Origin of the sequence: Sphingobium sp. 22B (genome assembly GCF_001580035.1) — a bacterium.
Lineage (GTDB): Bacteria > Pseudomonadota > Alphaproteobacteria > Sphingomonadales > Sphingomonadaceae > Sphingobium > Sphingobium fuliginis.
In genome coordinates this window covers 1-57,229 of record NZ_LTAB01000012.1, presented here as the reverse complement: position 1 = coordinate 57,229, position 57,229 = coordinate 1, and the positions used below count along the sequence as shown (strand labels likewise).

The window sequence follows — 57,229 nt, the reverse complement described above, 5'->3', positions numbered from 1 at the left end:
GGCACGGTGTGGCGGAGCACCGAGAAGGCCGCGCCGCCGCTGTTGAAGACCACGTCCTGTATCGAAAAGCCGCTGTCCTTCTTATGCGCGTCCCACAGCTCGCCATAGAGCATGAGGCCCATGGAAAGCAGCGCCGCGGGCGCCGCCGCCCGCGCCCGGTCATGAGTCCTGCGGGCGATCCGCGCGCCCAGAAATTCAGCGAAGAGATAGGCGTTGAAGGCGTGGGTCAGCTTGTCGATGCCCAGATTATGGGTGTTCTTGCCGAACCAGCCCTCATCCTTGAAATGGAAATGGGTCGTGCCGTCGGTCCAATAGGCCTGCGTCGCGGTGATATAGGCGAACAGGCCGATAGTCTCCCATCTGGCGGCGCCGATGCGGCTGCCCAGCGAATGGTAACGCCCTTCCATGACGGGATCGGGAGGAGGCGGGATGCGCGGATCGGCCGGCCCCTGGACCCTGTTGCCGGTCTCGGGCGGTTCCGGCGTCATGGCGCGGAGGTCGAAGGGTGTTTCCAGCAGGGCCGTTTGGACCGCTTCATCCGGGCGGACGTCTTGCGCATCCGCCGGCGTCAGGGCGATGCAGAGAGCCCAGGGGAGCGGCAGGAATGTCCATGCAGGGCGCATCCTCTCCTCCCCGACAGACTGCGCCCATTGCAGGCTTTGCATGGGCGCTTGATCTCATCGCGAGAATTTAATCTGGACCGGCCATCGGGGACAATTTGCGAAAATGGGTAATGCTTGCCCATTATTGCTTATTGCGTTGGCAACTGCGTCCAATAGCCGACGATCTATATCCTGTATCGCGCCCTGCCCCGACGCGCCGGTGGAAATCCCCAGCGGCGGCGATGCGCCATGACATTTGCATGCCCGGGCCGCCCTATATGTCGGAAGTCATATGGCATCGGATCGGATATTTTACCATTCTGTATCAAAGCGATACATGTTGGCGGGGAAAGGCAAAATAGGTTGGAGGATCAATTATGAATGCGTAAATATACGCAATGGGGACAGGTCTCCGGTGGAGGATGGAGGCAGTCGGTGAGGGGCCCGTAGAGGTCGCTCCCGTGCCGGCGCCAGCTTTCCCAAGGTCGTGGACGGCGGGAGTCTGGCACCATTTCCGCCGCAGGTTCCCGCAACGGCTCCGGGCGATGGGGCCACTGTCCCGCGCGGGGCAAGGACGATGGGGAGAGGACATGATTGTTAGCCTGGGCGTTTCCCTTCCCGGTCCGAGGTTGAGGGAATGATCGGCGCCCTGTTCCTGGCATCCGCCCTGACGGTGGTCGATGGCGGCATGCTGCGCGTGAATGGCGAGCCGATCCGGCTGATCGGCATCGAAGCCCCCGACATTGTCGGCCGTTGCCGCAAGGGCAAGGCCTGCCCGGAGGACAGTTCGCGCCGGAGCAAGGAAAGCCTGAAGCACGCTTTGCGCGATCCCATCACCATCGTCCCCGTGGCGCGCGACGCCTATGGGCGCACCGTGGCCATCGTCTATGCCGGTGGGCTCAACATGTCGTGCGAACAGCTTCGCAAGGGCATGGCTGTCTATAGGCCGGCATGGGACATGGGGCGCCGGCTGGCCAGGGAATGCCGTTTCCTGACAAGGCGGTGATCGGGCGCGGCATTTTTGGAGCCCAAAGCGCCCCAGGCCTTGCCGTGCGTCCCGTGATTTTTAGGAAAGTGTGGATGCCCGACAAGGATTCGAACCTTGATTGACGGAGTCAGAGTCCGCTCTCTTACCATTAGAGGATCGGGCATCAGGATGAGCCAGCGGCTCACCGGAGAGGCGCAAATAGGCGGCGATTCCGGATTGGTCAAGAGTTTTGCGACAGGCCTGCCGGACAATTTCATGCCCTGCCCGGCGCAACCATAAAAGAAAACCCGCCGGACAGGCTGTCGCTTCCGGCGGGCTCTTCATCGATCCCCGATGGGGTACGAAGGGCTGGGAGCCGCTCCCCGAGATAGGAAGCGGACCCCATTATTTCAAAGCGCTTATTCCATGTCCTCGGTGGTGAAATCCTCACCCTGGACGACGGCCAGCGGATCGTCGCCAATGGCGGCTTCCGGACCCTGACGCAGTTCGGCGGCATGCTCTTCGGCAGCCGTCTTGGGCGCGATCAGGTCGACCTGGCTGGAGGCCCGCAGCGCCGCCCGCATCGCCGCGTCACGCGACGAGGCGGCGACGCGCATGCGGTTCATGCCGGCGCCGGTGCCCGCCGGGATCAGGCGGCCGACGATGACATTCTCCTTGAGCCCGACCAGCGTGTCCTTCTTGCCCTGGACCGCCGCTTCCGTGAGGACGCGGGTGGTTTCCTGGAAGGAGGCCGCCGAGATGAAGCTGCGCGTCTGGAGCGACGCCTTGGTGATGCCGAGCAGCACCGGCTTGCCCTCTGCCGGCTGGAAGCCGGGCTGGAGCTTGGCGTTGATCTCCTCCATCTCCTCGCGGTCGACCTGCTCGCCCACCAGCAGCGTGGTGTCGCCGGACACGGTGATCTCGACCTTCTGCAGCATCTGACGAACGATCGTTTCGATGTGCTTGTCGTTGATCTTCACGCCCTGCAGTCGATAGACTTCCTGGATTTCGGCAACCAGATATTCGGCCAGCGGCTCGATGCCCAGCACTTCCAATATGTCGTGCGGGTCGGGCGAACCACCGATCAGGTTGTCGCCGCGCTTCACATAGTCGCCTTCCTGAACGTCGATCACCTTGCTCTTGGGGATCAGATATTCGACCGGCTCGCCGCCATCCTCCGGATTGATGGCGATCTTGCGCTTCGCCTTGTAATCCTTGAGGAACTGGACGCGGCCCGACACCTTGGCAATGATGGCATTGTCCTTGGGCTTGCGGGCTTCGAACAGTTCGGCGACGCGCGGCAGACCGCCGGTGATGTCGCGGGTCTTGGCCGCTTCGCGGCTGACACGCGCCAGCACGTCACCGGCCTGCACCTGCGCACCATCGTCCACCGACAGGGTCGCACCCACCGCCAGCATGTAGCGTGCGGCTTCGCCCGACTGGTCGTCGAGCAGGGTGAGGCGCGGACGAAGGTCTTCCTTGGTGCGGGCGGACCCACGATGCTCGGTCACGACGCGCTGCGCGATGCCGGTCGCTTCGTCGGTCTGTTCGGTCAGCGTCTTGCCGTCGATCAGGTCCTGATACTTCACGATGCCCGGCTTTTCGGTAATCACCGGCATGGTGAAGGGATCCCACTCAGCGAAGCGATCGCCCTTCTTCACGGTGTCGCCATCCGCGAACAGGATGGTGGCGCCGTAAGGCAGGCGGTGCGTTTCGCGCTCGCGGCCCTCGCTGTCGATGATCGCGATCTCGCCATTGCGGGCGAGCGAAAGGCGGCGGCCATTCTTGTCGGTGATGGTCGGCATGTCGCGCAGCTCGATCGTGCCGTCCGACATGGCTTCCAGGTTCGACGTTTCGTTGAAGTTCGCCGCGCCGCCGATGTGGAAGGTCCGCATGGTGAGCTGCGTGCCCGGTTCACCGATGGACTGCGCCGCGATGACGCCGACCGCTTCACCGATATTGACCGGCGTACCACGGGCAAGGTCACGGCCGTAGCACTTGCCGCAGACGCCCATCTTGCTTTCGCAGATCAGCGGGCTGCGGATCTTCACGGCCTGCGTGCCGATGGCCTCGATCTGCGCGACCAGCGCTTCGTCGAGCAGCGTGCCGATCGGCACGATGACCGAACCGTCCTTGCTGTCGACGATGTCCTGCGCCGTGGTGCGGCCCAGAATTCGTTCGCCGAGCGAAGCGATGACCGAGCCGCCCTGCACGATGGCCTTCATCTCCAGCGCCTTGTCGGTGCCGCAATCCTCCTCGACGACGGTGCAGTCCTGGCTGACGTCGACCAGACGGCGGGTCAGGTAACCCGAGTTCGCCGTCTTGAGCGCGGTGTCGGCCAGACCCTTGCGGGCGCCGTGGGTGGAGTTGAAATATTCAAGGACGGTGAGGCCTTCCTTGAAGTTCGAGATGATCGGCGTTTCGATGATCTCACCCGACGGCTTGGCCATCAGGCCGCGCATGCCGGCGAGCTGCTTCATCTGCGCCTGCGAACCACGGGCACCGGAATGCGCCATCATGTAGATGGAGTTGATCGGCGCCATGCGGCCCGTATTCGGGTCCTTGGGCTGGGCGCGGATTTCGTCCATCATGGCGTTCGCGACCTGGTCGCCGCAACGGCTCCAGGCGTCGATCACCTTGTTGTACTTTTCCTGCTGGGTGATCAGGCCGTCCTGATATTGCTGCTCATAGTCGGCCACCAGCGCCTTGGTTTCGTCGACCATTGCGGTCTTCGAATCCGGGATCACCATGTCGTCCTTGCCGAAGCTGATGCCCGCCTGGAACGCGTGGCGGAAGCCCAGCGCCATGATGGCGTCGGCGAACAGCACCGTGTCCTTCTGGCCGGTGTGGCGATAGACCTGGTCGATGACGTCCCCGATTTCCTTCTTGGTGAGAAGGCGGTTGACGACGTCGAAGGGCACCTTGTGCGACTTGGGCAGGCATTCGCCCAGCAGCATGCGGCCCGGCGTGGTCTCGAACCGCTTCATATACTGATTGCCGGCTTCGTCGGTCTGCGGCACGCGGCTGATGATCTTCGAGTGCAGGGTGACGGCCTTGGCATAGAGGGCCTGATGGACCTCCTGCATGTCGGCCAGCAGCATGCCTTCGCCCGGCTCGCCTTCGCGTTCCATCGACAGATAATAGATGCCCAGCACCATGTCCTGCGAGGGGACGATGATCGGCTTGCCGTTCGCGGGGCTGAGGATGTTGTTGGTCGACATCATCAGCACGCGGGCTTCAAGCTGGGCTTCCAGCGACAGCGGCACGTGAACGGCCATCTGGTCGCCGTCGAAGTCGGCGTTGAAGGCCGAGCAGACCAGCGGGTGAAGCTGGATCGCCTTGCCCTCGATCAGCACGGGTTCGAACGCCTGAATGCCGAGGCGGTGGAGCGTCGGCGCGCGGTTCAGCATGACCGGGTGCTCGCGAATGACTTCGTCGAGGATGTCCCAGACTTCCTTGCGCTCCTTCTCGACCCACTTCTTGGCCTGCTTCAGGGTCATGGAGAGACCCTTGGCGTCGAGGCGTGCGTAGATGAAGGGCTTGAACAGTTCGAGCGCCATCTTCTTGGGCAGGCCGCACTGGTGCAGCTTGAGTTCCGGGCCGGTCACGATGACCGAGCGGCCCGAATAGTCGACGCGCTTGCCGAGCAGGTTCTGACGGAAGCGGCCCTGCTTGCCCTTCAGCATGTCGGACAGCGACTTCAGCGGACGCTTGTTCGCGCCGGTGATGACGCGGCCGCGGCGGCCATTGTCGAACAGGGCGTCGACGGCCTCCTGCAGCATGCGCTTTTCGTTGCGGACGATGATGTCCGGCGCGCGCAGTTCCATCAGCCGCTTCAGGCGGTTGTTGCGGTTGATGACGCGGCGATAGAGGTCGTTCAGGTCCGAGGTCGCGAAGCGGCCGCCGTCCAGGGGAACAAGCGGGCGCAGTTCCGGCGGGATGACCGGCACGACGTCCAGGATCATCCACTCCGGCCGGTTGCCCGATTCCAGGAAGGACTCGACGACCTTCAGCCGCTTGATGATCTTCTTGGGCTTCAGTTCCGACTTGGTGACGGCCAGTTCGTCCAGCAGCGCCTGCTTCTCGCCCTCAAGGTCGAGGTCCATCAGCATCTGCTTGACCGCTTCCGCGCCGATGCCGGCGGAGAAGGCGTCTTCGCCATATTCGTCCTGCGCGTCGAGCAGTTCGTCCTCGGTCAGAAGCTGATACTTCTCCAGCGGGGTCAGGCCCGGCTCGGTGACGATGTAGCTTTCGAAATACAGGACGCGCTCAAGCTGCTTGAGCTGCATGTCGAGCAGCAGGCCGATGCGCGAGGGCAGCGACTTCAGGAACCAGATGTGCGCGACGGGCGCGGCCAGTTCGATATGGCCCATCCGTTCGCGGCGGACCTTCGACACCGTGACTTCGACACCGCATTTTTCGCAGACGATGCCCTTGTACTTCATGCGCTTGTACTTGCCGCACAGGCATTCATAGTCCTTGATCGGACCGAAGATGCGGGCGCAGAACAGGCCGTCACGTTCCGGCTTGAACGTGCGGTAGTTGATGGTTTCCGGCTTCTTGATCTCGCCGAAGGACCAGCTGCGGATGCGCTCCGGAGAGGCAAGGCCGATCTGGATCTGGTCGAAGGTTTCCGGCTTCTGGATCGGATTGGCGAAGTTCGTCAGTTCGTTCATTTTTCAGTCCCTCTAGAGGGTAAATTGTTCGGGGCGGGGCCGGGAGGGAGCGCCGTCTTCGGGAGACAGCGCTCCGGAGTTCCCTTTATTCCGCCGCCTGCGCGAAGCCGTCATCGTCCTCGATCTCGTCCATCGACGCGAGTTCGACATTGAGGCCCAGCGAGCGCATTTCCTTGACCAGCACGTTGAAGCTTTCGGGAATGCCGGCCTCGAACGTGTCGTCGCCCTTGACGATCGCCTCATAGACCTTGGTGCGGCCGACCACGTCGTCCGACTTCACTGTCAGCATTTCCTGCAGCGTGTAGGCGGCGCCATAGGCCTGGAGCGCCCACACCTCCATCTCACCGAAGCGCTGGCCGCCGAACTGCGCCTTACCGCCCAGCGGCTGCTGGGTGACGAGGCTGTAGGGGCCGATGGAGCGTGCGTGGATCTTGTCGTCGACCAGGTGGTGCAGCTTCAGCATGTAGATGATGCCGACAGTCACCTTGCGGTCGAACTTGTCGCCCGTGCGGCCGTCGAACAGGTCCGACTGGCCCGACGAGTGCAGGCCCGCCAGTTCCAGCATCGCCGACACGTCCGCTTCGCGGGCGCCGTCGAACACCGGGGTCGCCATCGGCACGCCGCGTGCGAGATGTTCGGCCAGGTCCACGATCTGATCGGCCGTGCGGCCTTCGATCTGGTCGGCATATTGCGGCCCATAGGTTTCGAGCAGGCGGGTCTTCACCGCATCCGGCATCTCACCGCCCTGCGCGTTCGGATTGGCTTCGCGCCATTCCTCCAGCGCATGCTTGAGCTGCTGGCCCAGGCCGCGCGCGGCCCAGCCGAGGTGCGTTTCGAAGATCTGCCCGACGTTCATGCGCGACGGCACGCCCAGCGGGTTCAGCACGATGTCGACATGGGTGCCGTCCTCCAGGAACGGCATGTCCTCGATCGGCAGGATGCGCGAGATGACGCCCTTGTTGCCGTGACGGCCGGCCATCTTGTCGCCCGGCTGCAGCTTGCGCTTCACCGCGACGAAGACCTTCACCATCTTGAGCACGCCCGGGGGCAGTTCGTCGCCGCGCTGCAGCTTGTCGACGCGGTCCTCGAACTTCTCGACGATCAGCTTCACCGCTTCGTCATATTGCGCCTTGACGGCTTCGATGCCGGCCTGGCGGGCGTCGTCCGCAACCGCGAACTTCCACCATTCATGACGCTCGACCTCAGCCAGCAGGGCTTCGTCGATCTCCACGCCCTTGCGCACGCCCTTGGGAGCGGCCGTGGCGGTCTGGCCCAGCAGCATTTCCTGGAGGCGGTTGAAGGTCGCGCGGTTCAGGATGGCGCGTTCGTCCTCCCGGTCCTTGGCGAGGCGGTCGATTTCCTCCCGCTCGATCGCCATGGCGCGCTCGTCCTTGTCGATGCCGTGGCGGTTGAAGACGCGGACTTCCACGACCGTGCCGGCCACGCCCGGCGGCAGACGCAGCGAGGTGTCGCGCACGTCGCTCGCCTTTTCACCGAAGATGGCGCGAAGCAGCTTTTCTTCCGGGGTCATCGGCGATTCGCCCTTGGGGGTGATCTTGCCGACCAATATGTCGCCCGGCTCCACTTCGGCGCCGATATAGACGATGCCCGCCTCGTCGAGGTTGCGCAGCGCTTCCTCGCCGACGTTCGGAATGTCGCGGGTGATGTCTTCCGGACCCAGCTTGGTGTCGCGGGCCATGACCTCGAACTCCTCGATATGGATCGAGGTGAAGACGTCATCCTTCACGATCCGCTCGGAGATCAGGATGGAGTCCTCGTAGTTGTAGCCGTTCCAGGGCATGAACGCGACCAGCGTGTTGCGGCCCAGCGCCAGCTCGCCGAACTCGGTCGACGGGCCGTCCGCGATGACGTCGCCGGCTTCGATCAGGTCGCCCACCTTCACCAGCGGGCGCTGGTTGATGCAGGTGTCCTGGTTGGAGCGCTGGAACTTCTGCAGCGTGTAGATGTCGACGCCCGACTGGCCGGGTTCGATGTCGCCGGTGGCGCGGATCACGATGCGGGTCGCGTCCACCTGGTCGATGATGCCCGCGCGCCGCGCCGCGATGGCGGCGCCCGAGTCACGCGCAACCGTGCCTTCCATGCCGGTGCCGACGAACGGCGCCTCGGCACGGACCAGCGGCACGGCCTGACGCTGCATGTTCGATCCCATGAGCGCGCGGTTGGCGTCGTCATTTTCCAGGAACGGGATGAGCGAGGCCGCGACCGACACCAGCTGCTTGGGGCTGACGTCCATCAGGGTGATGTGGTCCTTGGGCGCCATCAGGAATTCGCCCGCCTCCCGCGCCGAGATCAGGTCTTCGGCCAGCGTGCCCTCTTCGGTCAGCTCGGCGTTGGCCTGCGCGATCGTGTGCTTGGCTTCTTCCATCGCCGACAGGTAGACGACCTCGTTCGTCACCTTGCCGTCGATCACCTTGCGGTAGGGCGTTTCGATGAAGCCGTACTTGTTCACGCGGCTGAAGGTCGCGAGGCTGTTGATCAGGCCGATGTTCGGGCCTTCCGGCGTTTCGATCGGGCAGATGCGGCCATAATGGGTCGGGTGAACGTCGCGGACTTCGAAGCCGGCGCGCTCGCGGGTCAGGCCGCCCGGCCCAAGCGCAGAGACGCGGCGCTTGTGGGTGACTTCCGACAGCGGGTTGGTCTGGTCCATGAACTGCGAAAGCTGCGAGGAGCCGAAGAACTCACGCACGGCGGCCACGGCGGGCTTGGCGTTGATGAGGTCGTTCGGCATCACGGTCGACACGTCGACGCTCGACATGCGTTCCTTGACGGCGCGCTCCATGCGCAGCAGGCCGACGCGATACTGGTTTTCCAGCAGTTCGCCCACCGAGCGGACGCGGCGGTTGCCGAGATTGTCGATGTCGTCGATCTCGCCCTTGCCGTCCTTCAGGTTCACCAGTTCCTTGACGACCGCAAGGATGTCCTCGGTCCGCAGGGTGGTGACGGTATCCTCGGCGTCGAGGTCGAGGCGCATGTTGAGCTTGACGCGGCCCACGGCCGACAGGTCGTAGCGTTCCGGATCGAAGAAGAGGCCGGCGAAGAGGGCTTCGGCGGTTTCCTTCGTCGGCGGTTCGCCGGGGCGCATCACGCGATAGATGTCGGCCAGCGCCTGGTCCCGCTCCTCGGCCTTGTCGGCCTTCAGCGTGTTGCGGATCCACGGGCCGGTGGTGACATGGTCGATGTCGAGCAGTTCGAGGCGGTCGATGCCCGCCTTGTCCAGCTTCTCCAGATTTTCCGGCGACACTTCGTCCCCGGCCTCGATGTAGATTTCGCCGGTGCTCTCGTTGATGAGGTCATAGGCGCTGTAGCGGCCATAGACTTCTTCGGTCGGGATCAGCAGGGTTTCAAGGCCGTCCTTCTCCGCCTTGTTGGCGGCGCGGGGCGAAATCTTGTGACCGGCGGCGAACACCACCTCGCCCGACTTGGCGTCGACGATGTCGAAGGCGGGCTTCTGGCCGCGCCAGGCTTCGGCGGTGTAGGGAATCTGCCAGCCGCCTTCGCCGCGCAGGAAGGTCACCTTGTTGTAGAAATAGCCCAGAATGTCCTCGGCATTGAGGCCGAGCGCATAGAGCAACGCCGTGACCGGCAGCTTGCGCTTGCGGTCGATGCGGACGTTGACGATGTCCTTGGCGTCGAATTCGAAGTCGAGCCACGAACCGCGATAGGGGATCACGCGGGCGGCGAACAGATATTTGCCCGAAGAGTGGGTCTTGCCCCGGTCATGGTCGAACAGGACGCCCGGCGAGCGGTGCATCTGCGACACGATGACGCGCTCCGTGCCGTTGACGATGAAGGTGCCGTTCTGGGTCATGAGCGGCATGTCGCCCATGTACACGTCCTGCTCCTTGATATCCAGGACGGAGCGGGTTTCGGTGTCGGCATCCACCTCGAACACGATCAGGCGCAGCGTGACGCGCATCGGCGCCGCATAGGTGATGCCGCGCTGACGGCATTCCTCGACGTCATATTTCGGGTCTTCCAGCTCGTAATGGACGAAGTCCATTTCGGCGGTGCCGGCGAAATCGCGGATCGGGAAGACCGAGCGCAGGGTCTTTTCCAGGCCGGAGACATAGCCGATCGACGGATCGGAACGGAGGAACTGCTCATAGCTCTCCCGCTGGACTTCGATCAGGTTCGGCATCTGCACCACTTCGTGGATGTCGCCGAATACCTTTCTGATGCGCTTCTTCGCGCCGGTATTGCTGATCGTGGGGAGAGCTTTGGTCGCCATTGCGTATCCTGCCTGGTTGTTCGTCGCATTTTTTCGCATCGCAGCGAAAATTCAGCCTGGCCTGTCGGTTTCAGGGGTGATTCGCCCCTCCACCGCCACGCAAAAAAGTGCGGGCCGGGACTGTCCGATCCGCACTGTCAGCGTCTTGTGACCCGCCGTTTTCGCCCAATCCCGCCGGTCCCGTGCGCTAAACGAAGCCGGTCCCCGGGCGATCCGGGGGACGGTTCCCGCACGCCCGAGGGCAGTGCAAGAGCCGGATTTGAAAGACCCATATAGGCTCCATGCCCGCGCTTGTGAAGGGGGCAGGTCTGTTGATTCTGGCGGTTGATGCGTCTTGTCTCATCCATTCGAACGCAGGCATGCGGGTTGCCGCCGCAACGCATTGCCGCCCTGTGACGAACGAACCGATGCGATAAGCGGCGCGGCGGCCAGTGCGAGTGCCGCATAGACCGAGACGGGCAAGCCGTAACCGCCGCCCGCCGCGCGCATCTGGTCTGTCCAGAGCGGCGCCAGCGCGCCAACCAGGCTGATGATCGCGGTGTTGAGGCCGAGCAGCCGGGGGAACGCCTCCGCCTCCGCCGCGTCGGCGAGCAGCATCGATCCCGACTGGCCCGGCAGCGCGCTCGCAACGCCCCAGAGAAGGACAAACAGCCAGACCCCGGCCATGTCCATCATGCGGACCCCCAGCAGCGCCATGGTCCCCGCGGCCAGCAGCAGCGCCGTCGCGGTCAGGCTGCGCCGCGCGCCGAGCCGGTCGGCCAGCATGCCGCCCATCAACAGGGCGGGCAGGCCGAGCAGATTGGCGCTGCTATAGGCGAGGACCGCCGTGGATTGGCTCAGGCCCTCCGCCATCAGGCTGTCCACCGCCGCGAACAGCACGCCGTTGATCGCGAGCTGCAACAGGGTCATGGCCAGCACGATCCGGAGGAAATTCCCGGTCCGGATGGCTGCCGGGGGCGCGGTCCGCTCCACCGGCATCGGCCCGGCATCCGTCCGGTCCCCGGGGACGAGCAGCACCAGCAGGGGGCAGGCCAGCACGATCGCCGCCGAGCAGAACAGCATGGCCATGCGCCAGGTCCAGAAGGTCATGGCCGCCGCGACAAATGGCGGGATGACGGCGCCCGCGACGACGGCGGCGCCCAGAAAGACCGCAAGCGCCAGGCCGCGCCGCGCCACATGATGCCGCGTGATGACGGCGATGCCGGGCACGATGGTCGATGCGCCCACGCCGAAGCCCGACAGCGCCATGCCCGCCATCAAGGCCGTTCGCTGCTGCGCGATGGCGGCGAGCGCGAAGCCGGCCGCACTGAGCAGAACGCCGATCAGCAGCACCGACCGGACGCCGGCTTTTCCCATGGACGAACCGACCGCCAGGCTGGCAAGGCTCATCGCCAGCAGGAACGCGGTGGCGCCGCCGCCCGCCTGCCCCCCGAAATCGGCCGCGATCCCGGGCAGGAGCACGCCCAGCGACATCAGCGTGCACCCCTGGACCAGCAGCGTCATGGCCGACAGGGCGAGGACCGGAAGCCAGGCGCCGTCTGCGGAAAAGCGCGGGAGGAGGAGCAAGGGACGCGGCACGACGGCAGCTTTATCCGTTTTTCCAGCAATTTGAATGGATCGGTGTCCGATTTGTGCAATGCGGTAGGGCGCAATTGCGTATATTCCGCATGGGGACGTGGAGAGATCGGGGCAAAGCTGTGATCCGGACGGAGGATATTTACGACGCGGCGACCGACGACGGCGCGTTCGACCGGCTGGCTTCGGCGCTGGCCGACGCGGTCGGCGCGCGCTCGGGCGTTCTGCATTGGGGCCGCACGCCCCAGCATGTCGCGGAAATCTCCTACTCCGGCTATTTCACCGATGCGCAAATGGCGCTTTACGACGAGGAGTTTCAGGACGACGACATTTGGGGCGTCGCGCTGGACCGGGCAGAGGCGGTCAATCGCGTCTGGAACGTCGAAGCGCTCGTACCGACCCATGCCTATGAAGGCAGCCGCATCTACAATGAGTGGATCAAGGGCATGGGCGACGACACTTTCCGTTGCCTGGGCGGCGTGATCCGGAAGGACGGGACGACCGGCCATATCGGCCTGCATCGGGGCCGCGCGCAAAAGCCGTTCAACGAGGGCGAAGTGCGGGCGATGCAGGACAGCATCGATCATATCGGCCGCATGTTCGCGATCCGCAGCAAGCTGGACCGCGCCAACCATTATGGCCGTTCGCTGCACGCCACGCTCGACATGGTGGGCCATGCCGTCTTCACCCTGCGCGCCAACGGCGCGCTGATCGACTGCAACCAGATGGCGGACGCGCTGCTGCGCCGGGGCGATGCGCTGAGCTTGCGTCAGCGGCAGTTGAAGGCGCGCGATCCCCGCGACGACGAAGCGTTGCAGGCCGCCTTCAGGGCTGCGACGGCCCGGCAGGGTGGACAGGCGAGCGCGATCTTCGTCCATCGCGAACGGGGCCTGCCCTATGTGCTGTCGATCGCCGCGGTGCGGGTCGGCATGGAGCGGCAGATCGTCGCGATCGCCACCGATCCCGCCGACCGGGACCAGAGCCTCGCCAGCCGCATCCGATCGCTTTACGGCCTCACCAGGGCGGAGGCGGAGGTGGCCGAAGCGCTTTGCCAGGGACGGGGCCTGGAAGACCTGTCGCAGGAACGCGGCGTGGCGCTCAACACCGTGCGGACGCAGATCAAGAATATCTATGTGAAGCTGGATTGCAGCCGCCAGTCCGAACTGGTCGCCCGCATCGGCGCGCTGCCGCGCCTGAGCGGGTTCGAGGACATGGAATAGTAGGTGAGACGGAGCGCCCTTCAGGGTTGGGCGGGCGCCGTCACGGCCGGCGACGGCGGCGCGATCTTCACCACTTCGAAGCGTTCCTTGCGGCGCACGCCCGCCAGTTCCGGCGCGGCGGCGGGCGGCGGCGGGGCTGCCGCCCTGGGGTTCCGCTGGAGCATGCATTCATCCTTGTTGCCGCGCGGCGTCTGGAAGCAGTTCCAGAGCGAGCGCTGCAATCCCGTGGCGCTGTTGTGGATATAGGCGAAGGCCATGCTTTCCATCTGGTCGCCCGACAGAGGCAGGCCGCCCGGCGCAGTTCCCGCTCGCCAGGCCATGATCCGGCATTCCGGGCGCCCGGCGCAGAAGGTCTGGGCCATGGTCGGCCAACTGTCGGGGGAGATGGCGCGCCCCAGTTCGACCAGAAAACTCCTGGCCCCCGGCGCGATGGCGATGAGCCGGACGCCGGCCATCGTCCGGCCCAGCGAATCCGCCCCTATCGCCTGCTGCGGCCGGGCGGCGAGGTCGGCTACCGTGCCGCCGGTCAGGGCAGGCGGGGACAGACCGGCGGGCGCATCCGGATCGCCCTGGTGCGCGGCGGACAGGCGCGCGATGCGCTGCACCAGCGGCTCGCCGCTTTCGCCCGCGCGGCGGAAGGCGGGGGGCGTGCCCCACCAGCCCCGCCAGCGGAAGAAGAGATGGGTGCCCACGGACGTGATCTTGTCCAGGCTGCCGCTCCAATAGGGCACGACCCAATCGGTATGATAATGGGTGGCGTAGCCGACCGGCTTGTACACCTTGCCCGCCAGGGCCGCCCGCGCGATGTCCCGCGCCCTTTCCCAGGCCGCCTGTGTCGGCGTGCGGGCGAGTGCGCCGTCGCAGGTGAAGGTGAACTGGCACCCCGTCGCCCGTTCCTGCCCCTGGAAGACGACGCCGCAGACCGTCTTGGGAAAGGCGGGATGCCGCACGCGGTTCAGCACCACCTGCGCGACGGCCCGCTCGCCCACGGCATCGTCGCCTGCCTCGTAAAGCTGCGCGGCGGCCAGGCAGTCCGTGGCGCGGGCAAGGTCGATGGGCGATCCTGAGAAGAGGAATGGCCGCGCCGCCGGATTGGGCAGGCGGGAGAAGGGAATGGCGGCGTTGAAGGCCCGCGCCTGATCGCGCTCCAGCGCATAGACCTCCACCGGCGCGACCGCCGGCGGCGGCGTGGCGGGGCGCGTGAGCCGGGCGGCGGCGACGGCTTCCGGGCGCGGCCTGCCGGGAGGCACCCGCGCCTCCCAGGCGGAAACCATAGCGGGCAGGCCGACGAACAGCACGAGCCAGAGCAGCCACATCGAACGATGCGGCTGGCTGGTGGGGTTTGCGTCGGTCATGCCCGTTCCGGCTCTAGCCTGTGTCTGGCCTTATTCGGGCAGGAAGTCGGGCACCGACAGATAGCGTTCGCCGGTGTCATAGTTGAAGCCCAGAACGCGGCTGCCCGCCGGGAGTTCCGGCAGCTTCTGATGGATGGCGGCCAGCGTCGCGCCGGAGGAGATGCCGACCAGCACGCCTTCCTCCCGCGCAGCGCGGCGGGCAAATTCCTTGGCGTCGGCCGGATCGACCTGGATCACGCCGTCCAGCAACTGGGTGTGGAGGTTGGCGGGGATGAAGCCCGCGCCGATCCCCTGGATCGGGTGAGGACCGGGCTGGCCGCCGCTGATGACATGGGACAGGGTCGGTTCGACCGCATAGACCTTCAGATGGGGCCAGAGCTGCTTGAGCACCTGCGCGACGCCGGTGATGTGGCCGCCGGTGCCGACGCCGGTAATCAGCGCGTCAAGCGGCGAGTCGGCAAAGTCCGTGGCGATTTCCTGCGCTGTGGTGCGGACATGCACGTCGATATTGGCGGGGTTCTCGAACTGTTGCGGCATCCAGGAACCGGGGGTCTGCTCGACCAGTTCCAGCGCACGCTCGATCGCGCCCTTCATGCCCTTTTCCCGCGGCGTCAGGTCGAAGCTGGCGCCATAGGCCAGCATCAGCCGGCGGCGTTCCAGGCTCATGCTCTCGGGCATGACCAGGATCAGCCTGTAGCCCTTGACCGCCGCGACCATGGCCAGGCCGACGCCGGTATTGCCGGATGTCGGTTCGATGATGGTGCCGCCGGGCTTGAGATCGCCCGACGCCTCCGCCGCCTCGATCATCGACAGGGCGATTCGGTCCTTGATCGACCCGCCGGGGTTGGACCGTTCGGACTTGATCCACACCTCTGCATCACCGAACAGCCGGTTGACGCGGATATGCGGCGTGTTGCCGATGGTTTCCAAGATACTGGATGCCTTCATTGCACTTTCTCCTGCGTGGGCTCGGCCGCCCTTGTTTCGGGTGGGTCGAAGGTACGGGCAAGGCGGAGTTCTGGAAAGAGCTTCGCCCAGATAAGGGTTATCACGATGGCGCCGATCCCGCCGCCGATCACCGCCGCGACCGGCCCGACCAGTGCGGCGAGGAAGCCGGACTCCGCCTCGCCCAGTTCGTTGGAGGCGGAAATGGTGAGCTGCGACAGGCTGGATACGCGGCCGCGCATCTCGTCGGGGGTGTGAAGCTGGATCAGCGACTGGCGGACATAGACGGACACCATGTCGGCCGATCCCAGCAGGATCAGCGCGCCGATGCCGACTTCCGGCGCGATGGCGCGGGGCAGGAAGGCGGTCGAGCCGAAGACGATCGTGGCGATGCCGAAGAGGATGACGGCGCCCAGCATCTTGAGTCCGACTTCCGTCTTCATCGGCCGGAAGGAGAAGAAAAGGGCCGTGACCCCCGCGCCGATGCCGGGGGAAGCGGCGAGATGGCCGAGGCCGGCCGAACCCACATGCAATATGTCGCGGGCATAGACCGGGAGCAGCGCCGTCGCGCCCGCCAGCAGCACCGCGAACAGGTCGAGCGTGATGGTCGCCAGAACCAGCCGGTTGGTGCGGACATAGGTGAGGCCGTCGATCATCTGGCGCACCGGGTGCCGGCTGGTGTCGCGCGGCGGCTGAGGCACCGGGCCGATCAGCATCATGCAGAGCAGGGCGACCGTAAACAGGCCCGACGCCAGCGCATAGGCCCCCCAGGGCTGCATCGCATAGGCATAGCCGCCCAGCGCCGGGCCCGCGATCATGCCCGCCTGCCACACGACGCTGGAAATGGCGATGGCGTTGGGCAGCAGTTCGCGCGGGACCAGATTGGGGGCGAGCGCGCTATAGGCCGGGCCATTGAATGCACGCGCGACGCCGACCAGGGCGGCGATGCCGAAGATCAGCGGCAGGCTGACCCAGCCCTCATAGGTGGCGAAGGCGAGGACGGCCGACGCCAGCACCAGCAGCAGCAGGGTGAAACGGGTGATCAGGCGCCGGTCGAAATGGTCGGCCACCCATCCCGTCACGGGCGTCAGGAAGAAGAGGGGCAGGAACTGCGCCAGCCCGATCAGGCCGAGCTGGGCCGAGGCGGCGCCGGTGCTCATCGTTTCGCGGGCGACATTATAGGCCTGCCAGCCCAATATGATCATCATGCTATATTGCGCCAGAACCGTCGCCAGCCGCCCCAGCAGATAGGCCCGGAAATTGCCGAAGCGCAGGGGATGGGCGGGAACCGGGGGGCTAAGCATGCGCCCTCCTTAGCGCCTGCACAATGATCCTCGCAACCGCGGCGGTAGAGAAAAGGCGCAGCAATATTTGGGGCGGTGATGGTCTGGCTTTAGAGGAGATCGGGCCTGTTCCCCATGCGATTGGGCATGGCGGCTTTCGGCTGGGCAGGCTTTCCGTGTCGGTGGGGTCGAACCCTATCGATCCGGCTGCAACAGGATGCCGCTTACCGATCCATTGCGCACGGAGCAGACGAAGGGCACCGACCGCCGGCCGTCGAACGGACCGACTTCGCCTTCCACTTCCCAACCGGTGGACATGGTGCTGGCGGCGATCCGTCCCAGGACCTTCGCGCCCGGTCCTGCCTCTTCCCGCGCCTTGGCCGCGCAGGCATTGCGGGCTGCCGTGGCGGTCTGGATCGGGCCGTAGCCGGGCGACACATAGGGTTGGCGTCTGGCATCGCGTTCGGCCTGACGATCGCGGGCGATGTCGCTGGCGATGGCGGCGTCCGTGGCGCGGCGCAGGTCGCGATAATCCTGCGCATGGGTGGGCAGGGCAGGCGCCAGACCCAGGGTGCAGATGGCCAGGGTGAAGGTGCCCCGTGTGAAGATGCCTAAGGTGAAGATGATCCTCTTTCGCATGGCATGTCTCCCCGCTTATTTGAACAGGCTGCCCAATATGCCGCGTACCAGTTGCCCCGCAATGCCGCCGGACCTGCGGCTGGACCCGCCGAAGACCGCCCGGCCGATTTCATTGGCGACCTGACGCCCGACGGACGAGGCGGCGGAGCGGGTCGCGGACTGGATCGCCTTGTCGAAGGAGGAGGGCCTGGCGGCTTCACGGGCGGCGGCGGCTTCCTGCCGCGCCTGTTCCTTTAGCTGGGCCTCGCGCTGCTTGGCCTCTATTTTGGCCTGGGCGGCGGCCGCCTTGTCTGCTTCGGCCTGCGCCTTGGCGGCCTGGGCGGCGGCGGCGGCGGCCTGACCCCGGGCGGCGAGGATTTCCTCGGCCGACTCCCGATCGACGGTCGCGTCATATTTGCCCGCGCAGGGCGATATGGACTGGATGATCGCCCGTTCCTTGGCATCAAGCGGGCCTAGGCGCGACCGGGGCGGGGCGATCAACGTGCGCTGGACGATGCCGGGCGAGCCGTCCTCCTGCAGCAGCGACACCAGCGCCTCGCCCACCTTGAGTTCGGTGATCGCGGTTTCGACGTTCAGGTCCGGATTGACGCGGAAGGTTTCCGCCGCCGCCTTGATCGCCTTCTGGTCGCGGGGGGTGAAGGCGCGCAGGGCGTGCTGGACCCGATTGCCAAGCTGGCCCGCCACATCTTCCGGAATGTCGATCGGGTTCTGCGTCACGAAATAGACGCCGACGCCCTTGGAACGGATCAGTCGCACCACCTGTTCGATCTTGTCGGTCAGCGCCTTGGGCGCATCGTCGAAGAGGAGGTGCGCCTCGTCGAAGAAGAAGACGAGGACCGGCTTGTCCGGGTCGCCCACCTCGGGCAGCGTCTCGAACAGTTCGGAGAGCAGCCAGAGCAGGAAGGTGGCGTAGAGCTTCGGGCTCTGCATCAGCCTGTCGGCGGCGAGGACGTTCACATAGCCGCGCCCCTTCTCATCGATCTTCAGCATGTCGTGAATGTCGAGCGCGGGTTCCCCGAAGAAATGGTCGCCGCCCTGGCTTTCGAGCTGGAGCAATTGCCGCTGGATCGCGCCGACGCTGGCCTTGGTCACATTGCCGTAGCGCGCGGACAGGCTGTCGGCATTTTCCGCGCAATAGGCCAGCATTGCCTGCAGGTCGCCCAGGTCGAGCAGCAGCAGCCCTTCCTCATCGGCATATTTGAAGGCGATGGAGAGCACGCCCTCCTGCGTTTCGTTGAGGTCCATCAGCCGGGAAAGCAGCAGCGGCCCCATCTCGCTGACGGTGGTGCGGACGGGATGGCCCTGCTCGCCGTACAAGTCCCAGAAGATGGCGGGATTGTCGGCATAGCTGTAATTGTCGAGGCCGATCTCCCTGGCCCGCGCCACCAGCTTGTCCGCATTTTTGGCGGTGGGGGAGCCGGCCATGGCAATGCCCGCCAGGTCGCCCTTCACGTCGGCGAGGAAGACGGGCACGCCCAGTGCGGAGAAGCTTTCGGCTATGCCCTGGAGCGTCACGGTCTTGCCCGTGCCGGTCGCGCCGGCGATCAGGCCATGGCGATTGGCCCGGCGCAGGTTCAGCGTCTGGGGGATGCCGCCGTCCTTGTCCGGCGCGCCAAGGCCGATGAAAATGCCGTCGCTCATCTCGCGTCATTCTCCCAAAAAGGTGACGGGCCGCGCCCACCGGAGTCTGCCGTCCCCTTTGTAGAGGCGAGGCAGGGCTTCCGGCAAGCGCGACCCGTAACGATCGGCTGGTTTTCAGCTCTTGGCCTGTCCTGCGGCGCGCGCGCTTATTTGTCGCGCAGCCGCACTGGCAGGAACACGGCGGGCTGGCCGCGCCGCAGCACCTGGAGCAGGATCGCGCTGCGGCCCTGCGCCGACACCGCCTTCACCTGCGCGTCGAGGTCCGCCTGGGTCGCGACGGGCCGGTTGTTCGCGGTGATGATGACGTCGCCGCGGCGCAGGCCCTTGGCGCCTGCATCGGTCGAGCCGTCGACGGCGGTGATCACGATACCCCGCGTATCGGCGGCGATGCCGAGCTGGCGGATGATGGTCGAGGTCAGCGGAATGGCCGAAATGCCCAGCGACTGCTGGCTGGCCTGGCCATTATTGGAGGGGTTCTCCTGCTGCTGGCTGAAATCTTCATCCTGGCTCTGAGCGAAGGCGTTGAGTTCGTCTTCGGACGGGCGTTCGCCCACGACAGCCGTCACCGTCTGCCGCTGCCCATTGCGCAGCAGCACGATCGGCACACGTCCGCCGATCGGCTGGTTGGCGACGATGGACGAGAGATTCTGGTCCGGCGTCACTTCCTGGCCGGCGACGCTGACGATCACGTCGCCCGCCTTGATCCCGGCCTTGTCGGCGCCCTTGCCGGGCTCCACGCCCTGCACGAATTCGCCGCGATTCTTGGCGAGGCCAAGGGAATCGGCCAGATCCTCGCCCAGCGGGCTGATCTGGATGCCCAGATAGCCGCGCTTGACGGCCTGGCCCTTGCGCAGCGTGTCGACGATGGGCGCCGCCTGTTCCGACGGGATGGCGAAGCCGATGCCGACATTGCCGCCCGAGGGCGAAAGGATCTGGCTGTTGATGCCGATCACATTGCCGCGCATGTCGAACATCGGGCCGCCGCTATTGCCCTGGTTGATCGAGGCGTCGGTCTGGATGAACTTGTCGTAGGTGCCGCCGGTGCCGCGATGCACGGCGGAAATGATGCCGGCCGTCACCGTGCCCGACAGGGCGAAGGGATTGCCGATGGCGATCACCCAGTCGCCCACGCGCGCCTTGGTGCTGTCCCCGAACTTCACGAAGGGCAGGGCTTTCCTCGGCTCGATCTTGAGCACGGCGATGTCGGTCGCGGGATCGCGGCCCACCAGCTTGGCGGGATATTCCTCGCTGTTGGTCAGCGTGACGGTGATGGAATCGACGCTGGCCCCTTCCGCGCCGGCGGACACCACATGGTTGTTGGTGACGATATAGCCGTCGGCGGAGATGATGAAGCCCGACCCCAGCGATTGCGCCTGACGGGTCTGCGGCCTTCCGCCCGGAGCGCCGAACAGGTCGCCAAAGGGCGTGCCGGCGAAGGGATTCTGCACCTGCACGCGCTGCTTGGTGGAAATGTTGACCACGGCCGGTTGCAGCTTCTCGACCATGTCGGCCAGGCTTGCCGGGGCGCCGGCGGGGGCGGCGGCCTGCATGCCTTCATTCTGCGCGACCTGCGCGCCGACATTGGAACTGGTCGTGACGGCGATGGCCGTGCCGCCGAGCAGCAGGGCGCCGGTAATGGCATAAGCGTAACGCACTCGTGACGGTCCTCTCATGAACTTGCGAAGGAAAGGCGGGACTCTGCGATGAGCGGGATGCGCCGTCTTGCCTTAACCCTCATTGAATGACGCTGGTTCCGTAATGAAATCAACGCCCCTGGAACTGCTTCAGGAAATCATTGTCGCGGGAGAGGACCATGGTGGTCGACCCCTGCCGGTCCGGAGCGAAAGTATAGCGATAGGCCTGCATGGCGCGATAGAAATCGTAGAACTGGGCGTCCTTGCCGAAGCTTTCCGAATAGATGCGGGCGGCGTTGGCGTCCGCCTCCGCGCGGATGATCTGCGCCTGCTTGGCGCCCTGAGCGCGGATGGTGAGCGCTTCCTGTTCCCGCGCCGTGCGCATGCGGGTGAAGGCGCTTTCCAGCGGCGCGCCGTCGGGCAGGTCGGCCCGCTTGATCCGCACATCGACGATCTGCGCGCCATATTGCCGGGCGACGCGGTTCAGGCCCGCCTCGATATTGTCCATCACTTGGCCCCGCTCGGGGGAGAGCAGCGCCGCGAAGGGCCGCTTGCCCAGTTCGTTGCGCAGCGCGGAGCCCAATATCGGGCGCAGGGCGTCCGACACCCGCTCCTCGCTGCCCGCGGCGATGTACATGCGCAGCGGATCGACGATGCGGTAACGGGCGAAGGCGTCGACCTGAAGCCGGAGCTGGTCGGTGGACAGCACCTGCTGCCGCTCCATCTCCACCGACAGGACGCGCTTGTCGATCCAGACGATCTGGTCGATGAACGGCCAGCGCAGGATGATCCCCGCGCCCGTCTTGCCGAAATCCTCGTTGGGGCGATAGCGGTTGATGATCTTCTTGGGATCGCCGAAGCGCACGATCACACCCTGCTTGGTTTCAGGCACGATGGCGATGGTGCTGCCGATCAGCAGCAGCGCGGCGATGGCCAGCAGCGCCAGCGCGACGGGATGGCGGACGAGGTTCTGCATCACTGGCCCTCCACGGTCGCGCTGCCCTGCGCGGTGCTGCCCTGCGCCCGGCGCTTGAGTTCGGGAAGGGGCAGATAGGGCGTGACATTGCCGCTTTCGACGATGGTCTTGTCGACGTTCGACAGGACACCCTCCATGGTTTCATAATACATGCGGCGGCGGGTGACGTCGGGCGCGAGCCTGTACTGCTCATAGACCTTGTCGAAGGCGGCGGCTTCGCCCTGCGCCTTGGCGGTCACCTGCTGCGCGGCGGCGCGGGCTTCGTTGAGATAGGTCTGGGCCGTCTGCTGCGCCGCGGACACCGCCTTGAACGCATCGTTGACGGCGGTCGGCGGATCGGCCTGCTTGATGGCGACGCCCTGCACGCGGATGCCCGAGCGGTAGCCGTCCAATATCTCCTGCATTCGTTGTTCGACCTGCTGCTCGATCTCCGTGCGGCCGGCGCCCAGCGCATCCTCCAGGCTGACGCTGGCGACGACGGAGCGCATCGCGCTTTCGGCGACTTCGCGCACCGACGAGTCAGGGTCGGAAAGCTGGAACAGATAGAGTTCCGGGCTGCGGATGTTCCAGCGCACGGAATAGGCGAGGTCGATGATGTTCTGGTCGCCGGTCAGGACCAGATTCTCGCTTTCCGCCCGCGTCGAGCCGATGTCGATGGTGCGGATTTCCTCGACGTCGACGGTCGTCACATTTTCCAGCGGGGCAGGCAGCGTCAGGCTGATGCCGGGGGACAGGGTGCGGCTGTATTTGCCCAGCAGGGTGACGACGCCGCGTTCCTGCGGGCCGACGCGGTGGAAGCAGGTCAGCACCAGCCACAGCACCACCAATATGCCGATGGCGGCCGGCCACAGCGCCTTGCCGGATGGGCGGGGCGGCAGATTGCCGAAGCCGCCACCCCCCTGGCCGAAGCTTTCCTTGCTGCGGCGGAGCAGTTCCTCGATCGCGGAAGGGCCCTTGGCGCCGGGGCGTCCCGGCTGGGTCCACGGGTTGCGCGGCCCGTCGCTGCCCTTGCCTTCGCCGCCCTTGCCCTGGCCGTCATTGCCATCCGGACCGTCGCTCTTGCCGCCCCACGGACCCTGGGCCATGGCGCTCGCTATGCCCGGCATCCACCCGAAAAATCTCTTCATGCCTTCTCTATAGGTAGGCTCTCCGGCGAAAAACAGTGCCCTTCGCAACGATTATTGTTTCGAATGATGTCGATGGCCAAGAAAAACGGCGGCCTGCCGGTTTCGCCGGACGGGGAAAGTCCCTAGATGGCCTGCCATGACCCAGCTTGAAGATTTCGCCGCTCGCCTCAAAACGCTGACCGACGGCCGCGCCAGCGCGCCGCGCCTCAAGGACGGGGTGATGTCGCTGGTGCTGGACGTGGCGGGCCTGTCGTCCGATCAGCGCGACGCCGTGGCCGCCGCGATCCGGGAGGGCGCGCTGACCGTGCCCGGAGTCGAGGATGTGCGCATCGCCATGACGGCCGAGCGCAGGCCGCTGAAGATCGTCGCCGTCGCATCGGGCAAGGGCGGGGTGGGCAAATCCACGCTGTCGGCCAATCTCGCCGTCGCGCTGCAAAGGCTGGGGGTGAAGGTAGGGCTGGTCGACGCCGATATTTACGGCCCGTCGCAGGCGCGGCTGATGGCCAGCGAGGACAGGAAGCCGCAGGCGAAGGACAAGCAGCTCATCCCGGTGCAGAGCCCCTTTGGCGTTCCGATGCTTTCCATGGGCCATCTGGTCGAGCCGGGCAAGGCGCTCGCCTGGCGCGGGCCGATGGCGGGCAATGCGCTGGCCCAGCTGATCGAGGCGGATTGGGGCGATGCGGAGCTGCTGATCGTCGACATGCCGCCGGGCACGGGCGACGTGCAGCTGTCGATGGTGCAGAAGCACAAGCCGGCCGGCGCCGTCATCGTCTCCACGCCGCAGGACCTGGCGCTGATCGACGCGGTACGCGCGGTGAGCCTGTTCGATCAGACGCAGGTGCCGATGATCGGCCTGGTCGAGAATATGGCGGGCTATGCCTGCCCCCATTGCGGGGAAGTGTCGGACCCCTTCGGTCAGGGCGGCGCGGAAGCGGCCGCCGGGGAAATGGGGATGCCCTTCCTTGGCCGGATACCGCTTGCCATCGACATTCGCCGCCGGTCCGATGCGGGCGATCCTCCGGCGGCGGGGGACGACGCGCATGGTGTGGCTTTCCGCACGATTGCGGAGAAGGTCGTTGCGTGGTTGCGGGGTGGGCGCTGACGTCTTCACCCTGTTCCTTCTTTCGTCGTCCCGGCGATAGCCGGACCTCGTGAGACTACTCCATGCCCTATCGCCTGAGATCCCGGCTTCCGTGGGGATGAAGGGGTTGGAGGGAACGGCTTGCGCCTCTCCAGCGTCCTTCCCATGTCTCGCGAATATGGAGGACACCTCATGCCGCTTACCGATGCGCAGGATATAGCCGATCTGTTGAACGAAACCCGCACCATAGCGCTGGTCGGCATTTCCGACCGGCCCGACCGGCCGAGCTATGGCGTGATGAAGACCCTTCAGGATCACGGCTATCGCGTGCTGCCCGTCAATCCGCAGATCGCGGGCGAGCATGTCCATGGCGAATTCGTCTGGGCCAGCCTGTCCGACATCGGCGTGCCGATCGACATGGTCGACATCTTCCGCCGCAGCGACGCCGCGGGGGAGGTAGTGGACGATGCCATAGCGGCAGGGGCCAAGGCGGTCTGGATGCAGTTGGCCGTGGTCGATGAGGCCGCGGCGGCCCGGGCCGAGGCGGCCGGGCTCAAGGTGGTGATGGATCGCTGCCCCGCCATCGAGATACGCCGGCTCCAGCTCAGGCCCGTCGCCTGAACCTTCGGGCGCAATAGGGCTTTGCAGAGCTTCCAAGCCCCTCTATCAGCGATGGCATGGGGCGCGCACCGCGGAAGCAGGGTCAGCAGACGAAAAAGGGTTTGGACCGGCGCACCCTGCTGGTCGGCGGGGGCGCCACGGTGGGGCTGCTGCTGGCATGGGCCATATGGCCGCGCTCCTATCGCGCCAGTCTCAACACCGCGCCGGGCGAGACCGCGTTCAACGCTTTCCTGAAGATCGACCGGTCTGGCCAGGTTGTCGTCATCGTGCCCCAGACCGAGATGGGGCAGGGGGTCACGACCCTTCTGCCGCAGATACTGGCCGACGAACTGGGCGCGGACTGGCGGACCGTCGGCGTGCAGAGCGCGCCGATCGGGCCGCTCTACGCCAATATCCTGCTGGCGCGCGAATGGCTGGCCAATGACTGGAGCCGGCTGGCGGGCGAGGCGGGCGAATGGACCATCGATCAATATGCGACCCGCCGCGCCCTGATGCTGACGGGCGCGGGCACGTCGGTGCCGATGTTCCACCAGCCCTATCGGGAGGCGGGCGCGGCGGCGCGGGTGCTGTTGTGCAAGGCGGCGGCGGCGCGCTGGGACGTCGCCTGGGAAAGCTGCGACATCCAGAACGGCATCATTTCCGACGGCGGGCAGCGCCGGTTGAAGCTGGGCGAGGTGGTGGAGGATGCCGCGACCTTCGACCTGCCCGAGATATTGCCCTTCCGCCAGGCGGAGGTGGACCGGCTGGCGGGGCAGGAGCTTCCCCGGCTGGACACCCCGTCCAAGATCGACGGCAGCCATAATTTCGCCGCCGACATCCGCCTGCCCGACATGGTCTTCGCCTCCATTCGGCAGGGGCCGATCGGGGATGCCGTGCTGAAAAGCGTCAACGAGGGCGCGGCGAAATCCGTCACCGGCTTCCTGAAGCTGGTGCGGCGGGACCGGTGGGTCGCGGCGGTCGCCAGCAACTGGTGGGCGGCGAACAAGGCGCTCGATCTGGCCGACCCGGTCTTCGCGCTTTCCGGCAGGCCGGTGGACAGCGCCGGGATGGAGGCGGCGCTGGAGCAGGCCTTTTCCGGCTCCGGCGAACGGCTTTATGCGCAGGGCGATCCGCAGGCGCTGTTCGGGGATGCGACCATCCTCGCCAGCGAATATCGGGTGCGGCCGGGCCTGCATCTGGCGCTGGAGCCGATGTGCGCCACCGCCCGGATCGGCGAGGACAGCGCGGAAATATGGATGGCGACGCAGGCGCCCGGCCTGGCCCGCGCCGCCATCGCCCGCGCGCTGGGGCTGTCGGCGGAAGCGGTGACGCTCTACCCGCTGCATGCCGGCGGAGGCTATGGCCGCCGCATGGATTTCGAGGCCGGCGTGCAGGCCGCGCTCCTCTCCCGCGAGATGGGGCGGCCGGTGCAACTGCTCTGGTCGCGGCTGGAGGATGTGATCCAGGACAGGCCCAGCGCCCCCGCCCATGCGCGCATGGCGGGCAAGCTGGGCCGCAACGGCGCGATCGAGGGCTGGTCGGCGAAGGTCGCCGCCCCCTGCGCCCTGACCCAGACATGGGCGCGCATCGCCCATGGCAAGCTGCCGCACGAGGCCGGCGCCGATGCGTCCGGCACGTCCACCCGGCTGGCGGTGGCGGGCATGGAGTTGCCCTATGCGGTGCCCAACTGGGCGGTCGATCACTTCCCCGCCGATGTCGGCCTGCCGCTGGGGTTCGCACGTGGCAACGCGCATCTGCACGGCGCTTTCTTCACCGAAAGTTTCATGGACGAGCTGGCGCATCAGGCGCAGATGGAGGCGATGTCCTTTCGTATCCAGATGCTGGGCGGCAATCCCCGGCTGGCGCATTGCCTGACCACGGTCGGCGCCATGGGCGGCTGGCAGGGCGGCATAGAAGGAAGCGGGCAGGGACTGGCGGCGCATGTGATGAACGGCGCCTTCATCGCCGTGATGGTGGAGGCGGGCATGGCCGAGGGCAAGTTGCAGGTCTCACGGATCGTCGCCGCGGTGGACGGCGGGGATCAGGTCAATCCGGACATTGCCCGGCAGCAGGTCGAAAGCGGCCTGATCCATGGGCTGGCATTCGCCATGGGGGCGTCCGTCCCCTATGCGAAGGGCATGCCGACGCGGGCGATGCTGGGCCGCATGGGTCTGCCGCGGCTGGGCGATGTCGGGGAAGTGACGGTCGAACTGATCCGCAGCACCGCGCCTCCCGCCGGGCTGACAGACCTGGGCGCGCCGCTGGTGGCGCCCGCCGTCGCCAATGCGCTGTTCACCACGGCGGGGCGGCGTTTCCGCACCCTGCCCCTGCTGATGGAAGGGTGAAATTCTTGGGCAAGATCGGCCTCCTCCTCATCAATCTGGGCACGCCCGACGGTCCCGACCCGGCATCGGTGCGGCGTTATCTGGCCGAATTCCTTTCCGACCGGCGCGTCGTGGAAATTCCGCAACTGCTGTGGCAGCCGATCCTGCGCGGCCCGATCCTGCTGACCCGTCCGAAGAAATCCGCCCATGCCTATCGGCAGGTGTGGATGAAGGAGGGATCGCCGCTCGCCGTCTATACGCGCGACGCCGCCCGCGGGCTTCAGGAGCGGATGGGCGCTGGCGTGATGGTCGATTGGGCGATGCGCTATGGCAATCCGGCGATCGGCGCGCGGCTGGCGGCGATGGTCGCCGCAGGGTGCGACCGCATCCTGCTGGCTCCGCTCTATCCCCAATATTGCGCGGCGACGACGGCCACCGCGCTCGATGCCGCCTATGCGGCGCTGGCGAAGATGCGGGCGCAGCCGGCGATCCGCACGCTGCCGCCCTATCATGCCGATCCCGCCTATATCGAGGCGCTGCGCGCATCGACCCAGGCGCAGCTCGCCAACCTGGATTTCGCGCCGGACCTGCTGATCGCCAGCTTCCACGGCATGCCCGAGCGAACGCGGCAATTGGGCGATCCCTATCGCGACCAGTGCGTCGAAAGCGCAAGGCTGCTGGGCGAGGCTCTGGGGCGGGAGGTCCGGGTCACCTTCCAATCGCGTTTCGGCCCCGCGAAATGGCTGGGCCCGGCAACCGATGCGGTGCTGCGTCAGCTCCCTTCGGAAAATGTCCGGAATGTTGCCGTCCTGACCCCCGGCTTCTCGGCGGATTGCCTGGAAACCCTAGAGGAAATCGCCATTCGCGGCAAAGAGGATTTTATCGCTTCCGGTGGCAATAATTTTGTCCATTTGAGTTGTTTGAACGCCTCCCCGGACGCTATGAATCTGTACGAGACTCTGGCCCGTCGCGAACTGGCCGGCTGGTTGGAGAGGTAAGTTTCGTCCCGTCAATATTCTTTGAGGAGAGCCACTATGAGCAAGGTTGCAGTCGTCACGGGCGGAACGCGTGGAATTGGCGAGGCGATCAGCCTGGCGCTCAAGGAGATGGGGTTCACGGTAGCCGCCAACTATGCCGGCAACGACGCCAAGGCGCAGGCCTTTTCGGACAAGACGGGCATAGCGTCCTTCAAATGGGACGTGGGCGATCACCAGGCCTGTCTGGACGGTTGCGCGCAGGTGGCCGAGGCGCTGGGGCCGATCGACGTCGTCGTCAACAATGCGGGCATCACCCGCGACGGCGTGCTGGCGAAGATGAGCTTCGACGACTGGAACGAGGTGATGCGCATCAATCTGGGCGGTTGCTTCAACATGGCCAAGGCGACCTTCGGCGGGATGCGGGAGCGCGGCTGGGGCCGTTTCGTCAATATCGGATCGATCAACGGGCAGGCGGGCCAATATGGCCAGGTCAACTATGCGGCCGCCAAGTCCGGCATCCATGGCTTCACCAAGGCGCTGGCGCAGGAAGGCGCGAAATATGGCGTCACCGTCAATGCGATCGCGCCGGGCTATATCGACACCGACATGGTCGCGGCGGTGCCGCAGGCGGTGCTGGAAAAGATCGTCGCCAAGATCCCGGTCGGCCGTCTGGGCCATGCCGATGAGATCGCCCGTGGCGTCGCCTTCTTCTGCAGCGAGGAGGCGGGCTTCGTGACCGGCAGCACGCTGTCGATCAACGGCGGCCAGCATATGTACTGATGGAAGGCGAGGGGCCTTCCATTGACGCTTCGGCGCCGGCGGCATCGCCCTTCGCTCCGCCCGTCAAGCGCAGCGTGACGATTGCGGGCCATCAGACCGCGATCAGCCTGGAACCGATATTCTGGCAAGCCCTGCGTGCGGCCGCCCTGCGGGAGGGTTTGCCCGTCAACGCCTTGATCGCGCGCATCGATGTCGCGCGCATGGCGGCGGCCGATCCGCCCAATCTGGCGAGCGCGATAAGATGCTGGCTTTTCAACGATAATATACAATCATAAAATAATAATTACTCGCAATAGCGTTGACTCTGCGAACAAGTCGCAATAGCAGACCCCTCAAGGTTCAAGAAAGGGGTTCTGTTTCCATGTCCAAAGCACTGTCACGACCGTCCTTCCTGGCGCTGAGTTGCGTCGGCGCAATCGCCTTTGCCTCGTCCGCGCAGGCGCAGGATGCAGCGCAGGGCGCCAAGCTTGGCGGGATGACGGTCACCGACACGGCGATCGAGGAATCGCCCATCAAGGTCGAAAAGGCGGAATCGCCCAAATATACCCGGCCGCTGCTCGATACGCCGCAGACCATCACGGTGATCGGCAAGGAAACAATCCAGCAGCAGAACCTGCTGACGCTGCGCGACGTGCTGTCGACCGTTCCCGGCATCACCTTCGGCGCGGGCGAGGGCGGCTTCGGCTATGGCGACCGCATCATCCTGCGCGGGCAGGACGCGAAGAACGACGTCACGGTCGACGGCGTGCGTTCCGGCGCGTTCCTGAACCGCAACGAAGTCTATAATATCGAGCAGGTCGAAGTCACCAACGGCGCCAATTCGGTCATGAACGGCGGCGGTTCGGTCGCTGGCACGATCAACCTGGTGACGAAGCGTCCGCTGGCCGAGGACAAGACGATCCTGAACGCCGGGATCGGCACGGACAATTATTATCGGGCGACCATCGACGCGAACAAGCGCGTCAACGACCTGATCGCCGTGCGCCTCAACGCCGTCTATCACCGCAACGATGTGCCGGGCCGCGATGTCGAGGATTATGAGCGCTGGGGCGTGGCGCCCGCGATCACCATCGGCATCGACAGCCCCACCAGCCTGACGCTGCAGGGCGAATATCTGGATGACAAGGCGATGCCGCAATATGGCATCCGCTACTTCCCGGCGCTGGGGGGCATCGTCGACCAGTTCGACCGGTCGGGCTATTACGGCTTCGCCAATATCGACCGCCAGGACAGCAAGACCAAGTCGCTGCAGGCGATCTTCAGCCATGCCTTCAGGGATACGGTCAAGGTCCGCAACCTGACGCGGTACGAACATATCCGCCAGGATACGGTGACCAGCCAGCCGAACGGCGTCTTCTGCCTCGACAACGGAACGGCGGGCGGCTTCAACCCGGACACCGGCGGCGCATGCACGCAGCGCATCGGCACGACCGCCGCCGGCGAAACGCTCACCATTCCGGTCGGCTATTACCTGCCGATCGGCGGCCGCGGCAACCAGCGCTTCATCACCAATGAAACCGCCTATAACCAGATCGACCTCAGCGCCGATTTCGACACCGGCGGCATCGGCCATACGCTGGTCGTCGGCGGTTCGGCCCTGTGGGAGCGCTACGACCAGTTGCAGGGCAGCCTGGGCCGCAGCGCCAACGGCTTCGATCCCTATGCCGCGCCTTTCACCGCGCCTGCCACCGGTGCCGGCGCCGCCAATCCGGCCTATAATGCCGCCGCCAGCCTTGGTTTCTACCTGCCGCTGGTGAATATCGCCGATCCGTCGTCCGGCATCGTCGGCCCTGCGGCCACCACCGGCCTGGCCCGCGTCTATGGCAGCAACAATTATGTCGGGCCGGTCAACTTCATCCTGGGCACGCATAATGTCGGGGAACAGACCAGCTATGCCGCCTATCTGTTCGATACGATGAAGTTCACCGACTGGTTCGAGATCAACGGCGGCGTCCGCTATGAGAAGGTCAAGGGCTTCAACCGCACCTTCACCTACAACACGACGGGCGGTTCGGCGCAGCTTGGCCAGATCAGCACGGTCGGCACTCGGCTGGAGGTGGACGACAATCTCTTTTCCTTCCGCATCGGCGCGGTCGTGAAGCCGACGCCGGACACCAGCCTTTATGTCGCTTTCGGCAACTCCAAGCTGCCGTCCAAATCGTCGGTCGACGGAAGCTGCACCGCGGACAATGCCGCGGGCGGTAGCGGCACCTGCAATGTCAGGCCGGAAACCACGAAGAATTACGAGATCGGCGCCAAGGCCGACCTGTTCGACAAGCAGTTGCTGCTGACCCTGGCGCTGTTCCGCAACGACCGCAACCAGATCAAGGTGGTGTCGGGCGATCCGTTGCTGCGCGATCAGGCGACGGATGGCCGCCAGCGGGTGGAGGGCGTGTCCTTCGGCGCGTCGGGCAACATCACCAGCAACTGGACGATTTCGGCCAATTACATGTACCTCAAGAGCAAGATCAAGCAGGGGGTTTCCGACTATTGCCTCGCCCATCCGGGCGCGACCGACCCGGCCGCCGGCACCTGCGCCAACAGCACGACCTTCCTTGATCCGACGGCTGGTTACGCGCTGACCAATACCCCGAAGCATTCGGGCAGCCTGTTCACGACCTACCGCTTCGGCTTCGGCCTGGAACTGGGCTATGGCCTGACCTATCAGGGCAGCTTCCTGCTGAACCAGCCGTCGCTCGCCCAACTGGTCGCCAACAGCTATGTCGGCTACCGGGTGCCAAGCTACACGATCCACCGTTTCATGGCCTCCTACCCGATCACGGAGAATCTGAAGGCGCAGGTGAATGTGCAGAACTTCACCAATGAGAAATATGTGACGACGGTGCGCAACAACATCAATAACAGCTGGGCGCAGCCTGCCCCGACCCGGTCGGCGGTGTTCAGCCTCAACTATATGTTCTGACCGATCCCTATCCCCCGGCACTCGTCCCTTGCCGGGGGAAACGGGCGGGTGGCGATGCACTCCTATCCTCCTCGGGTCGCCACCCGTCCGGTCCCATGGTAAAGATGCGATTGAGTAGCATTAGGATTCGCGTTATGGACCGGTTTCGCCGGCAGGGCGGCAAAGGGGATCTGGCATGCTTCGCGTAGCAGATGGATATGTTGAAGAGGCGGCGGATGACGCGATCGTCCCATCCCCCGCCGTTCCGCTCTCCGTCCCCAGCGCACCTGTTCGATTCGAGGCTGCTCCCGCCCGCTATGGCGCGCGGCGTGGGCCGAACGTTCCAGCCATTCTTGTCATCGTCCTGCTTCATGCCGTCCTTATCGCCGCGCTGGTCCAGGTCCGGCATCATGCGCAGCGCGTGCGGGAGGCGCGCCTGTCGGTCGTGAACCTCATGCCACCGCCTCCTCCGCCTCCATCCGCGGAGGCCCCGCCACCCCCGCCGCAGACCAAGATCGTCGCGCCGCCGCCACTGGTGAAAGTGCCCCAGCCGCCGGCGCCGGCCGTGGCGACCACGCCCGAGATCGTGCCGCCTGCGCCGCCTGCTCTTCCCGTCGCGCTTTCCTCACCCCCCGCGCCGCCCGCCGCATCCATGGGATCGAGCCTGGTCCAGGGCGGCGACCTGGGCGCGCAGATGATCGCCGGCAAGCCGCCCCGCTATCCGGTGGAGAGCCGTCGCAGGCGCGAACAGGGGACCGTCGTTCTGGCTCTGACGCTGGGTCTGGATGGCGCGGTGGAGAACCTCTCCATCGCGCAGAGCAGCGGTTTTCCCCGGCTCGACAATGCGGCGCGCGACGCGGTGCGCGGCTGGCGCTGGAAACCCGTGATGCGCGATGGCCAGGCCGTCCGGGTCAAGGGCGTGGTCGAAATTCCCTTCGTCCTGCGCGGCGGGGCGGAGTGACTGCAATGGGCCGCTTCCGCTTCATCCGTGCCTGTCCAGGTTCATCGGCATGCTGACCGTCATCCCCGAACTGCTGGATGGCCAGGCCGTCGCCCGGGTTCGCGCGCTGATCGACGCGGCGCAATGGGTCGACGGCAATGTCACCTCCGGCCACCAGTCTGCGCTCGCCAAGCGCAACCTGCAACTGCCGGAGGATTGCGGCGAAGCGAAGCAGGCAGGGCAGATCGTGCTGGATGCTCTGGGCCGCTCGCCCCTGTTCATTGCCGCCGCGTTGCCGCTCAAGGTCTTCCCGCCGCTGTTCAACAGCTATGCGGGCGGTCAGGCCTTCGGCACCCATGTGGACAATGCAGTGCGGATGCAGGCCGGCACCGGCTTTCGCGTGCGCTCGGACCTGTCGATCACCGTCTTCCTGGAGGAGCCCGGCAGCTATGACGGCGGCGAACTGACGGTCGAGACCAATTTCGGCGTGCAGCAGGTGAAGCTGCCGGCCGGCCATGCGGTGCTCTATCCGTCATCGTCGCTGCATCGGGTGGAACCGGTGACGCGGGGGCGTCGGGTGGCCAGCTTCTTCTGGCTACAATCCATGGTGCGGGACGATGCCGCGCGGCAGATGCTCTTCGATCTCGACAGCAGCGTTCAGGCGCTGGCGGGCGAACTGGGCCATGACAATGCGCAGGTCATCCGGTTGACCGGCGTGTATCACAATCTGCTGCGGCGATGGGCCGACGCTTGATCTTGTGGGACATTGGGCAATGGCGGACGTCAATGCTTCGCCTCCCCTTCAGGGGAGGGGACTGAGGGGTGGGGGCGTGCCCCACGGGAAAAGTTGACCTGTAAAGGCACGCCCCCACCCCAACCCCTCCCCTGAAGGGGAGGGGCTTATGGCAAGAAACCACCCAACCCGTCTTTCACTCCCGCCCGGCGCGGATTGCCGCGCCGCCGGCAAAGGGGGTGATCGCGACCAGCAGCAGGGACGCTGCGCCCAGGAACTTGAGCGCTGCGCCGCTTCCGTCGCCCAGCGTCCCGGCGCCGAAGATCAGCAGCGGCACGGCGAGCGGCAGGGCCAGTAGTCCGGCGAGCGCCCCGCTGGAGCGCAGGCCTGCCGTCAGCGTCGCCACCAGCAGCCCCAGCGCCGCAAGGGCGGGCGTGCCGATCAGCAATCCGGCTTCCAGCAAGCCTATGGTCGCCCCGTCCAGCTTCAACAGTGCGGCGGCGGGCAGGGTGGCGATCATCAGCGCCGGGCCGAAGCCCAGCCAATGGGCGATCAGCCGGGCGAGCACGACCGTCTCCTCCCCGATTCCGCGCAGGGCTATCTGATCGAGAACGCCCGCATCCCGATCCGGCGCCACCAGCCGGTCCACGGGCAAAAGACTGGCCAGCAACGCCGCGATCCACAGCATGCCGCCGCCGCTCCGCTGCAGCAGCGCGGCGTCCGGCCCAACGGCAAAGGGGTAGAGGCTGGCCACCAGCAACAGGAAGGCGACCGGCAGCCACAGCCCGGCGGATTGCCAGGACTGCCGCAAATCCCGCGCCGCGAGCGTCAGGAGGATGGTCATGCCTCCTCCTCCGCCCATGCATGGTCCTGCATCGCCACAATCACCGGCGTCGCCAGCGGCAGCGGCTGGTGCGACGCCGCCACGACGATCCCGCCCTTGGCCAGATGCCCCGCAACCGCCGTTCCGAGCAGGTCCAGTGCCGCTTCGTCCAGCCCGTTGCCCGGCTCGTCCAGCAGCCAGATCGGCGCGCCGCTTGCGATCACCCGTGCCAGCGCAGCCCGCTTGCGCTGCCCGGTCGACAGCATGCGCACCGGCACCTGGCGGAGGGGCTCCAGCGCCATTGCCGCCATCGCCGCGTCCAGTGCGTCCGACGCCACTGCATCCAACCGCGTCCAGAAACGGAGCGCCGCTTCGAGCGGTTGCTCCATGTCCAGCGCCAGCCGCTCGTCCGCCAGCGCGATCCGGCCATGGCGATCGACCGTCCCCGCCGTTGCCCGCAGCAGCCCGGCGCAAATCCGCATCAGGCTGGACTTGCCGATGCCGTTCGGCCCCTTCAGCAAGGCGCTGCCGCCCGGCTCCATCGCCAGGTCGACGCCGCGGAACAGCAGCCGCCCGCCGCGCGCGCAGGCGACGCCCGACAGGTGCAATCCCGCCCGGCTCATAGAGTGACCATGTCCTCCAGCACATGCATGTCGAGGTCGGACAGGCCGAAATGATGGCCGATCTCATGCACGACGACATGGGTGATCAGCATGTCGAGCGGCACGCCGGTTTCCACCCATTCGTCCAGCAGCGGGCGGCGGAAAAGATGGACCGTCGGCGGCAGGTCTCCGCTTTGCGCCGCTTCCCCGACGGGCCGGCCGGTGTAAAGGCCGGTCAGGCCGAAGGGATCGTCGATCTCCATTTCCTTGAGCACCTGCGGATCGGCAAATTCCTCGACAAACAGCACGACATTCGACAGGTGCGAACGAAACGGTTCCGGCAGGCGCGACAGGGCCGCCAGCGCCAGGCTTTCTATATCCTCGCGCGTCGGCGCAAATCGGGGCTGTTGACCGGCATCGTCCATGGGAGAGACATAAAGCATGTTCCGAATCGTCTGCAAACCGCCGACGCTTGGGAAAATGAGTTAACGCCGCCAGGAATCGGCCGGGCAAGGGACGGGAAAGACAGATGATCGCGAAGCTGGATGGGGAGGAACGCGCGCTGGCGCTGAGGAATCTGCCGGAATGGGCGCCGGTGCAGGATCCGGACGGCATCCGCCGCCTTTTCACCTTCAAGGATTTCAACGCCGCCTTCGGCTTCATGACGCAGGTGGCGCTGCTTGCGGAAAAGGCGGATCATCATCCCGAATGGTCGAATGTCTACAACCGCGTCGACATCCTGCTCACCACCCATGATGCCGGCGGCCTGTCGCGCCGGGACATCGAACTCGCCGCCCAGATCGACGCCCTTTCATAAGGCCCTATTGCGACGCATTTCCTTCGATCCGGTCATCATAGCCGCTGAGCGCCGAGATGACCGCCGGGACATGGGCATAGCGGTGGCGCAGCAGCGCCAGCCGCGCATCGGTGCCGGTGCAGAGCGCCGCGATATTGTCCTGCAAATAGGCCAGCCGCTCCGGATCATAGGCTTCCTCGCCCCGGAAATGGTCGCAACTGTCGCGGTCGACCATGTAGCGCGTCACCTCATCGGGAAAGGGCTGGATGTCGGCCGCGCCGTCCGATGGCGGCAGGTCGGGGACATAGGGGGGCGGCGGGATGTTGACCACCGAAGGCTTCATCGGCAGCAGCCGCAATGGCACGGCGCTCGTCGGGCCGGCGTCCGCCTGCCGTCCGGCGCCTTTTCCGCCGGGGCGCGAAGGCGCGGCAGCGAGGGCGGAAGATGCGGGAAGCGTCTCCGCCGCCTCTTCCCGGCGCAAAGGCATGTCGGGTAGCGCGAGGGAACCGAGGGCGTCACGCGGCTCGCCGGGCCGTTCCCCCGCCTTTGCGCTCGTCTGTCCATCGGAGCCAGGAGAACAACCGGCGGCCAGTGCCAGCACCAGCATCGGAAACAGCGTCTTGCCTGCGTTCACCCGATCTCCTCTCTCAAGCTGGCGATCAGGTCGGCGGCATGGTCCAGCCGCTCCTCCTCCTCATCCAGAATCGCCATGAAAGCGGTTCGCCTATATTGATGCACCGCTTCCTGGGAAAGACGGCTTGCCGCGGGACATGCAGAAATCACGATGTCCAGCAGCCGCTCCACCCCATGAAGCCGCCCCCACAGATAGTCGTTCTCCCGATAGGCGCGGCTGAAGAAGGCGCCGAAATTATTGAATTCTACGCCTTTCAGCGTCGCTTCCGCCCCGCCGGAGCGGATCGCGCTGCAATCCTCCGGCGAGATGCGGTCGACCTTGACCGGATCATATTCGTCCATCCCATGCCCTTGCAGCAGCGGCAGGGTGGCGATGTCGTAGAAGGGGAAGCCGAGATAGGCGAGCAGCATGGTCCGACGCGCCGCCCTGGGCAGCGCCGCCAGGGCATCGGCCAGCATCATGTCCGCCGCTTCGTCCCGTTCGCGCAGGCCGCGTAGCTGCGCCACCGCCTCCAGCGCTGCGCCGGGATCATTGGGGACTTCGCGCGCCGCCGCCTTGATTTCCCCATTGTAGAAGTCGGCGCCCTCGCATTCGGTATAGTGCGACAGGGCGGCGTAGATGGCGTCGTGCATCTTCTGGATGACGGCGTCGTCCGCGGCGCCCTCCACCTCCAGCGTTTCGGCCAGACGCCGGGCGAGGAAGCGCAGGCGGCGAATGCGGAAGGGCAGATCATGCTGGCGGAAGAAGCCGACCGGGGCGGATGCGGGTCCGACATCCTCCGTCAACTGGTCCGCGCCGATCGACCTGACATGGCCCCATAGCGCCTGACGGTAGCTTTCGCGCATCAGCGGGCTTTCCTCCCCGCTCAGGTGGAACAGCAGGTCGGCCAAGTCCTCGACGATGCCGGACAGCTTGAGGTGGCCGTAAGCGGGGAAGGCGAAGCCGGCGGAACTGGCGGCCCGTTGCTGGGCCTTGCTGCGCCAGGCGGACAGCCGCGCCGGCGTCGGGCGATCCAGGAACAGCATGCCGCCGATGGCGCTTTCGACTTCCGCCTCTATGCCGGGCCGCAGAGCGGTCAATATGCGCGCCATGCGCCGGATGCGGGCGCTGTGCCGGTCTATGGCGTCCAGATTGTCGCGGATCGGCTGTTCGCGGGGAATGTCGCTGAGCGCGCCGAAAATGGTGCGGAAGAAGCCCGGCAGCGGCGCATCCTCGCCCGATGAGGCTTCCTCCGCCTCGCCGTGGCGATTGAGCTGGATCGAGCGATGGCCGGGCTTGGGATCGATATAGACGAACCGCCGGTCGACCTCCCGCCGGGAGGGGCGGTTCCTGAGCGCGCCGATGGCCTGGGCGAACGGGGCGTTCGCCAGCACCGAGCCGTCGATCAGCACCGCGTCCTCGGCGCGTCCGCGCGCTGCATGGCGGGGAAGGGCGCGCGCCAGAAAGGCGTCCCGCGTCGGCCAGGCGCGATGGCGGCGTTTCAGCACCCGGTCCAGCTCGCGCACGGTGAAGGGCGGAAAGGCGCCGGGAAAGCTGGCCGTGGCGCGGGCGGCGAAGACCAGTTCGGCGGGATCGGCAAGGTTGCGCTGTCCATGTCCGCGGGCGCGAAAGCCGATGGACAGCCGATGTTCCGTTTCCACCACCTGTGGGGGGCTGTTGAGGTTCAGGCTCTGCGGATGCCCTTCGAAATCCGTGACGGTGACGAACAGGTCCAGCGGATGGCCGGGCGGCAGCAGCGCCGGGCCGCGCCCGGTCGCCTCCATCGCGTCGAAGGCGTCCAGGATCATGGCCGTGAAGATTTCCCCGCCGAAGGGAGGCTCGAACCAGCGGGAGCGGATGAAGTGCGACAGCTTGTGCCGAACCTCCTCCCGCGTATCGGGGGCGACGGTGCGCTCGACCGTGTCTCCCGGATGCCGCGCCGCCATCCACACAAGCGGCGTCGCCCAGAATTTGGTGATCCGCCGGGCGGGGCGGGCATCGGGATCGAGCAGCTTTTCGACATCGGCATTGTCGAGCCACATATCGGTCAGCGGGTCCAGCGACTGGCCAGTCTCTATCGCCTGCGCCAGGAAGATGCCGTTGATGCCGCCGGCGCTGGCCCCGGCGATGATGTCGGGCATCACCCGCAATTTGACGCCGCAGGCCGTTTCCAGATCCTCCAGCAGCTTGCGATAGACCGCCTCGCTGCTGTTGCCGGACGGCACGCCGTCATGGAACGCCCGGCTGGCCCGGGCCAGATGCCAGATTTCCTTGGTGATGCCGTGCATGTAGACGGCCAGGCTGATCCCACCATAGCAGACCAGTGCGAGCCTGAGTTCCCGCTCTTTCATGGGGTTGAGAGTTGCAGAGCAAGGGGGGCTTGTCGAGGGGGTGCTGATGGACAGGCGCGTTTGCGCAAAGGGTTCGGTGCTCCCGCCTTCGCAGGAACATGATGGAGCTTCGCCGTCACCCCAGCTTGAATTCCGCCCAGATGGGCAGATGGTCGGACGCCTTCCGCGCTCCCGCGCTTTCATGCACGCCGCAATCGACCAGCTTCAACCGCCCGCAATGCATGATCCGGTCGAGCCGCGCCACCGGCCGTCGCGCATGGAAGGAACGGCCGCAGGGCGCAAAGCTGTAATGCCGCGCGAAATCCGCCAGGCACCCCCGTTCCGCGCTCCATTCGTTGAGGTCGCCCATCAGCACCGTCGGCATGGCGTCGCGCTGCCCTGCCGCGTGGATCACCGCGGCGGCCTGCTTGCGCCGCCAGAGCCCGGACAGGTCGAGATGCATGCCGAAGATGCGAAGATGCGTCTTGCCCAACGTCACCTCCGCCATGGTCGCGCCGCGCGGCTCCAGGCAGGGGAGGTGCAGAACGTCGTGCGCGCCGATCTCCACATCCTTTCGCACCAATATGGCGTTGCCGTGCCAGCCCATCGAATCGACCTGCACGTTGAGGGGCACCGGCTTATAGGGGCTGATGCTCTCCAGCAGCCAGGGCGGCAGCGCCGCCGACCGGACGCCGAAGCGCCGGTCAGCCTCCTGCAGGGCGATGATGTCGGCGTCCAGTTCGTTCAGCACGTCGATCACCCGCTCGGGAACCCGGCGGCGGTCGGTGCCTATGGCCTTGCGGATATTGTAGCTCGCGACGCGAATGGTCTTCATGGCGAAACAATGCGCCACAGCGCGCCCGGTTTCCATGGCAAGATGCAAAGAGGATTTGTGTTCCGCATATGTTCTGATATGCGTGCCGCATGGCCAAGGCAAAGCGAAAATTCGTCTGTCAGCAATGCGGCACCGTTTCGGGCCGGTGGCAGGGGCAGTGCGACGATTGCGGCGAATGGAACAGCATTGTCGAGGAAGCGGCCGAAACGGTCTTTTCCGCCCGCCACGACCTGCATAGCGGCGGCAGGGCGCTGACGCTGGTGGGGCTGGACGACAAGGTCGAACTGCCGCCCCGCACCACCACCGGCATTGCGGAGTTCGATCGGGCGCTGGGCGGCGGCATCGTGTCCGGTTCCGCCACGCTGATCGGCGGCGATCCGGGCATAGGCAAGTCGACCCTGCTGTTGCAGGCGGCCGCGCGCATTGCGTCGGCCGGGCACAGCGTCGCCTATATCAGCGGCGAGGAAGCGTCGGATCAGGTGCGCCTGCGCGCGCAGCGGCTGGGGCTTGGCAATGCGCCCGTGCAGCTTGCCAGCGCCACTTCGGTGCGCGACATACTGACGACGCTGGGGGAGGGCGCGCCGCCCGCGCTGCTGATCATCGATTCGATCCAGACGATGCACAGCGACCTGATCGAGGGCGCGCCCGGCACGGTGAGCCAGGTGCGCGCGTCGAGCCAGGAACTGATCCGCTTCGCCAAGCAGCGCGGCACCGCCCTGATCCTTGTCGGTCATGTGACCAAGGACGGCAGCATCGCGGGCCCCCGCGTGCTGGAGCATATGGTCGATACGGTGCTGAGCTTCGAGGGAGAGCGCAGCCACCAATATCGCATCCTGCGCGCGATCAAGAACCGCTTCGGCGGCACGGACGAGATCGGCGTGTTCGCGATGGTGGCCGAGGGGCTGGAGGAGGTCGCCAATCCGTCCGCCCTGTTCCTGACCCATCGCGACGAGAATGTGACCGGCGCCACCGTCTTTCCGGCGCTGGAAGGGACGCGCCCGGTGCTGGTGGAAATCCAGGCGCTGGTCGTCCGCCTTTCCAGCGGGGCCACGCCCCGCCGGGCTGTCGTGGGTTGGGACAGCGGGCGGCTGGCCATGGTGCTGGCCGTGCTGGAGGCGCGCTGCGGCCTCAGCTTTTCGACCTGCGAAGTCTATCTGAACGTCGCGGGCGGCTATCGCCTGTCGGACCCGGCGGCCGACCTGGCTGTCGCAGCCGCGCTGATGTCGGCGCTGTCGGAGCGGCCGGTGCCCGCCGATGTCGTCCTGTTCGGGGAAATCGCCTTGTCCGGCGAAATCCGCCCGGTGGCCCATGCCCCGTTGCGGTTGCGCGAGGCGGCCAAGCTCGGTTTCAACCGCGCTTTCGTTCCCGCCGCCGTGGCCGATGGGGTCAAGGGCATTTCGGTCAGCGGTTATCGCGCGCTTGCGCAACTTGTTGACCAGATGCTCGGCCGCGGATAGCCAACAGCGCGATGAACGCGATCGACATTCTCGTCCTGCTGCTGATCGGCGGCTGCGCCATTTTCGGCCTGATGCGCGGTTTCGTGCAGGAAACCCTGTCGCTGATCGCCTGGGTGCTGGCGATCTTCGCGATCCGCCTTTTTCACGCTTCGGCGACGGAACTGGCGGCGCCCTTCGTCGGCAGCACCAGCGGCGCGGCGGTGCTTGCCTTCGCCTTGGTGTTCGGCATCACCTTTGGCGCGGGCAAGCTGCTGGCTCACGCCATCGGCCGGCGCACGCGGCAGTCTGTGCTGGGGCCCGTCGATCGGGTGCTGGGCGCGGGCTTCGGCGCGGTCAAGGGGCTGATCGGCGCGACGCTGGTCTTTCTGGCGTTCAGCCTGGTTTACGACACTTTCTATGGCAGCGGCGCGCGGCGGCCGGATTGGCTGTCCGATGCGCGGACCTATCCGCTGCTGAACGCCAGCGGTCAGGCGATCAGCGAATTCGTGGCGGAACGGCGGGCGCGCAAGCCATCCGAGACGGACTAGCGGGCGATCCCCGACTCCGCCTGTCACCCTGTTTCCTCTTCCGTCCGTTCCGCCTGCGTATTGGAGGCAACTTTCGGTTCTGCCCATCCGTTTATCGGGCAACAGCAACTGAAGGAGACAACCGATGGGCGAGATGACCGACAAGGTGAAGGCGGCCGGCAACAAGGCGGCCGGTGCGATCAAGGAAGCGGCTGGGCGCAACCAGCGCGATCCCGATCTGGTCGCGGAGGGCAAGGCGCAGAAGGCCAAGGGCACGGCGCAGGACGTCAAGGGTTCGGTCAAGGGCGCGCTTGGCGACAAGATCTGAGCCCAAGTCCAAGAAGCTTCCATAGAATGGCCTCGCCTTTTTGGCGGGGCCTTTTACTGTATTATTGACATCATACGCCTCTTGCTGTTCCAATCCTTTCAGCAAGGGAGTTCAGGGACATGTGGGATCGACGGTCGATAATCGCGGGCGGGACGGCTTCGTTCCTGTGCGCCGCCGGGTTGCGGGCGCAGGTCCTGCCGCCGCAGGGCTTTGCGACGCCTTCGGGCACCGTTCCCTTCGCGCCCGATGTGTTTCGCGAGCGCCGCCGCCGGGTGATGGAGGCGTTGAAGGACGGCGTCGCCGTCGTCCATGGCGCGGGGCCGGTGGAAAGCAGCGCGGCGGTGGCGCCGCCCTTCGTGCAGGATGGCGATTTCGCATGGCTTACCGGCATTGTCGACGAGCCGGACGCCGTGCTTGTCATGGCGCCCGCCGAACGCACGGTCAGGGAATGGCTGCTGCTGCCGTCGCGCGATGTGGAGTCGGAGCGGTGGGAGGTCGAGCGCCTGCCGCTGGGCACCGAAGTGGAGCGGCGCACGGGCTTTTCCCGGGTGGCGCGCACCGGCGGGCTGGGGAGCCTTGTCACCGCTTTGGCCGAGCGGTCCAAGACGCTGCATTTCCTGGGGCCGATCGTCAGCGCGACCGCGCCCGTTCCCAAGGCGCTGGAGCTTTACGGCAAGGTGATGCAGCGGGTGCCGGGCGTATCCCTGAAAGACGACAGCGGCCTTCTGCCCGCGCTGCGCATCGTCAAGGAGGCGCGCGAACTGGAGCTGATGCGCAAGGCGATGGCGGCGACGGCGCGCGGCCATCTCGCCGCGATGAAGCAGGTGCGCCCCGGCATGACCGAAAGGCAGTTGAAGGCGATATTGGAGGATGGTTTCCGCGCCGGGGGCGGCGACGGGCTGGCCTATGACAGCATCGTCGCCACCGGGCGCAACGCGGCGTCGCTGCACTATACCGGCGGCGGCGGGGTGATCGGGGAGAAGGATCTGATCCTGATCGACGCGGCGGCCTCCGTCGGGGGATATGCCTGCGACGTGACGCGCACCTTCCCCGCGGGCGGCAGGTTCACCGACGAACAGCGGGCATCCTATGAGCTGGTCCTCGCCGCGCAGGCGGCGGCCGTCGCCAGGCTGAAGGCCGGGGTCTATTATGAGGATCTGGTCGAGGCGGCGAAGGACGTGTTCCGCAAGGCCGGGCGGGTGGACGACTTCACCCATGGGCTGGGGCATCTGGTCGGGCTGGACGTCCATGATGTGGGCGACATGTCGAAGCCGCTGCCGGCGGGCGCGGTGATCACCGTGGAGCCGGGGCTGTACGTCCAGTCCGCCAATTACGGCATCCGGATCGAGGATCTGTACCTGATCACGCCGACCGGTTCGCAGCGGCTGAGCGAAGCCGTGCCGCGCACCGTCGCGGAGATCGAGGCGGCGATGGGGCGGTAGGCTTGCTTTCCGGGCGGATGGAATCATCTGCTGACTTGGAAAAGGCGACAAAATGAAAATTTGGAGCAGTCGAGCCGATGCAGTCGGATTGGAATTTGCTCTGGGGGGTGTGGGCAAGTTCAAGACCTTCCTTCTCCCTTGAGGGAAGGATGGGAAGCGTTGGCGACGGAGGAGCCGCGGCGGGGTTGGATGAGGGGGAGCGGGCCTGCGGCCCGCGCGGTCCCTTGGATCGCAACCCCCTCACCCAGCTGCGACTAGGCAGCAAGCTGCCAAGTCTGCGCAGCCCTCTCGCTCGAGGGAGAGGGGTAAGGTGGGTGTCCGATTCCTTCCCACATCATGCGGGCTGGCGAGACTTGAACTTGTCCGTGCAGGAGCGCGGCTTGCTGAAATCGATCCTAGTCCTCTTCGGGCGCGGCGAGATAGGTCCGCACGTCGCGTCGCAGTTCGCCTGCGCAGAGGTAGAGGGCGATGACATTGGGGATCGCCATCAGGAAGAAGCTGCTGTCGACGATGCCGACCACGCGGCCGAGGTCGATGGCGGCGGCGGGGGGCAGGGCGACGATATAGAGGATCTTGTAGGTCCATTGCGCCCGGGGACCGTTGCCGAACAGATAGCCCCAGGCCTGAAGCCCGTAAAAGCCCCAGGCGACCAGCGTCGAATAGGCGAACAGCACCACGACCACCGCCAGCAGCCAGGGGAAGGAGGGCGAAACCTGCGCGAAGGCGGCGGAGGTGATGGCGATCCCCTCCAGCCCGCCATTCCATGTGCCCGCCACGACCAGCGCCAGCCCGCCCAGCGCGCAGACGATCATCGTGCCGAGCAGCGGTTCCAGCAGGGCGACCAGCCCCTCCGACACCGGATGCCGCACCCGCGCCAGGCTGTGCGCCATCACCGCCGATCCCACGCCCGCCTCGCTGGCGAAGACGGCGCGCCGCATGCCCGCGACGAAGGCGCCCACCGCGCCGCCGGTCGCGGCCTGCCCGTTCCATGCGCCGTGCCAGATGTCCGCCAGCGCCCCCGGAATGGCGGCGGCGTGGAGGATCAGCACGGTCGCGACGCCGATCAGATAGACCGCGACCTTGAGCGGCGTCAGCCGCTTCGCCACCTCGCCCAGCCAGGCCGCGCCGCCCAGCGTCACCAGCGCCACCGCGCCGGCCAGCATCGTGCCATAGGCCCAGCCATTGGCGAAGCCGGTCACCACCTTCACCTGCGCGAAGCTCTGGTTGACCTGCACCATGGGGATCGCCCCGAACAGCGCGAAAAAGGCGTAGAAGCCGCCCAATATCAGCCCGATCTTCGGCCAGCCGCGCGCCGCGCCCACCGCCTTCAGCACATACATCGGCCCGCCATGCACATGGCCCTGCGCGTCGAAGACGCGATATTTGAGGCCCAGCGTCACTTCCGCCATCTTCACCGTCATGGCGAACCAGCCGATGATGAACATCCAGAGGATCGCGCCCGGCCCGCCCATCGTCAGCGCGACCGCGACGCCCGCGATATTGCCGAGGCCGATGGTGCCCGACAGCGCCGTCGACAGCGCGCCCCACTGGCTGACGTCGCCCTTCGCCTCGCCCGCATGCGGCTGCGCCCTGAGGATGCGGAGCGCCCGGCCCACCGCCGTCAGGTTGGGAAAGCCGAGCCAGAGGGTGAAGAACAGCATCGGCAGCGCCAGATAGAGCACGATCAGCTCGATCTGCGCGCCGAGCACCGGCACCTTCATGAAGACCGCGCCGGAAAGGGCGTCGACCGCTGCATTGAATCCGTCCATTCGCAAGGGGATGGCCGGTCCTTGCTGGAAAGTCGAACAAAGATTGCTATGGGAAGCATGAGAGCTTCACCGCGGGGCGGGCAGGGACGATGAGCAGGAAATATTTCGGTACGGACGGCATTCGCGGGCGCACCAACCAATGGCCGATGACCGCCGAACTGGCGATGAAGGTCGGCATGGCGGCGGGCAAGCATTTCCAGCGCGGCACCCATCGCCATCGCGTGGTGATCGGCAAGGATACGCGGCTGTCGGGCTATATGGTCGAAAATGCGCTGGTCGCCGGGTTCACGGCGGTCGGCATGGACGTGGTGCAGTTCGGGCCGATCCCGACGCCCGCCGTGGCGTTGCTGGCCCATTCGATGCGCGCCGACCTGGGCGTGATGATTTCGGCCAGCCACAATCCCTATTTCGACAATGGCATAAAATTATTCGGCCCGGACGGCTACAAGCTGTCGGACGAGGATGAGCTGAAGATCGAGGCGATGCTGGACCAGCAGATCCCGCTGGCCGCGTCGCAGGACATCGGCCGCGCCCGCCGCGTGGAGGATGCGCGCGGCCGCTATATCCATGCGGTCAAGTCCAGCTTTCCCGCCGATCTGCGGCTGGACGGGCTGAAGATCGTGGTCGATTGCGCCAATGGCGCGGCCTATCAGGTCGCCCCTTCCGCCCTGTGGGAATTGGGGGCGGAGGTGGTGGCGATCGGCGTCACGCCCAACGGCATCAACATCAACGACCAGTGCGGATCGACCGCGCCGCTGCTGTTGCAGGAAACGGTGGTGTCGTCGGGCGCCGACATCGGCATCGCGCTGGACGGCGATGCCGACCGGCTGATCGTGGTGGACGAGCATGGCGCGATCGTCGACGGCGACCAGATCATGGCCCTGATCGCGGGCAATTTCGCGAAGGCGGGGATGCTGCGCGGCGGCGGGCTGGTGGCGACGGTGATGTCGAACCTGGGGCTGGAGCGGTTTCTGGCCGGGCAGGGCATGGCGCTGGAGCGGACCAAGGTGGGCGACCGTTATGTGCTGGAGCGGATGCGCGAGGGCGGCTTCAACGTCGGGGGCGAGCAGTCGGGGCACATGATCCTGTCCGACTATGCGACGACCGGCGACGGCACGATGGCGGCGCTGCAGGTGCTGGCGGCGCTGGTGCGGTCCGGCAAGCCGGCGAGCGAGGTGTTGCACCAGTTCGATCCGGTGCCGCAATTGCTGAAGAATGTGCGCTTTTCCGGCGGCAGGCCGCTGGAGCATGAGGATGTGCGGAAGGTGATCGCGCAGGCGGAGGCGGAGCTGAACGGGTGCGGGCGGCTGGTGATCCGTCCGTCCGGCACCGAGCCGGTGATCCGGGTGATGGCGGAAGGCGACCGCGAGGAACAGGTCAGGGACGTGGTGGAGCGCATCTGCGACGCCGTGGCGAAGGCGGCGGCGTGACGGCGTTGCGTTGCGGTTGTCCTTGCCGATATGGCGCTGCCTTTCCGGCGCGTCCGGGCCGGGGGAGGCGGCGGGAGATGGGTTCCCGCCTGCGCGGGAACGGCGGACGGAGGGCGATCGTCCATGCTTGAGATGCGGCCCGATTGCGAACGCTGCGGCGTCGATCTGCCCGCCGACGAGCCGGGGGCGTTCATCTGTTCCTTCGAATGCAGCTTTTGCGCGCCCTGCGCGGAGGCGTTGGACGACCGCTGCCCCAATTGCGGCGGGGAGTTGATGGACCGGCCGACGCGGGTGGGGGATGCGTTGAAGCGGCATCCGGCTTCGGGGGAGCGGCGTTTCGGGGGATGAGCATCGCCCGCATCCTGATCGTCGCCGGGTCCGACAGCGGCGGCGGGGCTGGCATCCAGGCCGACATCCGCACCGTGACGCTGTTGGGCGGCCATGCCATGACGGCGATCACCGCGATCACCGCGCAGAACACGCTGGGCGTGCAGGGCGTCCATCCGGTGCCGGCCGACATGGTGATCGCGCAGATGGAAAGCGTGATCGGCGACATCGGGGTCGACGCGGTGAAGATCGGCATGATCGGATCGGCGGAGACGGCGGCGGCGGTGGCCGAGCGGCTGGCGGCGCTGGAAGGCGTGCCCATCGTCTTCGATCCGGTGATGGTGGCGACCAGCGGTTCGGCGCTGGCCGATGAGGCGACGGTGGCGGCGTTCGAGCGGCTGATGGCGCTGGCGGCGCTGGTGACGCCCAATATTCCGGAGCTGGAGGCGCTGGGCGGGGAGGAGATCGCGGTCCGCTTCGCGACGCATGTGCTGGCCAAGGGCGGCCATGGCGAGGGGCCGATGCTGACCGACCGGCTGATCGGGCCGGGCGGCGTGGTGAAGGCCTGGAGCAATGCGCGGATCGACACGCGGCACAGCCATGGCACGGGCTGCACGCTGGCCAGCGCGATCGCGACCGGGCTGGGGCAGGGACGGGACATGATCGACGCGATCGAGCGGGCGCGCAAATATGTGCGGGAGGCGCTGGCGCTGGCGCCCGGCCTTGGCGGCGGACATGGGCCGATGGGCGCGCCGTTCGGATTTCATGACCATGCCTGATTTCGCCCATGAATTGCGGCATCATCCGGGGCTGGTCGCCGGGGTGGACGAGGCCGGGCGGGGGCCGCTGGCCGGGCCGGTGGTGGCGGCTGCGGTGATCCTGCGGCGGGAGGATTGCCCGGACGGGCTCAACGACAGCAAGCAGCTCAGCGCGGCGAAGCGGGCCGTGCTGGAGGGGGAGATCAAGGCGCGGGCGCTGTGCTGGGGCCTGGGGGTCGCTTCGGTCGAGGAGATCGACAGCCTCAACATCCTCTGGGCGACGATGCTGGCGATGACGCGGGCGGTGGAGGCGCTGACCCATGACTGCGCGCATGTGCTGGTGGATGGCAACCGCTGTCCGCAATGGCGCTGGGCGTCGACGGCGGTGGTCGAGGGCGACGCCAAATGCCTGTCCATCGCGGCGGCATCCATATTGGCGAAGGAGGCGCGCGACCGGATGATGATCGAGGCGGCGGCGGCGCACCCGCATTATGGCTGGGAAAGCAACAAGGGCTATGGCAGCGCCCGGCATCTGGCCGCGCTGCGCGAGCATGGGCCGACGCCGCTGCACCGCAGGAGCTTTGCGCCGGTCGCGCAGTTGAGCCTGCTTTAGGGACGCGCCGGGGCGACGACCGTCCCGATCCGATACCGATGCGAGTCCGCCGGGGGCTGGCGCTGCGCCGTCTTATGGTTAAGAAGGTGTTTATGCGCGCCTTTCTGACCTTCCTGCTGTTGCTGACCTGTGCGGTGGCGCCGCCGGCCGGGGCGCAGGAGGCGCTGGGGCCGGGGGGCTATCGCTGGCTGGAGGAGGGGCCCTTTGCCGGGCCGCTCTATCTGGTCATCAGCATCGAGCGGCAGAGGGTGCATGTCTATGACGGCGACCGGCTGGTCGGGGTCGCCAGCGTGTCGACCGGCATGAAGGGGCATCGCACCCCCACCGGCGAGTTTCCGGTGTTGCAGAAGCGGGAATGGCATCGGTCGAACCTCTATTCCAACGCGCCCATGCCCTTCATGCAGCGGCTGACCTGGGACGGGATCGCGCTGCATGCCGGGCATAATCCCGGCTATCCGGCGAGCCATGGGTGCATTCGCCTGCCCCAGGCCTTTGCCCGCAAGCTGTTCGGGATGACGCAGATCGGCACGCTGGTCAGCGTGACGTCGGACCGGCTGAGCCCCGCGCTGATGGTGGATGCGCTGGTGGTGGGCGATCCGGGGAGCGCGGTCGCCACCTTCACGCCGCAGGCGCCGGTCGTGCTGGCGCAGCGCGACGATGCGAGGGTGGGAGCGGGCGCGCCGATGCTGGAGGTCGATCCGGGGATATTCCGGCTGAGGTTGATGCGGCGTTAGGGGCCCTTCGGACGGGGCAGGAAGGCGGCGGGTTCCTGCGAGAGCCCGCCGCCTTCCTGATTCCCGGCATTCCGATCAGGCCGCTTCCGCGGTTTCCTCCGTCGCGGGGAGGCGGATGAGATAGTCGAAGGCGGACAGCGCCGCCGTCGATCCGGCTCCCATGGCGATCACGATCTGCTTGTAGGGCACGGTCGTGCAGTCGCCTGCCGCGAAGATGCCCGGCTGGCTGGTTTCGCCGCGCGCGTCGATCTCTATCTCTCCGCGCGGGGAGAGGGCGATCGCGTCCTTCAGCCATTCGGTGTTGGGGACGAGGCCGATCTGGACGAAAATGCCCTCCAGCTCGACATCATGCTCCGTGCCGCTGTTGCGGTCCTTGTAGCTGAGGCCGGTCACTTTCTCGCCATTGCCGTCGACCCTGGTCGTCAGGGCCGAGGTGATGATCCTGACATTGGGCAGGCTGGCGAGCTTGCGCTGGAGCACGGCGTCGGCGCGGAGCTGGCTGTCATATTCGATCAGCGTCACATGGGCGACGATGCCGGCGAGGTCGATCGCCGCCTCCACGCCGCTGTTGCCGCCGCCGATCACCGCGACGCGCTTGCCCTTGAACAGCGGACCGTCGCAATGGGGGCAGTAGGCGACGCCCTTGTTGCGATATTCATCCTCGCCGGGCACGCCCATCTGCCGCCAGCGGGCGCCGGTGGAGAGGATGACGGTGCGGCCCCTGAGCGATGCGCCATTTTCGAGGACGACTTCGTGATAGCCGCCTTCGGCCTTGGCCGGGATCAGCTTCGCCGCCTTCTGGAGGTTCATGATCTCGACATCATAGTCCTTCACATGCGCTTCCAGCGCGGAGGCGAGCTTGGGCCCTTCGGTGCGGCTGACCGAGATGAAATTCTCTATGTCCATGGTGTCGAGCACCTGGCCGCCGAAGCGTTCCGCCGCGACGCCGGTGCGGATGCCCTTGCGCGCCGCATAGATGGCCGCCGCCGCGCCGGCGGGGCCGCCGCCCACCACCAGCACCTCGAACGGGTCCTGGGCCTTGATCTTCTCCGCCGCGCGGGCCGCCGCGCCGCTGTCGATCTTCGCGACGATCTGCTCCAGCTCCATGCGGCCGCTGGCGAAGGGTTCGCCGTTCAGGAAGACGGTGGGCACGGCCATGACCTTGCGCGCGTCGACCTCTTCCTTGAACAGCGCGCCGTCGATGGCGGTGTGGCTGATGCGCGGGTTGAGCACGCTCATCAGGTTCAGCGCCTGCACCACGTCGGGGCAGTTCTGGCAGGAGAGCGAGAAATAGGTTTCGAAGGCGAAGTCGCCGTCAATATCCCTGATCTGCTGGATCAGGTCCTGCGCGGCCTTCGACGGATGGCCGCCGACCTGGAGCAGCGCCAGCACGAGCGAGGTGAATTCATGCCCCATGGGCAGGCCGGCGAAGGTGACGCCGATGTCCGTGCCGGTGCGGCGGATCATGAAGCTGGGGACGCGGCTGGCGTTACCGGCGGCGATCGTCACCTTGTCCGACAGTTCGGCGATCTCATCCAGCAGCGTCTTGAGTTCGCGGCTCTTGGGGCTGTCGTCCAGCGACGCGACCAGCTCGATCGGCTGGGTGATGTTCGCCATATAGGCCTTGAGCTGGGCCTTCAGATTTGCGTCCAACATCTTCGGTCTCCTTGGGTTGGGCGCGCCTATCCGGGGCGCGGCTACATGTTCGCCGGAACGGTGCGACCCGAAGGCCCGGCGGTGTTTGCGATGATGCGATTTGACTTCATCGTGCTCTTGCGAAGGCAGGAGCACGCGGCATGCAGAGGCCCTGCCGGATCAGGGAGGAACTCGACCCGATCCGGCAGACGCCCTTTCAGGTCTTCAGATCTTGCCGACCAGGTCGAGCGACGGAGCAAGGGTCGCTTCGCCTTCTTCCCACTTGGCCGGGCAGACTTCGCCGGGGTTGGCGGCGACATATTGCGCGGCCTTGACCTTGCGGAGCAGTTCGGTCGCGTTGCGGCCGACGCCTTCCGAGGTGATTTCCATGAACTGGATCACGCCTTCGGGATCGACCAGGAAGGTCGCGCGGTCGGCAAGGCCCACGCCCGGGCGCATCACGTCGAAATTATTGGTGATCTGGCCCGACTGGTCGCCCAGCATATAATAGTTGATCTTGCCGATGGCCGGCGAGGTGTCGTGCCAGGCCTTGTGGCTGAAATGCGTGTCGGTCGACACCGAGTACACCTCTACGTTCAGTTTCTGCAGCGTCGGGTAGATGTCGGCCAGATCCTCCAGCTCCGTCGGGCAGACGAAGGTGAAGTCGGCGGGGTAGAAGAAGAAGACGGCCCACTTGCCCTTCACGTCGGCGTCGGTCACGTCGACGAACTTGCCTTCCTTGTAAGCGGTGGCCTTGAACGGCTTGATGGTCGTGTTGATAAGCGCCATGGGCTTTCCAGTTCCTTTTTAGGGGGTTGCTGTTGCCCGACCCATGTAGGGAAAGCGCAGGGCGCCGTGAAATTGGTTTTATCGACAAGGTTGATTGATAAAAACGATCACCGCCAGCTTCATTGATCGATCTAGCCGCTTCTCGGCTTTTGCAGGACGTAGTTCATCGCCTCCTCCAGCATGCCCAGCGCTTCCTCTATGGTGAAGGTGGAGGAGTCGAGGCACAGTTCCAGCCACAGGCCGTCGATCATCGCGGTAAGCCCGATGGCGGCGATGCGCGCGTCGGGACGGGGAATCTGGGGCGCCGCCTCGCGCAGCAGCACCTCCATGCGTTCGCGCCCGCCGCCATAGGTTTCCGCATGGGTGGCGGCGATGGCGGGATTGGTCTTGTTGAGGCTCCAGAAGGAAATCCAGGTCGCCAGCAGATCGGGGTCCAGCACGGGCGGCTGGAAGTTGGAGCGCAGATAGGCCCAAAGCCGCGCGCGGGGGCAGGAGCCGGCCTCCGCCACGGCGCGTTCCATGGCGGCGGCGACCTTTTCACCGACATCGCGATAGGTGGCCAGGATCAGCGCGTCGACGCCGTCGAAATAATGGGTGAGCAAACCGGCCGAAACCCCGGCATAGGCGCAGATCGCGCGGACGGAGGTGCCGCCCACGCCCTTTTCCGAAAGACAGCGCGCCGTCGCCTCGATCAGGGCCTGCCGCCGGACATCGGCGGATTCGCGAACGAACCGCGCCCTTTCCGGGCGCCCCTCAACCTTGTTCTCCATCTCTTTTCCCCGCCCATGATCCTGCCTTCCCGTCGCAGCCGCTGGCAAGCGGCTCCGCCCCCTGTCGGGAAATGGATCGAAGCCCCGCGTTCAGCGGTTTATCGGGTCAATTGCAAGGAGAAAGATGGATGAATCGTCGCAATCTGGGCCTGATTCTCCCGCTGATGGCGATGGGAGCGCTAACTTCCGGTTGCGCCAGGAGCGCCGACGAGGGCGGGGCCGCGAACAATGCCGCGCAGCCGGCCGATGTGGAGGCGATTGCCGAGCCGGATGCCGTCAATGCCGCCGCCAACGGGGCGGCGGGCCTGCCCACCGACGAGTGGGTCGGGCGGTGGAATGGGCCGGAGGGGCTGTTCCTGGACATCCAGCCGTCGCCCGATGGCCGGCCCGGACATTATGCCGTCGCCAATCAGGACAATCTGGACCGGCAGGGAGACTATCCCGGCGTGGCCGAAGGGGCGACGATCCGCTTCGTGCGCGACGGCAGGGACCTGAGCATTCGTCCGGGCACGGGCGCGGAAACCGGGTTCAAGGATCTTGCCGGCCGGCAGGATTGCCTGATCGTGCTGCCGGGCCGGGAGGGCTATTGCCGCTGATCCGGTCAGGAACCCGCCCGCTCGCTTGCGCATTTATGCCGCCGGGTGGCGTGAAGACGAGGAGGATTTCTATGGCGGATTATCAGGATCGTCCGGCGACGACCACGATCATCGAGAAGCGTGGCGGCGGCGGAACCATGGTGGCGGTTCTCTTGCTGGTCGTGGTCGTGGCGATTGCCGCCTTCTTCCTGATCAGCAGCCAGAGCCGGAAGGACAGCGCGGTCGAGAGCGCGGCCACGCAGGTCGGCCAGGCGGCGAGCGATGTCGGAGATGCGGCGAAGGACGCGGCGGGCGCCGCGAAGGGCGAATAGGCCCGGCGCCGCACCGGCGGTTTCCCGCCGTTCGTCCGGTTGGATTGCAAAAAAAGGGCGCCCTGTTCGGGGCGCCCTTAATTCAGGCCTGCCGTTGTCGGCTCAGCCGGATGTCGTCAGCCTTCCACCTTCGCATGCCGGGGTGCGGCTTCGTTGAGGATGCGCAGGATCTTCTTGAGCGCGCTCGGCTCGTCCGTTTCCTCCATCGCCGCGAGTTCGCGGGCGAGGCGGCTGGACGCGGCTTCGAAGATCTGCCGTTCGGAATAGCTCTGTTCCGGCTGATCGTCGGCGCGGAACAGGTCGCGGGTCACTTCGGCGATCGACACCAGATCGCCCGAATTGATCTTCGCTTCATATTCCTGCGCGCGGCGCGACCACATGGTGCGCTTCACCTTGGGCTTGCCCTTCAGGGTTTCGACCGCTTCCTCCAGCGTCTTGTTGGAGGAAAGCTTGCGCATGCCGACGCCCTCGGCCTTGTTCGTGGGCACGCGGAGCGTCATCCGCTCCTTTTCGAAGCGCAGGACATAGAGTTCCAGCTCCATGCCCGCAATCTGCTCCTTCTGCAGTTCTATGACGCGGCCAACGCCATGCTTGGGGTAAACAACATAATCACCTACGTCAAAGGACAGCGCCTTGGCAGCCATTTGAAACCTTTCCATGTCTTCGGGGGAGCGGTGGCATTCGCGTTGCAGGTGCGAAAAGGTGCACGAGCCAGGGGAAGCGCGGCGCCACCATCATAACATCAGGCATTTGTCTCCGTAGTGGACGCGACCATGTCCACCTGTTGGCGCCTATTTAGCAGATTCGTAACAAAATTGCCACCCCCGGACACAAAATCCGGGAGTGGCGGTGCAAATTAAACGCAACAGCTAGTCTTCATGAGGATGCCGGCGGCGGTTCGCGACAGCCTTGCGGCGTGGCGTTTCAGCTGCCCGCGCCGGGCTCCGGCGAGAAGAATTTCTCCAGCTTGTTTTCGATGCCCTTCATCTCGTCGGCGTCGGCGGGGGCTTCGCCCTTGACGGTGATGTTGGGCCATTCGGCGGAGAATTTCGTGTTCAGCTCCAGCCATTTTTCCAGGCCGTTCTCCGTATCGGGCAGAATCGCCTCGGCAGGGCATTCCGGTTCGCACACGCCGCAGTCGATGCACTCGTTCGGATTGATGACCAGCATGTTCTCGCCCTCGTAGAAACAGTCCACGGGGCAAACCTCGACGCAATCCATATATTTGCAGCGGATGCAGTTATCGGTCACGACATAGGTCATGGGTCAGCACTCTTGGTAGGGAGACAATCGGCGCCCTGCTATGCGCGGTCGGCGCGAAGGTCAATGAGGATATTGTTGGGGCGCGGGTAGTGGGCTTTTTCCCGTTATCCCTGTGGGGGCGAGGATTCATCTTCCCTGCCGATGAGCCGGGGGCGATGTTGGGAGATGGGTTCCCGCCTTCGCGGGAACGACAAAGGGGGGGGTCAGGCGCCGACCGTCAGTTCCTCATAGCAGGACTGGGCTTCGGGGGCGGGGCCTCGGCGGCCGGGGAGCTGGAGGATGCGGACGACCCGGACGCCGCTGGGATGGGGAAAGGTGATGAGGTCGCCGGCCCGCACCGGCGCGTGCGAGCGTTCGATGCGGCGGCCGTTGAGGCGGATATGGCCGTCCTCCGCCATTTTCTGGGCGACCGAACGGCTCTTTGCGAGGCGCGCGAACCAGAGGAACTTGTCGATGCGCAGGCTGGGGCCGTGGGCCGCGACCAGGCCCGCGTCAGCCATTGCGGCCCAGCAGTTCGGCAAGGCCCGCAAAGGCATGGTTGCCGGTGGGGGCAGGGCCGGACGAGGCGGCGGGGCGCGGCCCCCGGTCGTTGCGGGGCTTGCCCTGGGCGGGCGCGCCGCGCTTTTCGCGGCCCGGATGCTGCTGGTGCGTCCGCGCCTTCTGCCGGCCACGGAAGGCCCAATTGGGTCCGCCCTCCGCAGGCGCCTCCACGGCGCGGAAGCCCGCGAGGCGCATCAGTTGCAGGAAGGCGTCCTCCGACAGGCCGAGCGAGACGATCTGCGGGCTCTGCGCGGTGAAGGCCTCGTTCCTGGCGATGGCCTCATGCGCGGTGCGGGCCATGCGTTCGGCCATGTCGATGCGCAGCATCTGTTCGCCAAAGCCGCGGAAGCCGGCGATGCGGGCGCCCATCTGCTCAGGCTTTTCGCCGGCCGGGATCAGGGTGAGGCCGGGGCCGGGCAGGGGCAGGCAGGGCTTGCCCAGGCGCGCGGCCAGCAGGGCGGCGCGCCAGCGGGCGGCGCCGGGCTTCAGCAGGCCGGGATGATAGATGTCGAGCACGCCGATGTCGATGCCGGCGCGGCGCAGCAGATGGCGCTGGTCCTTGTCGAGATGGCCGAGCGCCGAATCGAGTTCGGTGCGCGCGATGACGCCGCCGGCATCGGCAAGCTGGGCGAAGACGGCGCGGACGACGGCGGGGACTTCGGGATCGGCGCTGCTGCCCACCATCCTGGTGAGGGGCAGCAGATGCTTTTCCTTCTGCGCGTCCATCCATGCGGCAAGGCGGGCCGCCACCTGCTTCTGCACATCCTGTCCCATTGCGAGGAGCGCGCGGTCCAGACGGATTTCCGGGGTCAGCAGCGCGGGGCCGCCGTGCAGCGTCGCCACCGGATCGCCCTTCCAGCTTATGCCGGGGGCCTGCCCTGCTTCGTCCATGAGCGCGAAATCGGTATCGGGTGCGCCCAGCAATTCGTCAGCCTTCACTCGCAATATCCTTCCAAGGCGCCGTTCAGCGGCCGCCAGCAGCATCTTCCTGTCCTGATGCCGGGTAGCGGGATCGACCGAGAAACGAAATCCGTCAAGTCGCCCGATCGTCTCGCCATCGACGCAGACTGTCCCGTCCTGTTCGATTTCGACCGGCAGATTGGCCGCGCTTTGGCCGATGTCCCTTAGCAGAACGGTGGTGCGCCGGTCCACGAAACGCTGCGTCAGCGCGGCGTGGAGCGCGTCGGAGAGCTTTTCTTCGAGGGCGCGGGTGCGCTCCGCCATTTCCGCCGGATGGGCGAGCCAGTCGGCGCGATGGGCGATGTAGGACCAGGTGCGGGCGGCGGCGATCCGGCCGGAGAGGGTGTCGATGTCGCCCTGAACCGAATCGAGTCGCGCAATCTGCTGGGCGAACCAGTCGCGGGGGATGTGGCCCGTCCCTTCGGACAGGAAGCGCCAGATGCGGCTGACGGCGCGGGCATGATGTTCGGCGCCCAGCTTCTGGAAATCGGGCAGGCCGCAGGCGGCCCAGAGCCGTTCGACCTGCTTCCTGCCGCGTGCCCGATCGATCACCAGCGGGTCGTCGGCGAGCCGCCTGAGCACGGCGAGGTCGACCGCTTCGGGCGCGGCGCGCAGTTCGGGGCGTTCGGGCTTCTGCTCCAGATCGGAAATGAGGTGATCCAGCCGGTCGGTGCGCGGCGTGCCGTTGCGCCAGAAAAGCTGCTCCACCGGCGGAAACCGGTGCGCCTCTATCGCCTCTATCTCCTCCGGCGTGAAGGCGGCGTCGCCATCCTCATGGCCCAGGCTGCCGAAGGTGCCGTCCTGGTGGTGGCGGCCGGCGCGCCCGGCGATCTGCGCCATTTCCGCGACGGTCAGGCGGCGGGTGCGGCGGCCGTCATATTTGCGCAGCGAGGCGAAGGCGACATGCGCGACGTCGAGGTTGAGGCCCATGCCGATCGCGTCGGTGGCGACCAGATAGTCGACCTCTCCGTTCAGGAACATCTGCACCTGCGCATTGCGGGTGCGGGGCGAGAGCGCGCCCATCACGACCGCCGCGCCGCCCCGGAAGCGGCGGAGCATTTCCGCCACGGCATAGACCTCCTCGGCGGAGAAGGCGACGATGGCGGAACGCTTGGGCAGGCGGGAGAGCTTTTTCGCGCCGGCATAGCTGAGCGTCGAGAAACGCGGGCGGCCGATGATCTCCGCATCGGGGACCAGCGCCTTCACCACCCGGCCGATGCTGGCCGAGCCGAGGATCATCGTTTCCTCCCGGCCCCTGGCGCGCAGGAGGCGGTCGGTGAAGACATGGCCGCGTTCCGGATCGGCGCCGAGCTGGGCTTCGTCCAGGGCGACGAAGGCGTAATCCGCCAGCCCTTCGTTCGCGGTCCCGGCCTGCCGACCGATCGGCATGGATTCCGCGGTGCAGAGGAAATAGCGGGCGCCGGGGGGCACGATCTTTTCCTCGCCGGTGATGAGGGCGACCTGCGCCGGGCCCTTCATGCCGGCCACCCGGTCATAGACTTCCCGCGCCAGCAGGCGCAGCGGGAAGCCCATCATCCCGGAGCTATGGCCGCACATGCGTTCGACGGCGAGGTGGGTCTTGCCGGTGTTGGTGGGGCCCAGGACGGCGGTGAGGGGCGATCGGGCGAACTGGGCCATGGTCCCTGCTATGTCGGGCATGGATCGGGGAAGGGCAAGGGGAAAGGCCCGGGCGGGAGGTCGAATTGGGGTGCGCGGGTCTTGCGGGTGGGCCGCCGGCCTTGCGGCGGGGGTGGGGGTGGGAGATGGATCCCCGCC

General features: G+C 66.3%; 49 protein-coding genes and 1 tRNA gene (1 of these 50 cut by a window edge). 23 read left to right on the top strand and 27 right to left on the bottom strand.

Translation table 11 applies throughout. The features are described from left to right. Positions 1-665, bottom strand: the 5' portion of a protein-coding gene (locus tag A0J57_RS12840; protein WP_235600867.1) for a DUF2279 domain-containing protein. It extends 361 nt beyond the left edge of the window; 665 of the gene's 1,026 nt are visible here — the first part of the coding sequence; the start codon lies at positions 663-665; the stop codon falls past the left edge of the window. A gap of 574 nt (positions 666-1,239) precedes the next feature. Between A0J57_RS12840 and A0J57_RS12835 the strand changes: the two genes are divergently transcribed. Beyond that, positions 1,240-1,608 (top strand): thermonuclease family protein, encoded by a 369-nt coding sequence (locus A0J57_RS12835; protein WP_044661636.1) that lies wholly within the window; start codon positions 1,240-1,242, stop codon positions 1,606-1,608. Between the two features lie 71 nt (positions 1,609-1,679). Here A0J57_RS12835 and A0J57_RS12830 read toward each other — a convergent pair. The 4 genes from A0J57_RS12830 to A0J57_RS12815 all read right to left on the bottom strand — a co-directional run bounded on the left by A0J57_RS12830 (position 1,680) and on the right by A0J57_RS12815 (position 12,072). Beyond that, positions 1,680-1,753: transfer RNA gene (locus tag A0J57_RS12830), tRNA-Gln, on the bottom strand. A gap of 235 nt (positions 1,754-1,988) precedes the next feature. After that, a complete protein-coding gene (gene rpoC, locus A0J57_RS12825) occupies positions 1,989-6,245 on the bottom strand; it encodes a DNA-directed RNA polymerase subunit beta' (RefSeq protein ID WP_037482269.1) in 4,257 nt (1,418 codons plus the stop codon). Between the two features lie 85 nt (positions 6,246-6,330). Beyond that, positions 6,331-10,494 (bottom strand): DNA-directed RNA polymerase subunit beta, encoded by a 4,164-nt coding sequence (gene rpoB / locus A0J57_RS12820; RefSeq protein WP_044661637.1) that lies wholly within the window; start codon positions 10,492-10,494, stop codon positions 6,331-6,333. A gap of 339 nt (positions 10,495-10,833) precedes the next feature. After that, a complete protein-coding gene (locus tag A0J57_RS12815) occupies positions 10,834-12,072 on the bottom strand; it encodes an MFS transporter (protein ID WP_235600866.1) in 1,239 nt (412 codons plus the stop codon). A 119-nt stretch (positions 12,073-12,191) separates the two neighbouring features. Between A0J57_RS12815 and A0J57_RS12810 the strand changes: the two genes are divergently transcribed. Next, positions 12,192-13,289, top strand: a complete 1,098-nt coding sequence (locus tag A0J57_RS12810; protein ID WP_235600865.1) for a helix-turn-helix transcriptional regulator — start codon at positions 12,192-12,194, stop codon at positions 13,287-13,289. A gap of 20 nt (positions 13,290-13,309) precedes the next feature. Here the strand turns inward: A0J57_RS12810 and A0J57_RS12805 are convergent, their stop codons facing one another. The 8 genes from A0J57_RS12805 to hflK all read right to left on the bottom strand — a co-directional run bounded on the left by A0J57_RS12805 (position 13,310) and on the right by hflK (position 22,889). Next, entirely contained in the window at positions 13,310-14,644 is a 1,335-nt protein-coding gene (locus tag A0J57_RS12805) for a cell wall hydrolase (protein WP_061936426.1), read from the bottom strand. 30 nt (positions 14,645-14,674) lie between these two features. Continuing rightward, positions 14,675-15,592, bottom strand: a complete 918-nt coding sequence (gene cysK / locus A0J57_RS12800; RefSeq protein WP_044661642.1) for a cysteine synthase A — start codon at positions 15,590-15,592, stop codon at positions 14,675-14,677. Continuing rightward, positions 15,589-16,893, bottom strand: a complete 1,305-nt coding sequence (locus A0J57_RS12795) for an MFS transporter (RefSeq protein WP_061936423.1) — start codon at positions 16,891-16,893, stop codon at positions 15,589-15,591. The genes cysK and A0J57_RS12795 overlap by 4 nt, the downstream gene beginning before the upstream one ends. A 174-nt stretch (positions 16,894-17,067) precedes the next feature. Then, on the bottom strand, positions 17,068-17,511 hold the full coding sequence (locus A0J57_RS12790) for a hypothetical protein (protein WP_061936420.1): 444 nt from the start codon (positions 17,509-17,511) through the stop codon (positions 17,068-17,070). Between the two features lie 15 nt (positions 17,512-17,526). Then, a complete protein-coding gene (locus A0J57_RS12785; RefSeq protein WP_061936417.1) occupies positions 17,527-19,152 on the bottom strand; it encodes a helicase HerA-like domain-containing protein in 1,626 nt (541 codons plus the stop codon). A 146-nt stretch (positions 19,153-19,298) separates the two neighbouring features. Beyond that, on the bottom strand, positions 19,299-20,807 hold the full coding sequence (locus A0J57_RS12780) for a Do family serine endopeptidase (RefSeq protein WP_025548759.1): 1,509 nt from the start codon (positions 20,805-20,807) through the stop codon (positions 19,299-19,301). A gap of 109 nt (positions 20,808-20,916) precedes the next feature. Continuing rightward, on the bottom strand, positions 20,917-21,762 hold the full coding sequence (hflC, locus tag A0J57_RS12775; protein ID WP_025548757.1) for a protease modulator HflC: 846 nt from the start codon (positions 21,760-21,762) through the stop codon (positions 20,917-20,919). Continuing rightward, positions 21,762-22,889, bottom strand: a complete 1,128-nt coding sequence (gene hflK / locus A0J57_RS12770) for an FtsH protease activity modulator HflK (protein ID WP_173664354.1) — start codon at positions 22,887-22,889, stop codon at positions 21,762-21,764. The genes hflC and hflK overlap by 1 nt, the downstream gene beginning before the upstream one ends. Before the next feature lie 136 nt (positions 22,890-23,025). Between hflK and A0J57_RS12765 the strand changes: the two genes are divergently transcribed. The 9 genes from A0J57_RS12765 to A0J57_RS12725 all read left to right on the top strand — a co-directional run bounded on the left by A0J57_RS12765 (position 23,026) and on the right by A0J57_RS12725 (position 33,247). Then, complete coding sequence (locus A0J57_RS12765; protein WP_061936410.1) at positions 23,026-23,991, top strand: Mrp/NBP35 family ATP-binding protein; 966 nt, start codon at positions 23,026-23,028, stop codon at positions 23,989-23,991. A 171-nt stretch (positions 23,992-24,162) separates the two neighbouring features. Continuing rightward, a complete protein-coding gene (locus A0J57_RS12760) occupies positions 24,163-24,591 on the top strand; it encodes a CoA-binding protein (RefSeq protein WP_025548752.1) in 429 nt (142 codons plus the stop codon). Positions 24,592-24,647: 56 nt separating this feature from the next. Further along, positions 24,648-26,915 carry a molybdopterin cofactor-binding domain-containing protein gene (locus A0J57_RS12755; protein ID WP_061936407.1) on the top strand — a complete coding sequence of 756 codons (2,268 nt, stop codon included), beginning with the start codon at positions 24,648-24,650 and terminating at the stop codon, positions 26,913-26,915. Positions 26,916-26,920: 5 nt separating this feature from the next. Beyond that, the gene (hemH, locus tag A0J57_RS12750; RefSeq protein WP_061936404.1) at positions 26,921-27,892 is read left to right on the top strand and encodes a ferrochelatase; all 972 of its coding nucleotides are present in this window, start codon (positions 26,921-26,923) and stop codon (positions 27,890-27,892) included. Between the two features lie 36 nt (positions 27,893-27,928). Next, the gene (gene phbB / locus A0J57_RS12745) at positions 27,929-28,651 is read left to right on the top strand and encodes an acetoacetyl-CoA reductase (protein WP_025548750.1); all 723 of its coding nucleotides are present in this window, start codon (positions 27,929-27,931) and stop codon (positions 28,649-28,651) included. Then, positions 28,651-28,926: a ribbon-helix-helix domain-containing protein gene (locus A0J57_RS12740; protein WP_025548748.1), complete on the top strand. Its 276-nt coding sequence runs from the start codon at positions 28,651-28,653 to the stop codon at positions 28,924-28,926. The genes phbB and A0J57_RS12740 overlap by 1 nt, the downstream gene beginning before the upstream one ends. 86 nt (positions 28,927-29,012) lie before the next feature. Next, positions 29,013-31,574 (top strand): TonB-dependent siderophore receptor, encoded by a 2,562-nt coding sequence (locus A0J57_RS12735; protein ID WP_061936401.1) that lies wholly within the window; start codon positions 29,013-29,015, stop codon positions 31,572-31,574. Positions 31,575-31,749: 175 nt separating this feature from the next. After that, complete coding sequence (locus A0J57_RS12730) at positions 31,750-32,514, top strand: energy transducer TonB (RefSeq protein ID WP_061936398.1); 765 nt, start codon at positions 31,750-31,752, stop codon at positions 32,512-32,514. A gap of 49 nt (positions 32,515-32,563) precedes the next feature. Beyond that, positions 32,564-33,247, top strand: a complete 684-nt coding sequence (locus tag A0J57_RS12725; RefSeq protein WP_025548744.1) for a Fe2+-dependent dioxygenase — start codon at positions 32,564-32,566, stop codon at positions 33,245-33,247. Between the two features lie 175 nt (positions 33,248-33,422). Here the strand turns inward: A0J57_RS12725 and A0J57_RS12720 are convergent, their stop codons facing one another. From A0J57_RS12720 to A0J57_RS12710, 3 genes are read right to left on the bottom strand one after another with little or no spacing between them, the layout of a single operon-like run. Continuing rightward, positions 33,423-34,070 carry a heme exporter protein CcmB gene (locus A0J57_RS12720; RefSeq protein ID WP_048577144.1) on the bottom strand — a complete coding sequence of 216 codons (648 nt, stop codon included), beginning with the start codon at positions 34,068-34,070 and terminating at the stop codon, positions 33,423-33,425. Further along, positions 34,067-34,672, bottom strand: coding sequence for a heme ABC exporter ATP-binding protein CcmA (ccmA, locus tag A0J57_RS12715; protein ID WP_061940251.1), 606 nt, complete (start codon positions 34,670-34,672; stop codon positions 34,067-34,069). Before ccmA ends, A0J57_RS12720 begins: the two co-directional genes overlap by 4 nt. Continuing rightward, a complete protein-coding gene (locus A0J57_RS12710; RefSeq protein ID WP_044663047.1) occupies positions 34,669-35,094 on the bottom strand; it encodes a metallopeptidase family protein in 426 nt (141 codons plus the stop codon). Before A0J57_RS12710 ends, ccmA begins: the two co-directional genes overlap by 4 nt. Positions 35,095-35,180: 86 nt before the next feature. On the opposite strand from A0J57_RS12710, the gene A0J57_RS12705 reads away from it, so the two are divergent. Beyond that, positions 35,181-35,468: a 4a-hydroxytetrahydrobiopterin dehydratase gene (locus tag A0J57_RS12705; RefSeq protein WP_048577142.1), complete on the top strand. Its 288-nt coding sequence runs from the start codon at positions 35,181-35,183 to the stop codon at positions 35,466-35,468. A gap of 4 nt (positions 35,469-35,472) precedes the next feature. Here A0J57_RS12705 and A0J57_RS12700 read toward each other — a convergent pair whose 3' ends face one another. The 3 genes from A0J57_RS12700 to A0J57_RS12690 all read right to left on the bottom strand — a co-directional run bounded on the left by A0J57_RS12700 (position 35,473) and on the right by A0J57_RS12690 (position 39,225). Next, a complete protein-coding gene (locus A0J57_RS12700) occupies positions 35,473-36,081 on the bottom strand; it encodes a hypothetical protein (RefSeq protein ID WP_061940249.1) in 609 nt (202 codons plus the stop codon). Beyond that, a complete protein-coding gene (locus A0J57_RS12695) occupies positions 36,078-38,411 on the bottom strand; it encodes a patatin-like protein (RefSeq protein ID WP_061940247.1) in 2,334 nt (777 codons plus the stop codon). The genes A0J57_RS12700 and A0J57_RS12695 overlap by 4 nt, the downstream gene beginning before the upstream one ends. Before the next feature lie 115 nt (positions 38,412-38,526). Then, complete coding sequence (locus tag A0J57_RS12690; RefSeq protein ID WP_173664353.1) at positions 38,527-39,225, bottom strand: endonuclease/exonuclease/phosphatase family protein; 699 nt, start codon at positions 39,223-39,225, stop codon at positions 38,527-38,529. 89 nt (positions 39,226-39,314) lie between these two features. Here A0J57_RS12690 and radA point away from each other — a divergent pair, with 89 nt between their 5' ends. From radA to A0J57_RS12670, 4 genes are all read left to right on the top strand, one after another. Further along, complete coding sequence (radA, locus tag A0J57_RS12685) at positions 39,315-40,682, top strand: DNA repair protein RadA (RefSeq protein ID WP_044661660.1); 1,368 nt, start codon at positions 39,315-39,317, stop codon at positions 40,680-40,682. 11 nt (positions 40,683-40,693) lie between these two features. Further along, a complete protein-coding gene (locus tag A0J57_RS12680) occupies positions 40,694-41,209 on the top strand; it encodes a CvpA family protein (RefSeq protein ID WP_044661661.1) in 516 nt (171 codons plus the stop codon). A gap of 124 nt (positions 41,210-41,333) precedes the next feature. Next, positions 41,334-41,516 (top strand): general stress protein CsbD, encoded by a 183-nt coding sequence (locus A0J57_RS12675; RefSeq protein WP_025551144.1) that lies wholly within the window; start codon positions 41,334-41,336, stop codon positions 41,514-41,516. 119 nt (positions 41,517-41,635) lie between these two features. Beyond that, positions 41,636-42,958 (top strand): aminopeptidase P family protein, encoded by a 1,323-nt coding sequence (locus A0J57_RS12670; protein ID WP_061940243.1) that lies wholly within the window; start codon positions 41,636-41,638, stop codon positions 42,956-42,958. A 395-nt stretch (positions 42,959-43,353) separates the two neighbouring features. On the opposite strand, the gene A0J57_RS12665 is transcribed toward A0J57_RS12670, so the two are convergent. Then, positions 43,354-44,727 (bottom strand): sodium:alanine symporter family protein, encoded by a 1,374-nt coding sequence (locus A0J57_RS12665; protein WP_061940241.1) that lies wholly within the window; start codon positions 44,725-44,727, stop codon positions 43,354-43,356. Between the two features lie 89 nt (positions 44,728-44,816). Between A0J57_RS12665 and glmM the strand changes: the two genes are divergently transcribed. From glmM to A0J57_RS12640, 5 genes are all read left to right on the top strand, one after another. Beyond that, positions 44,817-46,157: a phosphoglucosamine mutase gene (gene glmM, locus A0J57_RS12660; RefSeq protein WP_025551139.1), complete on the top strand. Its 1,341-nt coding sequence runs from the start codon at positions 44,817-44,819 to the stop codon at positions 46,155-46,157. A gap of 123 nt (positions 46,158-46,280) precedes the next feature. After that, entirely contained in the window at positions 46,281-46,505 is a 225-nt protein-coding gene (locus tag A0J57_RS12655) for a DUF1272 domain-containing protein (protein WP_061940239.1), read from the top strand. Further along, positions 46,502-47,263 carry a bifunctional hydroxymethylpyrimidine kinase/phosphomethylpyrimidine kinase gene (thiD, locus tag A0J57_RS12650; RefSeq protein ID WP_061940237.1) on the top strand — a complete coding sequence of 254 codons (762 nt, stop codon included), beginning with the start codon at positions 46,502-46,504 and terminating at the stop codon, positions 47,261-47,263. The genes A0J57_RS12655 and thiD overlap by 4 nt, the downstream gene beginning before the upstream one ends. Next, complete coding sequence (locus tag A0J57_RS12645) at positions 47,256-47,855, top strand: ribonuclease HII (protein ID WP_025551133.1); 600 nt, start codon at positions 47,256-47,258, stop codon at positions 47,853-47,855. Before thiD ends, A0J57_RS12645 begins: the two co-directional genes overlap by 8 nt. Before the next feature lie 92 nt (positions 47,856-47,947). Then, complete coding sequence (locus A0J57_RS12640; protein WP_201030939.1) at positions 47,948-48,589, top strand: L,D-transpeptidase family protein; 642 nt, start codon at positions 47,948-47,950, stop codon at positions 48,587-48,589. Between the two features lie 75 nt (positions 48,590-48,664). Here A0J57_RS12640 and ahpF read toward each other — a convergent pair whose 3' ends face one another. The 3 genes from ahpF to betI form a co-directional block, all read right to left on the bottom strand. Next, positions 48,665-50,245, bottom strand: a complete 1,581-nt coding sequence (gene ahpF / locus A0J57_RS12635) for an alkyl hydroperoxide reductase subunit F (RefSeq protein WP_048577134.1) — start codon at positions 50,243-50,245, stop codon at positions 48,665-48,667. 204 nt (positions 50,246-50,449) lie between these two features. Beyond that, a complete protein-coding gene (gene ahpC / locus A0J57_RS12630) occupies positions 50,450-51,013 on the bottom strand; it encodes an alkyl hydroperoxide reductase subunit C (protein WP_013040906.1) in 564 nt (187 codons plus the stop codon). A 131-nt stretch (positions 51,014-51,144) separates the two neighbouring features. Continuing rightward, positions 51,145-51,783 (bottom strand): transcriptional regulator BetI, encoded by a 639-nt coding sequence (betI, locus tag A0J57_RS12625; protein WP_044661667.1) that lies wholly within the window; start codon positions 51,781-51,783, stop codon positions 51,145-51,147. A gap of 128 nt (positions 51,784-51,911) precedes the next feature. On the opposite strand from betI, the gene A0J57_RS12620 reads away from it, so the two are divergent. After that, positions 51,912-52,379 carry a hypothetical protein gene (locus tag A0J57_RS12620; RefSeq protein ID WP_061940235.1) on the top strand — a complete coding sequence of 156 codons (468 nt, stop codon included), beginning with the start codon at positions 51,912-51,914 and terminating at the stop codon, positions 52,377-52,379. 71 nt (positions 52,380-52,450) lie between these two features. Then, a complete protein-coding gene (locus A0J57_RS12615; protein ID WP_025551125.1) occupies positions 52,451-52,690 on the top strand; it encodes a hypothetical protein in 240 nt (79 codons plus the stop codon). Positions 52,691-52,806: 116 nt separating this feature from the next. Here the strand turns inward: A0J57_RS12615 and A0J57_RS12610 are convergent, their stop codons facing one another. The 4 genes from A0J57_RS12610 to A0J57_RS12595 all read right to left on the bottom strand — a co-directional run bounded on the left by A0J57_RS12610 (position 52,807) and on the right by A0J57_RS12595 (position 57,091). After that, positions 52,807-53,334: a CarD family transcriptional regulator gene (locus A0J57_RS12610; protein ID WP_025551124.1), complete on the bottom strand. Its 528-nt coding sequence runs from the start codon at positions 53,332-53,334 to the stop codon at positions 52,807-52,809. A 280-nt stretch (positions 53,335-53,614) separates the two neighbouring features. Next, positions 53,615-53,953, bottom strand: a complete 339-nt coding sequence (gene fdxA / locus A0J57_RS12605; RefSeq protein ID WP_025551122.1) for a ferredoxin FdxA — start codon at positions 53,951-53,953, stop codon at positions 53,615-53,617. 203 nt (positions 53,954-54,156) lie between these two features. Further along, positions 54,157-54,453, bottom strand: a complete 297-nt coding sequence (locus tag A0J57_RS12600) for an RNA-binding S4 domain-containing protein (protein WP_044661669.1) — start codon at positions 54,451-54,453, stop codon at positions 54,157-54,159. Then, entirely contained in the window at positions 54,446-57,091 is a 2,646-nt protein-coding gene (locus A0J57_RS12595; RefSeq protein ID WP_235600864.1) for a helicase-related protein, read from the bottom strand. The genes A0J57_RS12600 and A0J57_RS12595 overlap by 8 nt, the downstream gene beginning before the upstream one ends. Positions 57,092-57,229 lie beyond the last annotated feature (138 nt).

Coding starts and splice junctions, on each gene's coding strand:
- A0J57_RS12835 (WP_044661636.1), top strand. CDS start 1,240: ATGATCGGCGCCCTGTTCCTGGCATCCGCCCTGACGGTGGTCGATGGC.
- rpoC (WP_037482269.1), bottom strand. CDS start 6,245: ATGAACGAACTGACGAACTTCGCCAATCCGATCCAGAAGCCGGAAACC.
- rpoB (WP_044661637.1), bottom strand. CDS start 10,494: ATGGCGACCAAAGCTCTCCCCACGATCAGCAATACCGGCGCGAAGAAG.
- A0J57_RS12805 (WP_061936426.1), bottom strand. CDS start 14,644: ATGACCGACGCAAACCCCACCAGCCAGCCGCATCGTTCGATGTGGCTG.
- cysK (WP_044661642.1), bottom strand. CDS start 15,592: ATGAAGGCATCCAGTATCTTGGAAACCATCGGCAACACGCCGCATATC.
- A0J57_RS12795 (WP_061936423.1), bottom strand. CDS start 16,893: ATGCTTAGCCCCCCGGTTCCCGCCCATCCCCTGCGCTTCGGCAATTTC.
- A0J57_RS12790 (WP_061936420.1), bottom strand. CDS start 17,511: ATGCGAAAGAGGATCATCTTCACCTTAGGCATCTTCACACGGGGCACC.
- A0J57_RS12785 (WP_061936417.1), bottom strand. CDS start 19,152: ATGAGCGACGGCATTTTCATCGGCCTTGGCGCGCCGGACAAGGACGGC.
- hflC (WP_025548757.1), bottom strand. CDS start 21,762: ATGCAGAACCTCGTCCGCCATCCCGTCGCGCTGGCGCTGCTGGCCATC.
- hflK (WP_173664354.1), bottom strand. CDS start 22,889: ATGAAGAGATTTTTCGGGTGGATGCCGGGCATAGCGAGCGCCATGGCC.
- A0J57_RS12765 (WP_061936410.1), top strand. CDS start 23,026: ATGACCCAGCTTGAAGATTTCGCCGCTCGCCTCAAAACGCTGACCGAC.
- A0J57_RS12760 (WP_025548752.1), top strand. CDS start 24,163: ATGCCGCTTACCGATGCGCAGGATATAGCCGATCTGTTGAACGAAACC.
- A0J57_RS12755 (WP_061936407.1), top strand. CDS start 24,648: ATGGGGCGCGCACCGCGGAAGCAGGGTCAGCAGACGAAAAAGGGTTTG.
- phbB (WP_025548750.1), top strand. CDS start 27,929: ATGAGCAAGGTTGCAGTCGTCACGGGCGGAACGCGTGGAATTGGCGAG.
- A0J57_RS12740 (WP_025548748.1), top strand. CDS start 28,651: ATGGAAGGCGAGGGGCCTTCCATTGACGCTTCGGCGCCGGCGGCATCG.
- A0J57_RS12735 (WP_061936401.1), top strand. CDS start 29,013: ATGTCCAAAGCACTGTCACGACCGTCCTTCCTGGCGCTGAGTTGCGTC.
- A0J57_RS12730 (WP_061936398.1), top strand. CDS start 31,750: ATGCTTCGCGTAGCAGATGGATATGTTGAAGAGGCGGCGGATGACGCG.
- A0J57_RS12725 (WP_025548744.1), top strand. CDS start 32,564: ATGCTGACCGTCATCCCCGAACTGCTGGATGGCCAGGCCGTCGCCCGG.
- A0J57_RS12720 (WP_048577144.1), bottom strand. CDS start 34,070: ATGACCATCCTCCTGACGCTCGCGGCGCGGGATTTGCGGCAGTCCTGG.
- ccmA (WP_061940251.1), bottom strand. CDS start 34,672: ATGAGCCGGGCGGGATTGCACCTGTCGGGCGTCGCCTGCGCGCGCGGC.
- A0J57_RS12710 (WP_044663047.1), bottom strand. CDS start 35,094: ATGCTTTATGTCTCTCCCATGGACGATGCCGGTCAACAGCCCCGATTT.
- A0J57_RS12705 (WP_048577142.1), top strand. CDS start 35,181: ATGATCGCGAAGCTGGATGGGGAGGAACGCGCGCTGGCGCTGAGGAAT.
- A0J57_RS12695 (WP_061940247.1), bottom strand. CDS start 38,411: ATGAAAGAGCGGGAACTCAGGCTCGCACTGGTCTGCTATGGTGGGATC.
- A0J57_RS12690 (WP_173664353.1), bottom strand. CDS start 39,225: ATGAAGACCATTCGCGTCGCGAGCTACAATATCCGCAAGGCCATAGGC.
- radA (WP_044661660.1), top strand. CDS start 39,315: ATGGCCAAGGCAAAGCGAAAATTCGTCTGTCAGCAATGCGGCACCGTT.
- A0J57_RS12680 (WP_044661661.1), top strand. CDS start 40,694: ATGAACGCGATCGACATTCTCGTCCTGCTGCTGATCGGCGGCTGCGCC.
- A0J57_RS12675 (WP_025551144.1), top strand. CDS start 41,334: ATGGGCGAGATGACCGACAAGGTGAAGGCGGCCGGCAACAAGGCGGCC.
- A0J57_RS12670 (WP_061940243.1), top strand. CDS start 41,636: ATGTGGGATCGACGGTCGATAATCGCGGGCGGGACGGCTTCGTTCCTG.
- A0J57_RS12665 (WP_061940241.1), bottom strand. CDS start 44,727: ATGGACGGATTCAATGCAGCGGTCGACGCCCTTTCCGGCGCGGTCTTC.
- glmM (WP_025551139.1), top strand. CDS start 44,817: ATGAGCAGGAAATATTTCGGTACGGACGGCATTCGCGGGCGCACCAAC.
- A0J57_RS12655 (WP_061940239.1), top strand. CDS start 46,281: ATGCTTGAGATGCGGCCCGATTGCGAACGCTGCGGCGTCGATCTGCCC.
- thiD (WP_061940237.1), top strand. CDS start 46,502: ATGAGCATCGCCCGCATCCTGATCGTCGCCGGGTCCGACAGCGGCGGC.
- A0J57_RS12645 (WP_025551133.1), top strand. CDS start 47,256: ATGCCTGATTTCGCCCATGAATTGCGGCATCATCCGGGGCTGGTCGCC.
- A0J57_RS12640 (WP_201030939.1), top strand. CDS start 47,948: ATGCGCGCCTTTCTGACCTTCCTGCTGTTGCTGACCTGTGCGGTGGCG.
- ahpF (WP_048577134.1), bottom strand. CDS start 50,245: ATGTTGGACGCAAATCTGAAGGCCCAGCTCAAGGCCTATATGGCGAAC.
- ahpC (WP_013040906.1), bottom strand. CDS start 51,013: ATGGCGCTTATCAACACGACCATCAAGCCGTTCAAGGCCACCGCTTAC.
- betI (WP_044661667.1), bottom strand. CDS start 51,783: ATGGAGAACAAGGTTGAGGGGCGCCCGGAAAGGGCGCGGTTCGTTCGC.
- A0J57_RS12620 (WP_061940235.1), top strand. CDS start 51,912: ATGAATCGTCGCAATCTGGGCCTGATTCTCCCGCTGATGGCGATGGGA.
- A0J57_RS12615 (WP_025551125.1), top strand. CDS start 52,451: ATGGCGGATTATCAGGATCGTCCGGCGACGACCACGATCATCGAGAAG.
- A0J57_RS12610 (WP_025551124.1), bottom strand. CDS start 53,334: ATGGCTGCCAAGGCGCTGTCCTTTGACGTAGGTGATTATGTTGTTTAC.
- fdxA (WP_025551122.1), bottom strand. CDS start 53,953: ATGACCTATGTCGTGACCGATAACTGCATCCGCTGCAAATATATGGAT.
- A0J57_RS12600 (WP_044661669.1), bottom strand. CDS start 54,453: ATGGCTGACGCGGGCCTGGTCGCGGCCCACGGCCCCAGCCTGCGCATC.
- A0J57_RS12595 (WP_235600864.1), bottom strand. CDS start 57,091: ATGGCCCAGTTCGCCCGATCGCCCCTCACCGCCGTCCTGGGCCCCACC.